Here is a 57,671-nt window from a genome sequence, read left to right on the forward strand (position 1 = left end):
TGCTCGATGGGGTTCTGGGTGGCGGCGACCATAAAGAGAGGTGGCAGCCGCCAGCTCTTTTTGCCCACGGTGATCTGGTGTTCGGCCATGGCTTCCAGCAGCGCTGATTGTACCTTGGCTGGCGCCCGGTTGATCTCGTCTGCCAGCACCAGATGGTTGAAGAGGGGGCCTGGCTGGAAAACAAAACTGGCATCCTGCGGGTGAAACACCTCGCTGCCGGTGAGATCGGCAGGAAGCAGGTCGGGGGTAAACTGGATACGGGCAAAGCGCCCTTCGACGGCGCCAGCGAGCGCCTTGACGGCGCGGGTTTTGGCAAGGCCGGGGGCCCCTTCGATTAACACATGTCCTTCACATAACAGGGCAATCAGGAGCCCTTCTATTAGCTCCTCCTGCCCCAGGATCTGACTGCCAAGATAGTCCCTAAGTGCTCTGAACTCGGCCGCTGCCATGCGATAAACCCGTTGTTTTTATGGAAGTTGATCTTTTTATACTCCAGTTGCTCCCCAAGGGCGAGCAAAGGGGCCTTGCCGTGCTTAATTTAGTTTCAATCAGCTGTATGAAACTTGTGATTGGATTGTTAAGATGTGGCGCAATGAGGTCAGACCTCTGCCTTTTAAACCAAGGAGCCAGGATGAAACAGCCATTGAAACTGACGACTCGCCAGGGCGAACGGATTGCCGTCGTGGCGGGGCTGCGTACCCCCTTTGCCAAGCAGGCCACCGCCTTTCATGGCGTGCCTGCAGTCGATCTCGGCAAACTGGTGGTGAGCGAGATGCTCGCCCGTACCAATCTCGATCCCAAGCTTATCGACCAGCTGGTGTTTGGTCAGGTGGTTCAGATGCCGGAAGCCCCCAACATTGCCCGTGAAATCGTGCTTGGCACCGGCATGAGCGTCAATACCGATGCCTATAGCGTCTCCCGCGCCTGCGCCACCAGTTTTCAGGCGGTGGCCAACGTCACCGAATCCATCATGGCGGGCACTGTGGATATCGCCATCGCTGGCGGTGCGGACTCCTCCTCCGTGCTCCCTATCGGAGTGAGCAAGAAGCTGGCCCGCGCCTTGGTGGATCTCAACAAGGCGCGCAATCTGCAGCAGCGCTTCAATATTCTACGTCAGCTGCGGGTCAAGGATCTGCTGCCGGTGCCGCCTGCCGTGGCGGAATACTCTACTGGCCTCTCCATGGGACAGACCGCCGAGCAGATGGCCAAGAGTCACCAGATCAGCCGCGAGGCGCAAGATGCGTTAGCTCATCGCTCCCACACTCTGGCCGCGCAGGCTTGGGCCGATGGCAAGCTCAGTGGCGAGGTGTTTACCGCCCATGTACCGCCCTACAAGTCGCCGCTGGAGCGGGACAACAATATCCGTGAAAGCTCGGATCTCGCGAGCTACGCCAAGCTCAAGCCGGTGTTTGATCGGGTTCATGGCACAGTGACGGCTGCCAACGCCACGCCGCTGACCGATGGCGCTGCCGCCGTGCTGCTGATGCGCGAAGGGCGGGCGAAAGAGCTGGGCCTCAAAACGCTGGGCTATATCCGCAGCTTCGCTTTCTCGGCCATCGATGTGTGGCAAGACATGCTGATGGGGCCCTCCTACGCCACGCCGCTGGCGCTGGACAGAGCCGGCATCACGCTCAGCGATTTGACTCTGATCGACATGCACGAAGCCTTTGCCGCCCAGACTCTGGCCAACCTCAAGATGTTTGCCAGCCACGAGTTTGCCCGTGACAAGCTGGGCCGCGATCAGGCCATCGGCGAGGTGGACATGGAGAAGTTCAACGTCCTCGGCGGTTCGCTGGCCTATGGCCACCCCTTTGCCGCGACCGGTGCGCGGATGATCACCCAGACCCTGCACGAGCTGCGTCGTCGCGGTGGGGGATTGGGGCTCAACACCGCCTGTGCGGCGGGTGGATTGGGCGTGGCTATGGTGTTGGAGGTTGAATGATGAGCGCTAAGACTTTTTCCCTGGACGTTCGCAAAGATGGCATCGGCATCCTCACCATGGATGTGCCGGGCGAGAGCATGAATACCCTGAAAGCCGCCTTTGTCGAGGAGATCCGCTCCGTACTGGACGAGGTAAAACGCAACAAGGATTTGATCGGGCTGGTGATCACCTCCGGCAAGAAGGACTCCTTCATCGCCGGCGCTGACATTACCATGCTGGCCGCCTGCACCAGTGCCAAGGATGCCGAGACCCTGTCACGAGAAGGGCAGGAGATCTTTGCCGAGATCGAGGGGCTGACCATTCCGGTGATCGCCGCCATTCATGGCCCCTGCCTCGGTGGCGGGTTGGAGCTGGCGCTGGCCTGCCATGGTCGGGTGGTGACCGAGCACGGTAAAACCGTGCTGGGATTGCCGGAAGTGCAGCTCGGTCTGCTGCCGGGCTCTGGCGGTACCCAGCGTCTGCCGCGCCTTATCGGGGTGGCCAAGGCGCTGGATCTGATGCTGACCGGCAAGCAGGTGCGGGCCAAACAAGCCAAGAAATTGGGGCTGGTGGACGATGTGGTGCCGCCGTCAATCTTGCTGGATGCTGCCATCAAGCTGGCCAAGAAGGGCAAACCGCGCCATCAGTTGAAACGGGATCTGCAGGGCAAGGTGCTGGAGACCAACAAGCTGGGTCGCAAGGTGCTGTTCGATCAGGCCAGCAAGGGGGTGAAAGCCAAGACCCGCGGCAACTATCCGGCGCCGGAGCGGATCCTGGATGTTGTGCGCATCGGCGTGGAGGAGGGGATGAAGGCCGGTCTGGCCGCTGAATCCCGCCACTTTGGCGAGCTGGTGATGACTGCTGAGTCTGCCGCCCTGCGTTCCATCTTCTTTGCCACCACCGAGATGAAGAAAGAGGTCACCTATCAGGGAGCCGAGCCGCGCAAGGTGGCCCATGCCGCCGTGCTGGGCGGTGGTCTGATGGGGGGCGGCATCGCGTTCGTCACCGCTACCAAGGCGGGCGTGCCGGTGCGGATCAAGGATGTGGCAAGCGCCGGGATCGGCAATGCCATGCGCTACAGCTATGACATTCTGGCCAAGAAGCTCAAGCGCCGTCATATCCTGCGCAGCGAGCTGGAAAAGCAGATGAGCCTGTTGACCGGTACCCTCGACTACTCCGGTTTCCACCGGGTGGACATGGTGGTGGAGGCGGTGTTTGAAGATCTCAATCTCAAACACCAGATGGTGAAGGACGTGGAGCGTGAGTGCGGTGAGCACACAGTGTTTGCCTCCAACACCTCTTCCTTGCCCATCAACCAGATTGCGGCAGAGGCGGCGCACCCAGAGCGAGTCGTGGGGCTGCACTACTTCAGCCCGGTGGACAAGATGCCGCTGGCGGAGATCATCCCCCACGCTGGCACCAGTGCCGAGACGGTCGCTACCACCCTGGCTTTTGCCCGCGCCCAGGGCAAAACGCCCATCGTGGTGAAGGACGAAGCCGGTTTCTACGTCAACCGCATCCTGGCGCCCTACATGAATGAGGCGGCAAGACTGGTGCTGGAAGGGGAGCCGGTAGAGGTGCTGGATAGCGCGCTGCTGGACTTTGGCTTCCCGGTTGGCCCCATCACCTTGCTCGATGAGGTGGGGATCGATGTGGGCGCCAAGATCTCCCCCATCCTTGAGAAAGAGCTGGGCGGCGAGCAGTTCCAGGCGCCCAAGGCGTTCGACAAGCTGCTGCAAAATGATCGCAAGGGACGCAAGAACGGCAAGGGCTTCTATCTCTATGGCAAGGCGGCACCGCGCAACAAGCTGACTGGCAAAGAGGGCAAGAAGACGGTGGACGAGAGCGTCTATGGCGTGCTCGGCATCAAGCCGTCTGCCAAGCTGGCCCGTCAGGAGATCGCCGAGCGCTGCGTGCTGCTGATGCTCAACGAAGCGGCCATGGCGCTGGATAGCGGTGTGGTGGCGTCGGCCCGTGATGGTGATATCGGTGCCATCTTCGGCATCGGTTTCCCGCCTTTCCTTGGCGGCCCGTTCCGCTACATGGACACGCTTGGGATTGATCATCTGGTTGGCCGTCTGGAGTATTACCAGAAGCGCCATGGCGACCGGTTTGCCCCTTGTGCCCGCCTCAAGGCGATGGCCGCGGAGCAGCAAACCTTCTACTGATAACCGCTGCAGATTGATCGCAAGCTAAAGAGGCCCGCACACCATGCGGGCCTCTTTCTATGTTGTGGTTTGTTCGGGTTATTCAGGTGGTGCTGCGATGATGCAGGCAGAGGCGAAGGCCGAAAAAATGGCCCACCGAAGTGGGCCATTTGCGAGGTAGCATGGTTCAGATACCCGGCTTACGCTCCGGGCAGCGGCCGATGATATCTGCAGGCAGATCACCGTTATCCTGCTCCAGCACCACGTCGAATCCCCACAGCTGATGCAGGTGTTTGAGCACCTCATGGCGTGAGTCGCCAAGGGGTATGCGGTTGTGGGGCACATAGCGCAGGGTGAGGGAGCGATCCCCCTTCACGGCAACGTTGTAGACCTGAATATTGGGTTCCAGATTGCTGAGGTTGTATTGGGCCGACAGGGTATTGCGCACCTGACGGTACCCCTCGTCATTGTGGATGGCGGAGACCTTCAGATAGTTCTTCAGATCGTCGTCATCAATAGCGAACAGCTTCATATCCCGCATCACTTTCGGGCTTAAGAACTGGCTGATAAAGCTCTCGTCCTTGAAGTTCTGCATGGCAAAGTGGAGGGTGTCGACCCAGTTGCTGCCGGCATAGTCGGGGAACCAGTATCTATCTTCCTCGGTCGGGTTCTCGCAGATGCGGCGCAGGTCGGTAAACATGGCAAACCCCAGCGCATAAGGGTTGATCCCCGAGTAGTAGCGGCTGTTGTAAGCAGGTTGATAAACCACGTTGGTGTGGCTATGCAGCACCTCCATCATGAAGCGATCGCTCAGCTTGCCCTCGTCATAGAGGTGATTGAGGATGGTGTAGTGCCAGAAGGTGGCCCACCCCTCATTCATCACCTGAGTCTGCTTTTGCGGATAGAAATACTGGCTTATCTTGCGCACGATGCGCACCACTTCCCGCTGCCAGGGCTCCAGCAAGGGGGCATTCTTCTCGATAAAGTAGAGAATGTTCTCCTGGGGTTCGGCGGGGTAGCGCCTGTCCTCCACACCAGCGGCTTTATGCTGCTTGGGCAGGGTTCGCCACAGCTCGTTGACCTGAGTCTGCAGATAATCTTCCCGCGCCTTCTGACGCCGCTTCTCCTCAGCCATCGAGATCTTCTGTGGACGCTTGTAGCGATCCACCCCGAAGTTCATCAGGGCATGGCAGGAGTCGAGCAGCTGTTCCACCGCCTCGATGCCATGCTTCTCTTCGCACTGGGTGATGTAGTTCTTGGCGAACAGCAGGTAGTCGATGATGGAGGAGGCATCGGTCCAGGCCTTGAACAGGTAGTTGTTCTTGAAGAAGGAGTTGTGGCCGTAGCAGGCGTGTGCCATCACCAGCGCCTGCATCGGCATGGTGTTCTCCTCCATCAGGTAGGCGATGCAGGGATCGGAGTTGATGACGATCTCGTAGGCCAGCCCCATCTGGCCGCGCTTGTAGTTGCGCTCGGTATGGATAAAGCGCTTGCCGAACGACCAGTGCTGATAGCCGATGGGCATGCCGACGCTGGAGTAGGCATCCATCATCTGCTCGGCGGTGATCACCTCGATCTGGTTGGGGTAGGTATCCAGCTTGTAGAAACGGGCGACCCGGGCGATCTCCTGGTGATAGGTCTCCAGCAGATCGAAGTTCCAGTCTGGTCCGTCATCCAGTGGCGCTACACGTTTTTCTGTTTCGATCATGTGGCCTCCTCACGCCGCTTGTTTCTTGAACAGCTCGCGGAACACCGGATAGATATCCTCGACCTTGCGAATGTGCTCCATCGCAAAGTGGGGGAACTGGCTGGCTACCGACTCATATTCGTGCCACAGGGTCTGGTGGGCACGGGTGGTGATCTCGATGTAGGAGTAGTACCTCACCCTTGGCATGATGTCCCGCGCCAGAATTTCACGGCACTGCGGTGAGTCATCAGCCCAGTTGTCACCATCCGACGCCTGCGCCGCATAGATGTTCCACTGGTTGGCGGGGTAACGCTCATTGATGATGTCGTTCATCATCTTGAGGGCGCTGGATACGATGGTGCCGCCAGTCTCCTGGGAGTAAAAGAACTCGTGTTCATCCACCTCCTTGGCCTGGGTATGGTGGCGGATATAGACCACCTCGACGTTCTTGTAGGTCCGGCTCAGGAACAGATAGAGCAGGATATAGAAACGCTTGGCCATCTCCTTGGTGGCCTGATCCATGGAGCCCGAGACGTCCATCAGGCAGAACATTACCGCCTGGCTGGAGGGGACGGGCCGTTTGACGAAGTTGTTGAATTTGAGATCGAAGGTGTCAATAAACGGCACCGCATCGATCCGTCGTTTCAGCTCTCTGATCTCCTTCTCGAGCAGGGCTATTTCGGCAAAGTGCTCGTTGGGATCGGTGGCCAGCAGTGCCAGTCGCTCTTCCAGTTCATGCAACTGGCGCTTTTTGCCAGCTTGCAACGCCATGCGCCGTGCCAGCGAGTTTTGTAGCGAGCGCACCACGTTGATATTGGCGGGCACTCCGTTGGAGGTGTAGCCCGCCCGATAGGTTTTGACTTCCATCAGCTGATTGAGCTGGGTTTTCTGCAGCCTGGGCAGCTCCAGATCTTCAAACAGCAGATCGAGATACTCATCCTTGGAGATTTGGAACACGAAATCGTCCGCTCCTTCCCCCTGATTGGATGCCTGCCCCTCGCCGGAACCTTGTCCACCGCCCCCTCCTTTGGGGCGGTCAATCTTGTCGCCGGAGACGAATTGATCATTGCCGGGATGCACCATCTCCCGTTTACCGCCGTGCCCCTGATGAAAATGGGGCTCGCCGATATCCTTGGTCGGGATGCTGATGCTCTCGCCCTTGTCTACGTCCTGAATGCTGCGCTTGGAGACAGCATCCGAGACCGCTTGTTTTATCTGCTTCTTGTAGCGGCGGATGAAGCGCTGCCGATTGACAGCGCTTTTGTTTTTGCCGTTGAGCCTGCGGTCGATAAAATGCGCCATAACTCCCCCTTGAACAGTCAGGGTCAGGATGACTTGCGTACCCTGAGATACCATTCGGAGAGCAGTCGCACCTGTTTGCGGGTGTAGCCTTTCTCCATCATCCGTTCGACAAAGTTATCGTGCTTCTTCTGCTCCTCGGCCGAGGTTTTGCTGTTGAAGGAGATAACCGGCAGCAGCTCTTCCGTGTTGGAGAACATCTTCTTCTCGATCACGGTGCGCAGCTTCTCGTAACTGGTCCAGTTGGGGTTACGGCCTGCATTGTTGGCCCGGGCACGCAGCACGAAGTTGACGATTTCGTTGCGGAAATCCTTCGGGTTGCTGATCCCGGCGGGTTTTTCAATTTTCTCCAGCTCGCTGTTGAGAGACGCTCTGTCAAACAGCTGGCCGGTTTCGGGGTCACGGTACTCCTGATCCTGGATCCAGAAGTCGGCGTAGGTGACGTAGCGATCGAAGATGTTCTGACCGTACTCGGAGTAGGACTCGAGATAGGCGGTCTGGATCTCCTTGCCGATGAACTCCACATAGCGCGGGGTCAGATAACCCTTGATGAACTCAAGGTAGCGATCGTGCAGCTCTTGCGGGAACTGTTCGCGCTCGATCTGCTGCTCCAGCACATAGAAGAGGTGCACCGGGTTGGCGGCCACTTCCGCGTGGTCGAAGTTGAAGACGCGGGAGAGGATCTTGAACGCAAAACGGGTAGAGAGACCATTCATCCCCTCGTCCACACCGGCGTAGTCGCGATACTCCTGATAGCTCTTCGCCTTGGGGTCGGTGTCTTTCAGGCTTTCGCCATCATAGACCCTCATCTTGGAGTAGATGCTGGAGTTTTCCGGCTCTTTCAGCCGTGACAACACAGAGAACTGGCCCAGCAGCTCGAGGGTGCCCGGGGCGCATTTGGCCTCGGTCAATTCGCTGTTGATCAGCAGTTTCTCGTAGATCTTCACCTCTTCGGAGACGCGCAGGCAGTAAGGCACCTTGACGATGTAGACCCGGTCGAGGAAGGCTTCGTTGTTCTTGTTGTTGCGGAACTGCTGCCACTCGGATTCGTTGGAGTGGGCCAGCAGAATGCCGTCAAAGGGGAGGGCGGAGAGCCCTTCGGTGCCGTTGTAGTTACCCTCCTGGGTTGCTGTCAGCAGCGGGTGCAGCACCTTGATGGGGGCCTTGAACATCTCCACAAACTCCATCACCCCCTGGTTCGCTTTACACAGCGCACCTGAGTAGGAGTAGGCATCGGCGTCATCCTGGGCGAAGTGCTCCAGCATGCGGATGTCGACCTTGCCGACCAGTGAGGAGATGTCCTGGTTGTTGTCATCACCGGGTTCAGTCTTGGCAATGGCGATTTGATCGAGGATGGAGGGGTTGACCTTCTCCACCTTGAACTTGGTGATGTCGCCGCCAAACTCGTGCAGGCGTTTGGCCACCCAGGGGGACATGATGGGACGCAGGTAACGGCGCGGGATGCCGTACTCTTTTTCCAGGATCTCCCCATCCTCTTCGATGTCGAACAGGCAGAAGGGGTGATCGTTGACCGGTGAGCCCTTGATGCGATAGATGGGCACCTTCTGCATCAGGGATTTGAGTTTCTCTGCCAGCGAGGATTTACCGCCGCCAACGGGGCCCAGCAGATAGAGGATCTGTTTCTTCTCCTCCAGCCCCTGGGCGGAGTGTTTGAGGTAGGAGACGATCTGTTCGATGGCCTCTTCCATCCCGTAGAAATCCTTGAAGGCGGGATAGCGTGCCACGACGCGGTTGGAGAAGAGTCGGCTCAGTCTGGGGTTGGCTGAGGTGTCTACCATCTCCGGCTCACCAATGGCGGTCAGCAGACGTTCGGCTGCGGAGGCGTAGCAGGCTTTGTCCTGCTTACACATATCCAGGAACTCCTGGATGGTATATTCCTCTTCTCTCGCTTTTTCATATCGCTGTTGGTAATGCTCGAATATGCCCATAACTTTGCCCTCGTTATAGTCGCTTACCCTGAAAAAAGTGGATGACTGCTTTTGTGTTGTGCGCTTTTAAAGCCTAGTCAACAGACTCCAGTAATCCATCACGGTTGATAGGTTAAATTCTGAAGAAACCTGCCCGATCCTTGTGCGGGGAGGGTCAGTCAACAACACCGCTATGTTACTGACTGTTAAATTATTTTTGCCACGATAGTGAGGTAAATGTCAAAGACATAAAAAATAAATGTTTATGGGAAACAGGGAACTTATTGCGAAAAGATTAAGGGGTTTGACGAAAGGCAATGGGGCTGCGGGTTAGCGGGGTTATGAATGAAAACGTCATTACGTGTACGTCAACGTAAATCACTTTGTTTGGAGTTTTGGCTCTAATTTTTACATTGACGCTACATTTTGAGTGCCCTAGATTGGCGATGTGTGAGCAGCAAGACGCTTTAGCAAGAGAGTTGACTGTTGCCTCACCAAGCTCTGTTTAAGCACGTTTCCGTTGGCTTGACCCTCGCAACCGCGAGGGTCTTCTTTTTCTGCGTCTGTAAACGCTTGTTTCTGCTGGTGGCTATTGACGCCGCCAGCACTCATCTAGCAAGGGTAGGCTTGTTGCACTGCCGCCAGGACGCTTGCAAACGGGTGCGCGGCCAACTGGCCTGCACCCGCCAGCGATTTGGCTTTGACCCGGCTGGTCAGCGGTGTGGTGATGCCGCACAGGAAGCGGGCCAAAACACGCGCATCCACGGAACCGGTCTTGGCAATCAGCGGATCGCACCAGGCGCGGATCCCCGCCTCGTTTGGCATGGTCAGTGAGGGCAGGGGCGGGAGATGCGCCACCTCGCCGCGACAAACCGAACAGTGGCCACAATGAACCGGCGCCACTTCATCGGCAAAATAGCGGGCGAGGCGGTGGCTCAGGCACTCACTTGAGGTGAAAAAGTCGAGCATGGCTTGCAGTCTTGCCAGCTCGCTCTGCTCTTTTTGCAGGAACAGGGCGTGCAGGGCTTTTGCTTCCTGCTCGTTGTCCCACCCCTGACGGGTGATCCGGTAGACCTCGGTCATCTGTTTGCTTTCAAGCTCGATCCAGCCTTGCTGCTGCAGGTAGTCGAGCGCCGCAACCGCCCGCTGTCGCTCTCCCTGATAGCCCTGCCAGAGGGCGTCAAAGTCCATGGTGCACCAGCTGCGGGCTTGCGGGGCGCAGGCGAACAGTTGCTCTAGAAACTGGCGACGATCCGGATTGAAGCGACTCACAATCTCGTCTTTATCCAGCACAAACTTGAAGCGATAGTCGGCGTAGTAGCTGTAGGCCGGGGTGATGATGCCCGCCATCTCCAGATAGACCAGCAAGGTTTTAAGGGGCAACTGGCGGATATTGGTGTCGTTGGAGAGACGCAGCAGGGTGAATTCCCACTCGCTCCCGCTCTGCTTGATGATGGCAAGGAGCTGGAGGATGGCACTCAAATCCGGCGTATCGCAGTAGACGAAGTTCTCCAGCACCGGCAGCTGGCTCTGGTTGGCCAGCACAATACAGCGCGATGGCTGGCCATCCCGTCCGGCGCGGCCAATTTCCTGGCTGTAGTTCTCGATGGATTTGGGCAGATCGTAGTGAATGACCCGCCGGATATCTGCTTTGTCGATCCCCATGCCAAAGGCGATGGTGGCGACGATGCAATCCACCTTGCCCGCCATGAAGTCGTGCTGGATCTGACTGCGCAGCGCCGAGTCGAGTCCGGCATGATAGGCGCGGGCGTTGATCCCTTCTCTAATGAGTTGCTCGGCGCAGGCTTCGGCGGTGTGTTGCAAGGTGACGTAGACGATGGTGGGGGCCCTTGGATCGTTGGCCAACTCCTGCGCGAGCCAGCTATCCCGCGCATCGGGCGACCGGGGAATGACTGCCAGATCAAGATTGGGGCGATAGAAACCGGTGACCACGACCCCCTCCGGCGCGATGCCGAATTTGGTCTGCATATCCTGAATCACCGCCGGTGTGGCGGTGGCGGTGAGCAGCAACACCTGCGGGATCTTCAGGTCATGGCGATAGCTCGGCAGCTTGAGGTAGTCGGGGCGAAAGTTGTGGCCCCACTCAGAAATACAGTGCGCCTCATCAACCACCAGCAGTGATAGGGGCACTTGCTGGATAAAACGGCGAAAGCGCTCGTTCTTGAGTCGCTCCACCGAGATCATCAGGATCTTGAGCTGGCCATCCAGCGCCTGCTGCATCACTCGTCGGCTCTCCTCCGGGCTCTGGCTTGAGTCGAGGGTGGCGGCGCTTATTCCCTTGCTTTTAAGGAAGGCGAGTTGATCGTGCATCAGCGCCAGCAGCGGCGAGATCACCAGGGTCAGATGGGGCAGGGCGAGGGCAGGCAGTTGATAACAGAGCGACTTGCCGGAGCCGGTGGGAAAGATGGCTGCGGCACTCTGACCTGCCAGCACCCGGCTGATCACCGCCTCCTGACCTGGCCTGAGTGCGGAGAAACCAAAATATTGGTTGAGCAGGGATGTGATCATGGCAAGGCTCCGCGGCAAATGGGGGATGATAGCACAGCGACACCGGTCACGGGTGGCACAGGAATGGTCGTGAGGGTGAGGGCAGAGAGTGTCGATAAAACGTACAAAAATGGGTGGTTGCGCTGTGGTTAAGGTTTTGTTGCGGTTTTTTGTGATGGAAACGGGATATTTTTTGGTGAGTCTCTGGAAAAAAAAGATGGCGAATGGGATATTCCGACATGCAATCCGGTGACTGGCGGATCGGCCCGACAGAAGGCTGGCCACAGACACCACATCCGGGCGACAGGGGTCTCCCGATGAGTGGTTGCAGACAGGACTCATGATTCATGCACTACGGTGCTTAGGGACTTTTTTGATGACACAACAACACCCCCTCCTTCGGCTGGTCAATAGCACCAGCCTGGTCAGCCAGATCCTGGTTGGTCTGGTATTCGGTATCTTGCTGGCACTGTTTGCGCCCGAGTGGGCGAAAACGGCAGGTCTGCTCGGCAGTCTGTTCGTTGGTGCACTGAAAGCGGTAGCCCCGCTGCTGGTATTCGTACTGGTGATGGCGGCCATCATTGGTCACAAGCAGGGTCAGAAGACCAATATTCGCCCGCTGCTGGCGCTCTACCTGTTTGGTACCTTCTCTGCGGCCGTGGTCGCGGTGATTGCCAGTTTCCTGTTCCCCTCCAACCTCCATCTGGTGGCCAATACTGCCGAGATCACCCCGCCAGGCGGGATCACCGAGGTGCTGCAGACCCTGCTGTTCAACGTGGTGACCAACCCGGTCAAGGCGCTGATGGATGCCAACTATATCGGGATCCTGGCGTGGGCCATCGGTCTGGGTATCGCCATGCGCCATGCCAACGAGAGCACCAAGGCGCTGATCACTGACCTGTCTCACGGTGTCTCCGCCATCGTGAAAGCGGTGATCCGCTGTGCCCCGCTCGGGATCCTGGGTCTGGTTGCCTCCACGCTGGCAGAAACCGGCTTTGATGCCCTGTTTGGCTATGCTCAACTGCTGGTGGTGCTGATCGGCTGCATGCTGTTTATCGCCTTTGTGGTCAACCCGTTGATCGTCTTCTGGAAGATCAAGCGCAACCCCTATCCGCTGGTGCTGACCTGCCTCAAAGAGAGCGGTGTGACCGCCTTCTTTACTCGCAGCTCTGCCGCCAACATTCCGGTCAACATGGCGCTGTGTGAAAAACTGCGTCTGCCGGAGGATACCTATGCGGTCTCCATTCCGCTGGGTGCCACCATCAACATGGCGGGTGCTGCCATCACCATCACTGTGCTCGCCATGGCGGCGGTACATACCCTGGGGATGGAAGTGGACATGGCAACGGCTGTGCTGCTCTCCGTGGTTGCCACCGTCAGCGCCTGTGGCGCATCCGGTGTCGCCGGTGGCTCCTTGCTGCTGATCCCGCTGGCCTGCAGCCTGTTTGGCATCAGCAACGACATCGCCATGCAGGTGGTGGCCGTCGGCTTTATCATCGGCGTGTTGCAGGATTCTGCTGAGACAGCACTGAACAGCTCCACCGACGTGCTGTTCACCGCCGCTGCTTGCATGGCCGAAGATGAAACCCTGCTGGATGTGGCTCCGGTACCGAGCCGCGAAGCCTGATCTCGTAGGGTCAGTTTCACAACACACTTGCGCCCTCTTCGGAGGGCGCTTTTTATTGCCGGATTTGCTCTCTTTTCCTCTTTGATCAATCTCATTGGCTGATGTGCCGGATATTCTGTCGCCCTTGTCCAGGGTGCTGCCTTATCTGTATCCCTTCGAGTTGTGCTTACTCCCTCTGTTGTGCGTCACACACCTTTGTCTGCTCTGCCAACAGCCGATTGCTATGGCTTAGCCCAGATCTTCAAGACAATCACATCATCACATCATCACATCATCACATCATCACATCATCACATCATCACATCATCACAGAAGAATGGAGGTGGCTGGCTGCGGCAGATGAACCCAACCCGTCCTATCAGACACGCCATCATGGTTTGGTGAGGGGGAGTAAACGTGTTGGCGATATTGAGCTGCGGGCAGGGGGGCGTCATGTTGATATCCGAAGTGCTCTGCCATGGCGCTGGTGAGCATGCAGATATCCAACAAGGTGAGGAGAGTAATAAGGAGAGAGAAGGGTAATCGCGGAGGCACAGATTGCAGAGATAAAAAAGCCAGCCGACTGTTCGGCTGGCTTTTTGCTATCAGCGGCAGGTGGGGGATTAACCGACCAGCTGATAGAGGATGGCGGAGATGGCGATCATCCCCATCACAGCGACAAATACGTTGCTGATATGACCCTGATACTTCGCCATGGCCGGTACGCGCTTGATGGCGTACATCGGCATGATGAACAGGATGGTAGCGATGATCGGGCCGCCCAAGGATTCAATCATGCCCAGGATGGAGGGGTTGGCAATGGCAGTGCCCCACAGGGTCAGGATGAAGAAGGCGATGATGAACATCTCGACTTTCTTGGCGTTCGGCTCTTTGCCTGACTTGCGCATGTTCTGCACGATCATCCCTTTCAGACCTTCACGGGCACCCAGATAGTGGCCGAAGAAGGAGGAGACGATGGCGACAAACGCAACCAACGGACCGAAGTAGGAGATGATGGGGCTGGCATGCTGGTTGGCCAGATAGGAGAGCACGGCGATGTTCTGAGCCTTGGCTTCCGCCAGCTGGGCCGGTGTCAGGCTCATGACGCAAGAGAAGACGAAGAACATCACGAAGCCCAGCAGCACCATGGCGGTACGCTTGAGGATGGCATCGGCTTTCTCGACAGCCTTATCACCGTGGTCGCGGCGCTGAGCCAGGGAGAAGCTGGAGATGGCCGGGCTGTGGTTGAAGGAGAAGACCAGTACCGGGATGGTCAGCCACAGGGTAGTGGCGAAATCCTTGGCAGAGGGCACTTGCTCCAGCGCGGCACCGGTCCAGTCCGGGATCAGGTACAAAGAGATACCGGCCAGAATGGCGATCAGCGGATAAACCAGCAGCTCGGTCACTTTCAGCATCAGCTTTTCACCGGCCAGCATCACCGACATCATGCCCATGATCAGCACGATGGAGAGGATCCAGCGCGGCGGGGCACTCATCTGCAGCTGGTTGACCATGAAGCTTTCCACGGTGTTGGTGATGCCCACGCCGTAGATCAGCACGATGGGGTAGATGGCGAAGAAGTAGAGCAGGGTGATTAATTTACCGGCACCCACGCCAAAGTGCTCTTCCACCACTTCGGTGATGTCTGCATTTGGCTTTTTGGAGGAGAGCACGAAGCGGGCCAGACCACGGTGGGCCAGATAGGTCATGGGACCTACCAGCAGCGCCATGACGACCAGCGGCCAGAAACCGCCCATACCCGCGTTGATCGGCAGGAACAGGATCCCCGCGCCAACTGCGGTCCCGAACAGACTGATGACCCAGGTAGAGTCGCGTTTTTCCCAACGAGTGGTTTGAGTAGAGCTGATCCCTTGCTCTGTTGACGCCGCAACTCCCTGCGTGCCAGTGACTGTGTTTGACATCTATCTCACCCCGAATGTGTGGTTCTTATTAAGTCGGCGCAAGGATACGGTTTTTCTAATCAAAAATGTTGATCAAATTCATCTTTACGGCACGAAAAACCGCACTTTCTTATGGAAATGTGATCAAAACAAGAAAAATTCAATTATTGTTTATCAATTGGCACGTTATTTTAGTGTTAATGATTAAATCTCGCTCAGCCAAATGTAGGTAAATTGTTATTTTGCGAGATGCTGGGCTAGCTGGTTGATCATGCTGGCGGTAGCCCCCCAGATAAAGTGCTGTTGCCAGGGGATCCAGTAGATGGTGTGCGGTTTCCCTCCTCTGTAAAGGGTCAGGGGGATGTGGTTGCGTCGATCCAGCAGATGGGTCAGCGGCACTTCGAAGGCGTGATCCACCTCATCCGGACTCAGGATGAGGGGATAGTTGCCATCGAGCAGCCCCAGCACCGGCAGCACCTCGAATCGTGACACTGTATTGAGCGGGTTGAGGGTGCCGATCACTTCAATCAGCCGGGCCGGAATGCCGAGCTCTTCTTCGGTCTCCCGCAGCGCCGTGACAATCAGGTTTTCGTCGCCGGGATCCTGTCGCCCGCCGGGGAAGCTGATCTGCCCCCCATGATGGCGCAGCCGTGGGCTGCGCCGGGTCAATAACACGCTGAGCCCCTCATCGCGCATCACCACCGGGATCAACACTGCCGCCGGGCTGAGCCCGCCAATGGCGAGGCGATGGGCCGGGGCGGGTTGCTGCAACTGGAAGCGGGTCAGCAGTTCGTGGCGATCCATGGCGGGGAGCTCTCCTGTGCGTTGGCCTGACAGTGGGGAGGGTTAAAGCGCTGACAGCGGCGGCAGGATGCGGGCGACCTTGTCATAGGTCTCCTGATATTCGCTGTCGGCGTCGGAGTCGGCGATGATGCCCCCACCGGCCCAGCAGTGCAGGCGACCCGCTTCGGCGATCAAAGTGCGAATGCAGATGCTGGTGTCCATCCGACCATGCTGGCTGAGGTAGCCGATGCTGCCGCAATAGGCATTGCGGCGCTGGGGCTCCAGCTCTTCGATGATCTCCATGGCGCGGATCTTGGGGGCGCCGGTGATGGAGCCACCCGGGAAGCAGGCCCGCAGCAGATCGACCCCTTGCCAGCGTGCATCCAGCTCACCGTGGATTGTGGAGACCAGATGATGTACCGCTGGAAACGACTCCACCGCAAAGAGATGAGGCACGCTGACCGAGCCCGGCCGGCTGACCCGACCGATGTCGTTGCGCAGCAGATCAACGATCATCAGATTCTCTGATCTGTCCTTGTCGGCCTGCGCCAGCTCCCGTGCGACTTGCCGATCGGTGGCCGGATCAGGGTGGCGAGGGCGAGTGCCCTTGATGGGTTTGGTTTCGATATGACGGCCATCGAGCAGCAGGAACCGCTCGGGGGATAGGCTCAGCAGCGCGCTCTCCGGTAGGCGGATAAAGGCTGAGAAGGGAGCCTTGTTGGCGGTTGCCAGCAGGCAGTAGGCCTGCCACTCATCCCCCTGATAGGGGGCGCTGAAACGCTGGGTCAGGTTGATCTGGTAGCAATCCCCCGCGGCGAGATATTCCTGAATGCGGGCAAACTTCTCGCCATACTCGGCGCGGCTCATATTGCTCTGCCACGACCCCTGCAAGGCAAAAGTGGGGGCCGGTTTGGCCTGCTGCTGTTCAAGCCAAGCCAGCCGGTTGGCTTGGCCTGCTTTATCCCCCCAGTGCACCAGCTGCCAGTCGCCGGTCGCCACGTTGCGCAGCAGCGCCCAGTCGTAGATGCCCACCGCCATGTCTGGCACCGCGATATCGGCGGCGGCCTGCACTGGCAGTCGTTCGAAGCGACGGCCGAGATCATAGCCAAACAGACCGAGGGCGCCGCCAATAAAGGGCAGGTGAGTGGCGCACAGTTCCAGCTCCCCCAGCAGCTGTTGCTGGGTATGAGCCAGCAGGGCGAGGGGATCTTCGTGGTGTTTGCTGATATTCGCCCCGACACGCAGAGTGGTCACTTCGCCGCGGGTTTCGAGGGTCGCCAGCGGATCGGCAGTGATGATATCAAAGCCGTTATCGGCGCCGAGTGGCCCCGCCGATTCCAGCAACATGGCCCACGGCTGATGTTGCAGGCGGGCAAAAAGCTGATGGAGTTCAGCACTATGGTCTAGATGATGGATATGAAGTGTTGGCGTCATTTTATGTTACACAGGCAACAGTTTGGTTCCCGAACCCTAGTCGGTGCTGGTGGGCAAGCGTATCATAGGTGTCGGTGACTTAAGAAAAAACTGCCGTGTCGTTCGTTTTTTGCTGGTTGATAGTTTTTAGCCAGCACGTCAGCACGGCCCATCATATGGAAGCCCTTGCCCTGCTCTGTGGCAGAGACAAGGACCAGTGAGGATGATATGAGCATTATAAAAAAACAGGATTTCATCGATTCTATCGCAGATGCCCTCCAGTACATCTCCTATTACCACCCGTTGGATTTTGTTCAGGCTGCCAAAGCGGCGTATGACCGTGAGGCCAACCCGGCCGCCAAAGATGCGCTGGCCCAGATCCTGATCAACTCCCGCATGTCCGCCGAAGGTCATCGCCCGCTCTGCCAGGACACCGGTATCGTGACCTGTTTCGTCAAAATTGGCATGCAGGTCCAGTGGGACAGCGACATGACAGTGCAGGAGATGGTGGACGAAGGGACCCGTCGTGCCTACACCAATCCTGACAACCCGCTGCGCGCCTCCGTGCTGGCCGATCCGGCCGGCAGTCGCAAAAACACCAAAGACAACGCCCCTGCCGTGGTGCATATCGACATGATCCCCGGCAACAAGGTGGAAGTGAGCATCGCGGCCAAAGGCGGCGGCTCCGAGAACAAATCCAAGATGGTGATGCTCAACCCCTCTGACGATATCGTCGAGTGGGTGCTGAAAACCGTGCCGACCATGGGCGCAGGCTGGTGCCCGCCCGGTATGCTGGGCATCGGCATCGGCGGTACCGCCGAGAAAGCGGCGGTGCTGGCCAAAGAGGCCCTGATGGAGCACATCGACATTCAGGAGCTGATTGCCCGTGGCCCGCAAACCACAGAAGAGAAGCTGCGGGTCGAGCTCTACGACAAGGTCAACAAGCTGGGGATCGGTGCCCAGGGGCTGGGCGGCCTCACTACAGTGCTGGATGTGAAGGTGAAATCTGCGCCGACTCATGCCGCCTCCAAGCCGGTGGTGATGATCCCCAACTGCGCCGCGACCCGTCACGTTCATTTCGAGCTGGATGGTTCAGGCCCCGCCGAGCTGACCCCGCCGAAACTGAGCGACTGGCCGGAGATCACCCGTGAAGCGGGTGGCAATGTGCGCCGCGTCAATGTCGATGGCATCACCAAGGCCGAGCTGGCCAGCTGGAAGAGCGGTGATACCGTGCTGCTCTCCGGCAAGATCCTCACCGGTCGCGATGCCGCCCACAAGCGCATCGCCGACATGCTGAAAAATGGTGAAGGGCTGCCGGAAGGAGTCGATTTCACCAACCGCTTCATCTATTACGTTGGCCCGGTTGATGCGGTGCGCGACGAAGTGGTCGGCCCGGCTGGCCCCACCACCTCCACCCGAATGGACAAGTTCACCGACATGATGCTGGGTGAAACTGGCCTGATCGGCATGATCGGCAAGTCCGAGCGTGGTCCGAAAACCGTCGAGAGCATTAAGCAGCACAAGGCCGTCTATCTGATGGCGGTGGGCGGCGCCGCCTATCTGGTGGCCAAGGCTATCAAAAAGGCGCGTGTGGTGGCTTTTGCCGATCTCGGTATGGAAGCGATCTACGAGTTTGAAGTGGAAGATATGCCGGTGACTGTTGCGGTCGACTCCGAAGGTAACAATATCCACGAAACCGGCCCAGCCTACTGGTCTGCCAAGATTGCCGAGCTGGATGGCAAGCTCTCCTCCTGAGTGACCGTTTCCGCTGCCGGTTAACGGTATCGGCCCTGTAAAGAAGGCGCGTCCATCCGGATGCGCCTTTTTGCTTTGGCTGGCCTGTTATGGGCTCAGGTTGGCCGTTTTCGGCAAGCGGGCATAAAAAAGGATGGCGTGACGCCATCCTTTTTCGTTGTGCTTGTTCTCTGGCCGCAGATAGCAGAGCAATCGCCCTTGGCTTAGGCCTTTTTCAGGTAGGCAGCAACCAGTACGATCTGCACGCCGTTGACCTTGCCTTCGATATGGAGCGGGTTGTTGGTCAGACGGATGCCCTTGACCAGGGTGCCGCGCTTGGCGGTGAAACCGGCGCCTTTCACGTCCAGATCCTTGATCAGGGTGACGGAGTCGCCCTCTTGCAGCACGGCGCCGTTGGAGTCAACGGTCGGTACGCTGTCGTCATCTTCGTCAGCAATACCAGCTTCAGCCCAGGTCTTGGCTTCGTCTTCCATGTACATCATGTCCAGCAGATCCTGAGCCCACACCTCACCCTTGCCGGAGAGAGCTTTGAGCTGGCGCCATGCCATCACCTGCACCGCAGGCACCTGGCTCCACATGCTGTCACTCAGGCAACGCCAGTGGTTGACCACCAGAGTATCCGGTTGTTCCAGCTGACCACGGCAGGTGTCACAGATAGCAACGCTGTGATCATCGTCGCTGGCGGGGGAGTGAGGCACCACGAAGGCGGTCAGCGCCTGCTCGGCGCTGCACAGTTCACACTTGGCGCCCGCGCGCGCTTGCAGAATGGCGTTGATGGTCATGTTGTAGGTCCCATAGCTAGTGTAAAGCGACCCGCGTTGGGCGGGGCGCGTGAAAGAGGGGGCGGAATATAGCATAAAACCCCGCACTTTGTCAGGTCTGCCCTGGCTCACAAGGTCGGCTGTGCTGTTGCGCGGCGCTGATCGTTTGGTATTGAGAGTGCAATTTGAAGCGGGATCGCTAGAATGAGCCTCCTTTTTGACTGCAAGGCAGGGGCATTCGTGCTGGCTCAACGTTTTCAACAACTGGATCGACTGCTCACCCGCTACCGACGCTGGTGGCAATATCAGCCATATCATCATTTGACCATAGCCTTTGCCGATGAGGCGCCCGAACTGGCGGCGTTGCTCAATGGGCTGACGCTCGGCCAGTTGGCAGAGCTCGATGCGGATATGGATGCACTCAGCACGCTGCTTGCCCCCTGGATTGCCGAGGGAGCCGAGCTGCAGCAACTCAGCCAGCTTGTCCCGTTTACCCCGGATCCCATCACCTGCAGCAAGGAGATGGCTCTGCATATGCCGGGGCGCAAGCAGGCCCAGATCGAGTCGTTCACCGCCTGTTTGCCGGCCCATCAGGGCCCCTATCTGGAGTGGTGTGCCGGCAAGGGGCATCTTGGGCGGCTGGTGTCACTTCATCGACAGGCTCCGATCCTCAGTCTGGAGTTGCAAGAGCAGCTTTGTGACGAAGGTCGGCTGCTGGCCGAGCGGGATGGCGCCAATATGACCTTTACCTGCGCCGATGCTTTTGCCCCCGAGTCGGCGGTGCTGATCGCCCCCGAACATCACGCTATGGCACTGCATGCCTGCGGCGAGCTTCACACCCATCTGCTGGAGCGGGTGGCCGAGCGCAGTGCCAGCGGCGTGACTATCTCTCCCTGTTGTTACCACCTGATCCGCAGCAGCCACTATCGCCCGCTGTCGGCCGCGGCCAGCGCCAGCAAGCTGGTGTTGAGCAAAGCGGATCTCAAGTTGCCGCTACAGGAGACGGTGACTGGCGGTGCGCGGATCGCCCGCCTGCGCGAGCAGGAAGTGGTGTGGCGGCTCGGGTTTGACTGCCTGCAGCGTCAGGTGCGCGGGGTGGATGAGTATCTGCCGGTGCCCAATATGCAAAAGAGCCTGCTGACTGGCACCTTCGAGGCATTCTGCGTTTGGGCTTCCGAGCGCAAAGGGATAGTGCTACCCGCCGGGCTCGACTATCCCGCCTGGTTGGAACACGGGGAGCGCCGCTTTGGCGATGTCGCTCGCATGGAGCTGGTGCGTCATTTGTTTCGCCGTCCCCTCGAGATCTGGCTGGCGCTAGATCGCGCGCTCTTTTTGCAAGAGCAGGGCTATCGGGTCGAAGTGGGTGAGTTCTGTGCCAAACCCATGACCCCGCGCAATATCCTGATCCGTGCCGTGCGTGTCTGACATCCGGCTATTTTGAGCATTTATCTTGAACATTGATGATGGCTGACAGGTTGAGCCTGTCAGCCATTTTTTTCATCACGAACAATGACCGTATGGCAGGCCACCTGGCCGTCTCAACTGTTCTAAAAACGGGCGAAATACCACGCTCTGGCGTTTTCGTTTGGGTTCTTTTTCTTTGTTTCAGCTGCACTGAATATCACAAGGTGAAATGGCTCACAAATTCTGCTTATTTCTTAATTCTCATCGTGAATTTAGTCGTTGAAACACCTACTCTTGGAATGCATTAATTCAAACAAGGACGATAAACATGTTCAAACCCAAGCGTTGTGCCTGGCTAATTGCTGCTGCCTGCGCGTTGCCAAGCTATGCCGTAATGAGCGCAACCATGAATATTCAACCCGATCCGCAAAATGCGGGAGGATATGTGATTGCGGCCCCGGATCTGGCCGCCGTGGAAAAAGCCAAGACGGCTAATCCCATGTATGCAATATGGGCCAAGGCATTGGCCACCCGGTCCAATAAAATCGTTGATGCCATTGAACCGGGTCTGGCAAGCAATCCTGACAACGTAAAACGGGTCGAACGGGTATTTCCCCAATCTGAATGGGAATATTTAACCCAGATGGCAGCGCCAGAATATACTTATGTCCGATTCTTGCGAGCCATCGGTAAATTCCCTGCGTTCTGTGGCGAATATACTGATGGGCGTGATTCTGATGCGATCTGTAAAAAATCCATCGTGACCGCCTTTGCCCACTTCTCTCAGGAGACCGGTGGCCATATTGCCAAGGAGAACGTCTCCGATAACCCGCTGGGGTTGGAGGAGTGGCAGCAGGCGCTGGTGCATGTGCGGGAGATGGGCTGGTCAGAGGGACAGACCGGCTACACCACAGGCTGCGGCCAGAACGACTGGCAGAACAAGAAGTGGCCCTGCAGCACGGGTCAGGGGTACTTCGGCCGCGGCGCCAAGCAGCTTTCTTACCACTTCAACTATGGTGCCTTCTCCGAGGCGATGTTCGATGGCGATGCCTCCGTGCTGCTCAACAACCCGGGGCTGGTGGCGGACTCCTGGCTCAACCTCGCTTCTGCCATCTGGTTCTTCCTCACCCCGCAGGCCCCGAAACCGGCCATGTTGCACGTGATTGATCGCACTTGGGTACCTTCCAAACGGGAAGCTGACGCCGGTATCGGCTATGGCTTCGGTACCACCATCAACGTCATCAACGGCGGCATCGAGTGTGGCGAGCAGAACAAGGACAAGGGGCAGCCGGTCAATCGCATCCGCTACTGGGAAGGGCTGGTCAACCACTACCAAATCCCGATCAAGGCGGATGAGAAGAACACCTGCTGGCAGCAGACTCCCTATGGCAGCCTCAATCTTAGCGGCGCTACCGACGTGCTCTACACCAACTGGGATGGCAACTGGAAATACTATCCGGGTCGCCCGGGCGGTTACTCCTTCGAGTGCGAGCTGGTGGGCTTTCAGACCGCTTATTCTGCGCTGGTGCCGGGTGATTACGAGAAGTGCGTGACCAACTTCTACGGCTCCCACGCCAACTGGCCGAAAGTGCGGGTCGTGGACAAACTGACTCCACCGCCGGTCGATCCGAGCGAACCCCCCATCGGTGGCAACCCGGCCTGGGAAGCGACCAAGGTCTACACCGCGGGCAACAAGGTGAGCTACAAGGGCACCGTCTATCAGGCCAAATGGTGGACGCAAGGGGATGATCCCGCCAAAGGTGGCCCCTGGGTTGTAGTTCCTGCCAAATAAGATGGCGTAATTTAACTCCCAAAGAGGAGAGGGGGGATAACTCCTTCTCCTCATTAATTATCAACAGTGCATCACTGAATATTATCTTGTATTTTCAATGGTGTTTATGTTCTAACTGATAAGGTTGGTTTTTATCTGAAAATTGAAATGAAATAGTGTTGAATCAAAGTTGAGAATAAAATTTATATTCAGGTTCGTTAGCCCCCATAAACTAGCGTCTTCTGATGAGCGTGGTGCGCTACTTGCGAATTAATTTTCCACCATAAAATGAAACCTCTCATTGCGAATATGAGTAGTATCTTCTCTATTGGTAAACTGTCATTTATCACCTGAAATGGTGAGGTCTTGCTATATCATTCAGCTTTATCTCGGTACATTGTCGCTTATTTCCTTGAGAAAATAGATGTAAACGGCCGGTTTATATTGGTAATCTCTTTGGCTTGTGCAAAATTGCAACGAGGGGGCAAGATGAAGGGGGGTTGTCATTGCGGGGCGTTAGCAGTGTCACCAGAGGGCAGGGGCGTGCGTCCTTAAGTCGGCTCCTGCTCCTCTTTGCGGCAGCAGTTGCGCCCCTGCTTCTTGGCCAGATAGAGGGCGGTGTCGGCTCGTCTAACCATCTTCTCTACAGTGTCATGGCTGCCCTTGCTGGCGCTGATCCCGATACTGATGGTGAAGGGAGATCTCAAGAGCTCCGTCCAGTGCATGGTGCTGGGATTCGATGGCTAGCCTGATCCGCTCGGCGCTTGCCCAGGCGAGCTCGAGGGAGGTTTCCGGCAGCAGCACGATAAACTCCTCGCCACCCCAGCGACCCAGCATGTCCACCTCCCGCAGCTGTTTTCTGATGCGTTTCACCAGACTCAGGATCGCCAAATCCCCCTGCTGATGGCCAAAGGTATCGTTGACTTCCTTGAAGTGGTCGATATTGATCAGCAGCAGGCTCATGGTATGGCCAAAACGCTGACAGCGTTGCATCTCGGCGTTGACCAGCTCGTTGAAGCGGCGCCGGTTGGCAATGCCGGTCAGGGGATCCGTGGTGGCAGCGACCTTCAACTCCTCCACCAGTCGGGCTCGCTCCGAGATATCCCGCAAGATGGCGGTCATCTCGGTGGTCGGGCCCAGATTGATCTTGGCGATGGTCACCTCCAGCGGAAATTCGCTGCCGTCGCGGCGCAGACCCATCACCGAGGCGCGGGCATGCATCGGGCGCGAATTGATGGGGGAGCTGCTGAAGGCTTTGAAATAGGTTTCGTGATTGGCGCGAAAACGCTGGGGAAGCAGGGTTTCCAGCCGCTTGCCGAGATAGCTTTCGTCGATGCCGAACATCTCGCAAGCGGCGGTATTGATAAGCTCGATGCGTGACTCGCTGCTGACACTGATGATGCCGTCATAGGCGGAGTTGACCACCGCTTCGAAGCGACGGCGACTGGTGGTGAGCGCCTCTTCCAGCTGCATCCTGGCGGTGATGTCGATGGCGGTCACGATGATCCGGTTGATCCGTGCCTGCTCGGGGATGATGGGGGAGAGAATAAAGCGCCACCAACTGGTGCGCGAGAGGCTGTCGATGGGCAGCTCGCTCTCGAGCCCGGTCTGCATGCGCACACATTCGTGCATTGGCGGCTCGATGGTATTGGTGATGTAGCGGGGAAACATCTCGCTCAGCTGTTTGCCAATGCTGCCAAGGACATCCAGCTCGAACGCCTTGGCAAAAGTATCGTTGGCAGAGACCAGCACAAAGTGATCATCCTTGTCGAGGCTGAACACCGCCACGGCAGCGCCGATGGCGTCGAGAGATGACTTTATGTCGGCATGGGAACCCTGTGTAAACATGCGACCTCCACGGCGAATAACATATTGATATTCAGTATAGTGTGGTCGTTTGGCTAACTACTCTTCGATATCCAGCAACACCAGAATGGCGCTGTCGCCACCCCATTCGCGGGGGGCCTGATGGAAGGCGCGAACATTGGGGTGCTGGGCCAGCCAGCTGGGAATGCGCTGCTTGAGAATATGTTTGCCGATGCCATGCATCACCGAGGCGACGTGAATGTTCTCTTTCTGGCAGAGGGTGAGCAGGGCGGCCAGCTCCTGTTTTGCCTGCTGCTGGTTCATGCCGTGCAGATCCAGGTAGATCTCCGGCGGATAAATGCCCCGCTTGAGCTTTTTCAGCTCAAATTTTGACACATCTTCCCGCACGTAACGGGTCGGCCCATCGTCGTCGAGATGGGGCTGATACTCATCGCTGAAATAGTGGTCAACCCCAAGCTTTTCGCGGGTTTCGCGCAATTCGCGTTTCTGCTTGACCGGGCGTAACTCGGCCCTTATGGTATCTTGCTTGATTTTCCGGGTACCTTTTATCGCATCGCGGAACAGCAGGGTTTCCTCGTCTGTCGGTGAGGGCGTTTTTTTCATCAGATGCTCATGTATTAGGTATGCGTCTTGCCCGCAACGTAAACGGGGCTCGGGCCGGATATTACTCGACTTGGAGGTGGATTTGGACAAGATATTTATCGATGAGGTGGTTGCCGAGATGCACACCATCCAGGACATGTTGCGTTGGGCCATGAGTCGTTTCAACGACGCCGGGATTTTTTACGGTCATGGAACCGACAACGCCTGGGATGAAGCTGTGCAGCTGGTACTGCCCGCGTTACATCTGCCACCGGATGTAGACCCGGCCATGCGCCACTCCCGTCTGACCAGCAGCGAGCGTCACCGTATCGCTGAACTGATTATCCGCCGCGTACAGGAGCGGGTACCGGCCGCCTATCTGACCAACAAGGCCTGGTATGCCGGTTGGGAGTTCTACGTGGACGAGCGGGTGCTCATCCCCCGTTCCCCCATTGCGGAGATGGTGGCCAACCGTTTCGCGCCCTTCCTCAAACATGAACCGACCCGGATCATGGACCTGTGCACCGGCTCAGGTTGCATCGCCATCATCATGGCCCACGAGTTCCCGGAAGCGGAAGTTGATGCCATTGATATCAGCGTTGATGCGCTGAACGTGGCTGAGCGCAACATCAACGATCACGGGCTGGAGCAGCAGGTCATTCCGATCCGCTCCGATCTGTTCCGCGATCTGCCGGCGGGCGACAAATACGATCTCATCGTCTCCAACCCGCCCTATGTGGACTCCGAAGACATGTCGGATCTGCCGGAAGAGTTCCGTCATGAGCCCGAGCTGGCGCTGGCGTCCGGCTCCGATGGTCTCAAGTTGACCAAGCGTCTGCTGGCCCATGCCGCCGATTTCCTCAAGGATAACGGTGTGCTGGTGGTTGAAGTAGGCAACAGCATGATCCATCTGGAAGCCCAGTTCCCCGAGATCCCCTTTACCTGGGTTGAATTCGAAAACGGCGGTCACGGCGTCTTTGTGATGACCCGTGAAGAGCTGGTGCAGTATCAGGATCATTTCGCCATCTACAAGAACTAAGCAGGAGCGCGCATGGCAGGGAACAGTTTTGGTCAACTCTTTCGGGTCACTACCTTTGGCGAGAGCCACGGCCTGGCGCTGGGCGCCGTGGTCGATGGTTGCCCGCCTGGGCTGGAGATCAGCGAAGCGGATCTGCAGGGGGATCTGGATCGGCGCAAGCCCGGCACTTCCCGCTACACCACGCCGCGCCGCGAGCCGGACGAGGTGAAGATCCTCTCCGGGGTGTTCGAGGGCAAGACCACCGGCACCTCCATCGGGCTGCTCATCGAGAATACCGATCAGCGCTCCAAGGATTACTCCGATATCAAGGATCTGTTCCGGCCGGGTCATGCTGACTACACCTACCACCAGAAGTATGGTCAGCGGGACTATCGTGGCGGTGGTCGCTCATCTGCCCGCGAGACCGCGATGCGAGTGGCGGCGGGGGCGATTGCCAAGAAGTACCTGAAACAGGTACATGGCATCGAGATCACCGGTTTTCTCTCCCAGCTCGGCCCCATCAAGGCTGAGGCGTTTGACGCGGCGCAGATTGAGCAGAATCCCTTCTTCTTCCCCGATGCGGGCAAGCTGGAAGCGCTCGATCAATACATGCGCGACCTGAAAAAAGAGGGCAACAGTATCGGTGCCAAGGTGCAGGTCATTGCGCGCAATGTGCCGGTGGGCCTGGGTGAGCCGGTGTTTGATCGTCTCGACGCCGACATTGCCCATGCCATGATGGGCATCAATGCGGTGAAAGGGGTGGAGATCGGTGATGGCTTTGCGGTGGTGGAGCAAAAAGGCTCCGAGCATCGCGACGAGATGACCCCGGCGGGCTTTGCCAGCAACCATGCGGGTGGCATTCTGGGCGGCATCTCGTCGGGTCAGGATATTGTGGTGAGCATGGCGCTCAAACCGACCTCCAGCATCACTGTGCCGGGCAAGACCATCAATACCGAAGGTGAGGCAATCGAGATGATCACCAAGGGGCGTCACGATCCCTGTGTCGGCATTCGCGCCGTGCCCATCGCCGAAGCCATGCTGGCGCTGGTGTTGATGGATCACCTGCTGCGCCATCGTGCCCAGAATCAGGGGGTGTTGACCCATACCCCACAGCTGCGTTGATCGCTCTTGCTGCACATCGACTGATCGCACCCTGTTCAGGGTGCTGGTTCGTCAACCAAATCAAAGGCGACCTTCGGGTCGCCTTTGTTCTTATGCTCTGCGGTACTTCTATCACTCGTCGGTTATCAAGAGTGATCAGCGTCCTGCGGATCGGCATCGAGACGGCAGTTGGGGGGAGAGAACTTCCCATGGTGTTTGGGCATAGCGTGAATGGCCTCGTTGACCTTGAGGAGCTGCTCTTCGCTCATGCTGTTTTTGGCAAACATCAGGCTGACCGGCTGATGGTGCAGCAACAGCTGACAACTGATAAACCCCTCGGCGCCCAATTGGGAGAGCCGATAGCGTGCATATTGCCACTCCATAATGATGCCATCGAGACGGCGGGCCAGCAGCAGTTCGATTAGTCGATCATCGGCATTGTACTCGGTCGCCCCCTTGAGGGCAGGACACTCGTCCATTTGATGAATGGGGCGAGTACCGCGCAGTTTGCCAATTTTGAGCTCCTTGTTGTGGCACAGTTTGGACAAGGTATCGAGCTTTCCCCAGCGATCCTGATGGCCTGGAATCGGGTTATTACTCAACAGCACATAGGCGCTCTGGCGATAGGGTGCAGAGAAGCGGGCATACTTCTGCCGCTCCGGCAGGGGGAGGGCGGCCATCGCCACATCCAGCTGATCGTGCTCCACCAGATGGAGTGCCCGCGCCCAGGGGATCTCACGAAATTTGGGGGCAAAGCCCGCCTGGGTGAGGATCTGGCGAGTCAGGCTGACATCCAGCCCGTCCAGCTCACCCCTGTTGTTGATTTGACTGAAGGGGGGCCAGTGGCTCCAGGCCACGGTCAGGGTCTGACTGGCCTGCAGGGAAGGGGTCAGCAAAAGCAGCAGCAGGCAGAGCTTGGCCTGCCAGTTGCCGTGGGGACGATATTGCGTGCTCATAGCTTAACCTCGTTATTCTGCTTTTTGTTCTCTGCTATCCCGTGCGCCTGCGACCCGCGCATCACGATGGCGGGACAGGTAATAAGTTGTCAGTTAATAGTGTGGTGCGTGCTTCACTGGTCAACGGGATTATTCGGTGGAGAGCAGAGGGCTTTTCTGTGCGTGCTGGGAGGAGCATCACATTTTTCTCGTTTATCCGGCACAACTCCGTTAGACTGCGCCCCTATTCTTTCCCCTTTGCTCTGCTCCCCGGGGAAATCGTTGTGTTCTCAACAGGCCCGAGTCTGGCGAGATGGCATCGGCTCAGCAGAGGAGCCCCATCCCGGATTGTCGGCGCCCCTATCCCTAGCAGGTAACTATGAGTTTTACTTCCCTCGGTCTGGCCGAACCCTTGTTGCGTGCCGTTGCCGAACAAGGCTACGACACCCCGTCTCCCATTCAGCAACAAGCGATCCCCGCCGTTCTGGCTGGCCGCGATCTGATGGCGGCGGCCCAAACAGGGACCGGCAAGACCGCAGGCTTTACCCTGCCGATGCTGCAACGTCTGATGGAGAGCAAGCGCAAGGTCTCTCCGAACCGCGTCCGTGCGCTGGTACTGACCCCGACGCGCGAGCTGGCCGCCCAGGTGGGCGAGAGCGTGCGCAACTATGGCAAGCATCTGCCCCTGCGCAGCCACGTGGTATTCGGTGGCGTGAGCATCAACCCGCAGATGATGGCGACTCGCCGTGGTCTGGACGTGCTGGTGGCCTGTCCTGGCCGTCTGATCGATCTCTACAACCAGAATGCCGTCAAGTTTGACGAAGTGGAGATCCTGGTACTGGACGAAGCGGATCGCATGCTCGACATGGGCTTTATCCGCGACATCCGCCGCATCCTGACCCTGCTGCCGAAGAAGCGCCAGAACCTGCTCTTCTCCGCCACCTTCGCCGATGAAATTCGCGAGCTGGCCACTGGCCTGCTGGACAACCCGGCTGTCATTGAAGTTGCCCCGCGCAACAGTACCGCCGAGCGTATCGAGCAGCTGGTGCACCCGTGCGACAAGGCCAACAAGATTGCCCTGCTGAGCCACCTGATCTCCAGCAACAACTGGCAGCAGGTGCTGGTCTTTACCCGTACCAAGCACATCGCCAACCGCGTTGCCGAGAAGCTTGAAAAAGACGGCATCAGTGCTGCCGCCATTCACGGCAACAAGAGCCAGGGCGCCCGTACCCGCGCGCTGGCCGGTTTCAAGGATGGCAGTGTGCGCGTGATGGTGGCGACCGACATCGCGGCCCGTGGCCTCGATATCGACAAGCTGCCGCAGGTAGTGAACTTCGAGCTGCCGAACGTGGCGGAAGATTACGTGCACCGTATCGGTCGTACCGGTCGTGCCGGCGCGGCCGGTCACGCCATCTCGCTGGTGGCTGCAGATGAAGGGAAGCTTATCAAGGCGATCGAGCGTCTGACCAAGCAGAACATTCCGTGCGAGCAGGTGGCCGGTTTTGAAGCTTCCCGCGAGACCCTCGACAACATCGCCCGTGGTATCGGCGCGCCGCTGCGCAAAGAGCCACGGGATCCGAGCGAGCAGCGCCGTGCACCGCGTCCGCAAGGTCAAGGTCAGCGTCAGGGGGCCGGTCGTTCCGCCTCCAATGGCAATGCGGGTGGTACACGTACCGGTAACGGTGGCAAGCCCAAGCCGCAAGGTGGTCAGCGTCCGGCTGATGGCGCTGGCAAACCGGCTCAGGCCCGTCGTCCACGTCGCTCTACCCACAACCAGTAAGCGGCTCGGGAGCTTGACTCCCCAGCTGTGCGGTTGACTGAAAAAGCCCTGCCAATCTGGCAGGGCTTTTTGTTTTTTCAGCCATGTAATCGGCACTGTGTGGTGCTGCGAGAACAGCGCTAGATGGCGGAGAGGTACTGCTTTTGCATTGCCAGCCAGCGGCCGTTATTGATAAACGCCAGCTGTACCTTGAGCAGGGCTGCAATTTCCGCTCGGTGCTTTTTATCGAGGTAGAGAAAGACCTGCTCTTTGGTGATCTTCTGCCAGGGGAACGCCAGTGCAGGTTGAGAGGCGGGGCGCATCTTGATGAGCCAGTCCACTTTGCCTCGATGCAGTTGGGCAAGCCCTTGCTTCTCATCGTTCAACCAGATGACCTGATAGTTGCCGAGGAAGCGCTCGCACCACTGGATGCCACGCAGGCAGCCAATCACGGTACCCTCGGCAGGGGGCCAGCTCGGGTTATCCCGTGGCTGACCATAAATCGCCGTCTCCGAGATGGGGGCACCGATCTGCAGCAAGTGGGGATAGGTCTGATCAAAGCCCTTGATCCGGGCCATATCGCCATCGACGGCATGGTCTGCCTCAATCAATTTTTCGCAGCGGGCATAGGTGCAGGGGATCAACTGAAAGTCGATGCCGGCTCGGCCAAACCAGTCATGAATAAAAGGGCGCAATATCGCAGTGTGCTCGACCGCTGCCGCCAGCTTTAGCGGGGTTGCGTGGGCAACGTGAGTCAGCCCGACAAGCAGTAACCAGCCAATCCACTTCATATCGCACTCCTGAATCGGGCTTGTTTAAGCAGAACTGTTGCGACTATCTGTGCAGTGAAGAATAGCCGATTGGGATGGCTGCCAGACCGCTTCGCCAGCAATTCGTGACGGCCGGGTCAGGGGTGCAGGGCAGTGATCAGGATATGGACGGTGCTCACCAGGATCACAGTGAAGGTCAGCCCCATTCCCACCACCCGATAACGGAAGTTCTCCGGCGTGCGGCTCATGCCAAAGGCGTGGCAGAGACGGCCAAGCAGCAAGGCACTCCCCAGCAAATGAACCAGCCAGGGGGCATGGCTGCCGGCTTCGATGAAATAGATCAGCAGCAGGGCGAGGGGGACATACTCGGCAAAGTTGGCGTGTACCCGCATGGCGCGCAACATGGCGGGGTCATCCCCATGCCCCAGCGCCACCTTGCGGCTATGGCGGGTGCGAATGGTACGAATGCTCAGCAACACAAACAACAGGGCGAGCAGGGCCGCGTAAACAGGCAGTATGGTCATGGTATCTGGCTCCTTGTGTGATGATAACGAGTGGCTGGTGTTCAGAGACGCGATATTGCTCGGCATCTCAATGGCTTGCCTTGAGGGTAGCAGCAAACTGCCTTAGCACGACCGTCATCCACTCACTCGCCATCTGCCAAGCGCAGGCGCAAACAAACAGCCCTGCCGAAGTGGCAGGGCTGTATTTTGACCGTGTTGATGGTGGGCTGCGCCCCGTCATTACCCCTCGTAAGGGAGGGAGGAGTGGTGCAGCACGATGCGCACCTTGCCATCATCCCCCTTCTTGAAACCCCAGGTCTTGTCGACAGTGGTCTCCTTGTTATCTCGATCTACCAGATGTACCTTGCCCATGGTCAGCGCCATGTCGCCGTTGATATAGACGGCGGCATTGTCATAGCGATAGCTCTGCCAGTTTTTCAGGGCGAACCCTTTGTCGGTGGGGTAGGCGCTGTTGTTGCCGACAAAGTAGGCCAGCGCCCCCTCGCGGTTGGTGCGGAAGGTCTGCTCGCCACCGGCAAGAGTGGGTTTGAACAGCACCGGCCCCTGCTGGTAGCCATAAGCGCTGTCGAGCACCGACTCGGCAGTCGCCTTGGCGCGCTCAATCCCACCGGCGCGATAGTCATCGCTGATCTTGATAAGCGCCGTGCCCCAACTATCCTGCGCGGCCTTGATCTCCGCCTCGGTAATATTGTTGTTGGCGATTTCGGCGGCGCTAAGTGCGCCGCTGGCGGCAAGCAGGATGAGGGCAAGGGTGCTCTTCTTGAGGTGCAACATCATTGTTTTCAAACTCCTGAACGCGATAAACGAGCGGGCAGTGTAGCGAAGGGGCATGAACGGTTTTTGAACTGATTATTCAGGGTTGGGTAGTAAAAAGGTCGGTATATAGCTGAAGGTTTGGGGGGGGCATGGCTGATGGAGGGGTTAAGAGCTGGTGTTAATGTGCTTGCATATTCTCATTCGCTCCACAGCTGATTATTATCAAAAGACTGAACGAAACCAGCATGACAAATAACTTTTCACTCACTAAGCTGATATGCGTTTGATATAATCCCAGTCAAAATATAATGATGTTGAGACTCGGTAAATTACAAATAGATAACATTATTATTGGTTGCTATGAGGTATTGTTGGCGTTTTTGTGATATGAAGTTTTTGATAGCAAATCAATCATAACGAGAAAAATGGAACCATCTTGGCTTTCCAATATTTAGTGGGTATTAAATGGTATTTTTAACTAACTTTAAAAATTGGAGATTGGGTAAATGGCTTGGGAAGATACACCACCTGAAATTTTGCGACTCGCAACATTCTTGAATGATTTTTATAAAGAGTCTGATAGAGGGGCTGTGTTGATGGCAGGCTCTATTCTTGATGAGGTGCTCGCGGGTATGATTTCTGCCTTTCTTATAGACTCTACAGAAAGTAAAAAATTACTTGAAGGATTTAATGCTCCTTTAGGTACATTTAGTTCTCGCATTCTGGCCGCGTATTCACTTGGACTAATAGAAGAACAAGAGTTTTCTGAAGTTGAGGCAATACGGAAAATTCGAAATATGTATGGACATGCTTGGAATGGCATTGATTTTAATCATCCTAAGGTAATGGCCCAGCTTGAAAAGTTACCTTTTAGTGATGAGACCGCTCGTGTGCGACTAAATCATACCGTAGCTAATTTATTGGGTGATTGGTTATGGCGAGAAAGTTACATCATAGAAGAGAAAAGGAAGATGCGTACTTGGCCAAATAAATCCGGTTTTGGACGTCACCATTCGAAAAAATGAATTAAATGGAGTTAGTTGAGTGTAAAAAGCCCCGCCAATCAGATTGGCGGGGCTTGGCTATTTGGGGCATTCAGTATCGGGGATTACAGCGCTGGCAACATTCCAAGGCTGACGCTGATCTGTACGCCAACAATCAGCACGCCCATGGCGGCGGCTACTCCCAGCGCCACCACGCCACCCGGGGCACGGTAGTGGTGGGCGGGCGCCTGCTTGCGGCTCTGCCATACCAGCGCCACCGGCAGCAGCACCGCGAGGATCGCCAGCGCAATGGCAGCGTATCCGAGGGCCATGATAAAGCCCTGCGGGAAGTAGAGGGCAAACAGCAATGGCGGCACAAAGGTGATGAGGCCGGTCTGGGTGCGGCCCTGCCAGTTGTCCTTGCGGCGGGTCACCTTGGCCATAAAGTCGAACAGCCCCAGTGTCACCCCGAGGAAGGAGGTGGCGAGAGCCAGATCGGCAAACAGGTGCATCGCCTGATTAAACGCAGGCCAGCTCACCAGCTTGCCGACGTTGGCCAGCAGGCTGTCCAGCGCGCCGCCGGTTTGCAGCAGGGCTTGCTGGCCGAGCAGACCGAGGATCGCCACCTGCCACAGCACGTAGAGGATCAGCGGCAGGGCTGAGCCCCAGACAAAGACCCGACGCAACTGCTTGGGGCAGTCACCGAGGTAAAGCATCACGCTCGGAATGGAGCCGTGAAAGCCAAACGAGGTGAAGATGACCGGCAGGCCCGCCAGCAACAGGCCCTGACCCAGCGGCATCGAGAGCAGATGCTGTCCTTCGGTGCGGGGCAGCAGCAACGCCAGCACCACCACCATGATCACCAGTTTGACAGTGAACATCAGCCGGTTGAGGTAATCCACCGAGCGGGTGCCGACACAGACCATGCCGCCAAACAGCAGAGTAAAGGCCCATGCCGCCTGCTCTTGGCTGAGGGTCATGCCGGCATCGACCAGCGCCTGTGCCAGCAGGCTGCTGCCGCCGCTGATGTAGGCGGAGGCCAGCGAGTAGAACAGCATCAGGATACAGAAGGAGGCGATGCGCTTGCCCCAGGGGCCGAGCAGATGATCCGCCAGCTGGTGCAGGTACCACTTGCCGGTGTTGAGGCTTGCCTCCACTTGCAGCATGGCGGTGAAGGCCATCAGGGCCCAGAGGCCGACCATCAACATCAGGGTGGCGGGGCCGCCGAGGGAGGAGGAGGCCAGCGGCAGGGCCAGCATGCCGGCACCTATGGTGGTGCCGGCAATCAACAGGGTACAACCCAGAGTTTTGGTATTCATGTTATCCATCCGAACGTAGCGGTGTCAGTGCAAACAGGCGATGTCAGCATTGACGTCAACAAAAGGGGGCCGATTGGCGTTATCAGAAGGTGCCTCCGGTGATAGGGCCGGAGGCTAGCAATATCGGAACGGGAACATCTGTACCTAAAACCTGTCAGTTGTAAAATATGGTTGCCACGTTAGCGGATCGAAATAGCGGAAACAACCCCTTTTATACGGATCATGTGCTGGCTTGTGGCAACAAGTGGAAATAAATGATGACAGTGGTAGCTAATTGCAGAAAAAAGCACCGAAAAAATGACTAGCAGGGGCTCATTGATACAGGTCAGCCAAGTGGTTGCTGCACGGATGGGGGAGTGCCTTGTCGTGGCGTTGGCGTTTAGTTGCGGGGTGAAAGGAGTGTTGAGGCCGGTTGTTTAGTCGGCCAGACGGTAGAAACAGCAAAGCGGACGGGTAGGGTTGTGGGGAAAAACAATAAGGCAGCCAATCCTGGCAGCCTTATTGTCATCTGTTCGCTTTACCCACCCATTGACAGCAAATCGGGTCTGCTGCGGTCAGGTTAGCGACGGCGCTTGAGGGTGCGGCTCACATAGTGCAGCCCGCTCTGGTAGTCGCCGTTCACCGCCTTGAGCGCCAGCTCCAGCGCCTGGCTCGCCAGCGCGTCGTGCTTCTGAGGCAGGGAGTTGATGCCAAAGGGGAGGAAGTCGAGCAGCCGATCGTCCCCGAAGGTGGCCATGGCGAGCTGGCTCATATCGATCTCTTGCTCCAACAGGTAGTCGAGTACCCCCTCCATCAGGATATAGGAGGTAGTGATCAGTGCCTCGGGTAGCTGACCCAGCTGCAGGTGCAGATCCTTGATCAGGCGATACCCCTCAAGGCGGGAGAAGTGATCCCCTTCGCACAGATGGCGAGCCGCGCTGTGACTGGCGACCGCCTGCTCGAAACCGGCTTTGCGCTCCTGACTAATCGTGAGTGCTGGCAGCGCGGTGATCAAGGCGATATGGCGCAGAGTCGGGGTGAGCAGGGAGCTGGTGAGATCAAAGCTCGCTTTCTCGTTTTCACTGGCGACGGTGACGAACTTGTCGGCGGCCATCGCCCGGTCGATGGCGAGGATCTGGCTGCCTTGCGCCTGCAATTTGCCGTAGAAGGGGTCGTCTGGCGGCAGGCAACTGGCCACCAGCAGGGCGTCCACATGGCGGCTCACCAGCATATGGGCCAGCTCTTTTTCTGTGGCGGGCTCATCTTCCGAGCAGACGATGAGCAGCTGATAGCCCTGCGCCCGGGCCCCCTGTTCCAGCCGTTTGGCCAGCTTGGCGTAACTGGCGTTCTCAAGGTCGGGCAGGATAAAGCCGAGGGTCTTGGTCTGGCCGCCACGCAGGGAGGCTGCGCGGCTGTCCGGCTGATAGTTGTGGGCGGTGACCACGGCCATCACCTTGTCGCGGGTGGCCTGGCTGATGCGGTATTGGTCGGCCTTGCCATTGATCACATAGCTTGCCGTGGTGCGCGAGACACCGGCGAGGGCGGCGATTTCGTCCAGTTTCATCATATTGGCTCTGTTTGAGTTGCAAGGCCCACGGTCACTGCCGGGTGAGGGCACCGAAAAGTGTGCGCGGGATCATATCATTGAAAAGCACTCTTTGTGGGTACTTGATCAATTCGCTGAAACGATTCAGTCTGAGTGTAAGTGAAACGATTCAGTCTGTCAGCAACGAAGAGACCCAGTGGCCTGAAAATCAGGCCCCGATCACAGTGAACCGTGTTCAGGTCTATTGTCAGCTGGCGAGTTATCCGAATGTTCAATTGTGACGTACCGGCGTGGCCGGAACCTGATGGAGAGTCTCTATGTTGAAGTTGGCGCGAGAGCAGATCTTGCTGGGGCAGTCGGTGGCGACCAAGTCGGACGCCATTGCCCTGCTGGCAGGCAAACTGACCGAAGCCGGTCTGGTGGAAGCGGGCTATGTGGATGGGATGCTGGCCCGTGAAGCGCAGCATGCCACCTATCTTGGCAGTGGCATCGCCATTCCCCACGGCACCACCGATACCCGTCATCTGGTGAAGAGCACAGGCGTCATGGTGGCCCAGTTCCCCAATGGTATCGAGTGGGATGAGGGGCAGATCGCCTATGTCGCCATCGGCATCGCCGCCAAGTCCGACGAGCATCTGGGCATTTTGCGCCAGCTTACCCATGTGCTGGGTGACGAGCAGGCGGCAGCTCAGCTCAAAGAGGCCACCGATGCCGACACCATCATCAACATCCTGACCGGCGCCACTGACGCCAAAGAGGTGCAATACCTGACCCTGGCTGACTTCCCGGCCGATGATCGCGATCAACTGCTGCTGGGAGCAGCCGCCCGCGCCAAATCGGCGGGCTGGGGCGATGCCGCCATGGTGAGCGCGCTGCTGGCAAGCGAACCTGCCTATCTGGGCGAGGGCGTCTGGCTCGCCCGCGCCAATGTTCAGCAAACAGCATCGGCCCAGACTGGCTGGGTGCTGGCCACCCCGAGCAGCGAACTTCGCGCAGGGGAGCTGCCGGTCAGCGCCATGCTGCTGCTGTGCGCCGCAGATAGCAGCCATCTGCCGCAACTGGAGAATCTGGCCAAACTGGCGGCTGCCGGCCAACTCGCTACGCTGGCGGGCGGCGAGGGACTGGCCATGCTGCAAGCAGGCCCCGCGAGCGGTCTTTCCGAAACCTTCACCATCATCAATCCCCACGGCTTGCACGCTCGTCCCGGCGCCATGCTGGTCAAGGTGGCCAAAGAGTTTGAATCCGACATCCGGGTGGCCAATCTGGATGGCAGCGGCGAAGCGGTTTCCGCCAAGAGCCTGATGAAAGTGATCGGTCTTGGGGTCAAATGCGGGCACCGTCTGGCGTTTCGCGCCGAAGGGGCTGATGCCGAAGCGGCTCTCAAGGGGATCGGTGAGGCCATCGCCGCTGGTCTCGGCGAGGGGGCGCATTAATGAAGATTGTTACCATCACCCTCAATCCGGCCCTTGATCTCACTACTCGCCTCGAGGCGATGAGCCTCGGTGAGGTCAATCTGGTGAGCGAGGCCAACCTGCGTGCCGCAGGCAAGGGGATCAACGTCGCCATGGTGCTCAAGGACTTGGGCCGCGAGGTGGGCGTCACCGGCTGGCTGGGCGCAGACAATGAGCAGAGCTTTGTCTCCCTGTTTGCAGAGCGTGCGCTGGATGATCACTTTGTCCGTGTCGCGGGCAGCACCCGCATCAACGTCAAGATTTCCGAGCAGTCCGGTCGGGTCACCGATCTCAACTTGCCGGGGCTCACCATCCAGCAAGGGGAAGTGTGCGCGCTGGAGCAGGCCATCGACAAATTGGCACCTCACGCCGAGTGGTTCGTGCTGGCGGGCAGCCTGCCCAAAGGGGTGGCCCCCGATTACTGCGCCCATCTGATCCGCCTGCTCAAGGCCAAGGGCAAGCAGGTGATCTTCGATTGCAGCGGTGCGGCGTTAAGCGAAGGGATCAAGGCGGCGCCGACCCTGGTCAAACCCAATCTGGAGGAGCTGAGCCAATGGGCTGGTCGCCCCATCAAGACCCTGAGCGAGCAGGCCGAGTGTGCCCGCGCGCTGCAGGCGAGCGGGATCCCCAACGTGGTGATCTCCAACGGCGCCGATGGCCTCATCTGGTTTGCCCCGGATGCCGTTTGGCAAGCCATTCCACCGCGGATGCAGGTGGTCAGCACGGTTGGTGCTGGCGATTCTCTGGTGGCAGGTCTCGCCCATGGTCTGAGCCTTGGCTGGGCGCCGGAGCAGACCCTGCGGCTGGCCACCGCCGTCTCGGCCTTGGCGGTCAGTCAGGTGGCGGTCGGCTTTGACGATATCAATATGCTCAACCCCTTACTTGAACAGGTGCGCGTAGAGCGTCTGGATGCGCTGGCACCGGTTCAGTGCAATACCCCCTCAATGGAAAACTCAGGAGATGCCCAATGAAAGCAATCTTGGTTACGGCTTGCCCGGCGGGCATTGCCACCAGCTTTCTCGCTGCAAAACGGATAGAACAGCAGGCCAAATTGGCTGGCTGGGAACTCACCCTCGACGTCGGCTCCAGCGTGCAGCCCCGCCAAGTACCGAGCAAGGAGCAGATTGCTGCCGCCGATCTGGTGCTGGTTGTCGCCAGTGCCCCAGTGGATCTCGCTGCCTATGATGGCAAGCGAGTCTATCAGGGCAGCATGGATGTCGCCCTGCAGGATCCCGCTGCCTTGCTGGAAGCTGCCACCAGCGGTGCCAGCGTCTATCGTCATCAAGCCGCGCCCGCTGCCGCCAAACCGGCCGCCGCTGGCAAGCGCATCGTGGCGGTGACTGCCTGTCCGACCGGGGTGGCTCACACCTTTATGTCGGCAGAAGCGCTGGAGACCATGGCCAAACAGCTGGGTTATCAGATCCGCGTCGAGACCCAAGGTTCGGTCGGTGCCCAGAACGCCCTGACTGCCGAGGAGATTGCATCTGCCGATCTGGTGTTCCTCGCCACCGATATCGAGGTGGACATGGCCCGTTTCGACGGCAAGCCGGTCTATCGCACCAGCACAGGGGCGGCACTGAAGAAAACCCGCGCCGAGCTCGACAAGGCGTGGAACGAGGCGACACTCTATCGCCACAGCGGCGCCAGCCAACCCAAGAAAGAGGAAAAAGCTGGCCCCTACAAGCATCTGTTGACCGGGGTCTCCTTTATGCTGCCCATGGTGGTGGCGGGCGGCCTGATCATCGCGCTCTCGTTCGTGTTTGGTATCGAGGCGTTCAAGGTGGAAGGCACCCTGGCCGCCGCCCTGATGAAGATCGGTGGCGGCTCTGCCTTTGCCCTGATGATCCCGGTGCTGGCCGGCTACATTGCCTACTCCATCGCTGATCGCCCGGGTCTCGCTCCCGGCATGATCGGCGGCATGCTGGCAAGCTCGCTGGGCGCCGGTTTCCTTGGCGGCATCGTCGCCGGTTTTCTGGCCGGTTACAGCGCCAAGTACCTGAGCGACAGGGTGCGCCTGCCGGTGACCCTGGAAGCGCTCAAGCCCATCCTGATCATTCCGCTCTTTGCCAGCCTCTTTACCGGTCTGGTGATGATATACGTGGTGGGTGGCCCGGTGGCCGGCATCATGAATGCCATGACCACCTTCCTCAACAACATGGGCTCTGCCAACGCTGTGCTGCTGGGTGTCATCATCGGCGCCATGATGTGCTTCGACATGGGTGGCCCGGTCAACAAGGCAGCCTACGCCTTCGGGGTCGGCCTGCTGGCCTCCAAAACCTACGCCCCCATGGCTGCCGTGATGGCCGCCGGCATGGTGCCGGCGCTGGGGATGGGGATCGCCACCTTCCTGGCCCGCGCCAAGTTCATCAAGGCGGAACAGGAAGCGGGCAAGGCCTCCTTCGTGCTGGGTCTGTGCTTTATCTCCGAGGGGGCCATCCCGTTTGCCGCCAAGGATCCGATGCGGGTCATCCCGGCCTGCATGGTCGGCGGCGCCCTGACCGGTGCGCTCTCCATGCTGTTCGGTTGCGAGCTGATGGCTCCCCACGGCGGTCTGTTCGTGCTGTTCATCCCGCACGCCATCAGCAATGTCATGATGTATATCGTGGCCATTGCAGCAGGCTCGCTGCTGACCGGTGTCTCCTACGCCATGCTCAAGCGCGGCGAAGAGCAGGCCAAGCTGGCCACGGCATAAGCCTCGCCACCCGGCAAGACGTCATAACCAAGAGCGGCCTGTGGGCCGCTTTTTGTTTTGTCGGGAGGATAGGTAACCTGTGAGGGGAAGATAGGGAGTGGTTAAAACTCCCAGCCTTGTTGTTCTGGCAACTGGGGTTGCGCTCCTTCCAGCGCTTTGCGCCGCGCAGCCTCAACCCGCGCCTTGCGGGCGCGACACAGACGCATTACATCCTGTTGCTGGGCCGGGCTCATTTTCTGCCAGTTGAAACGCTCCTCGCGATTGCGCAGGCATCCTTTGCAATAGCCCTTGTTGTTCACCTCGCAGACCCCGATACAGGGGCTCTGCAACGGAAATATTTCGAGCTGTTCCATCCATTACCTCGCATATCCTGTCACCTTGTTATAACCCAGCATCCTCCCTTTGGAGAAATCTCTCTTCAAGTGATTGATGTCGTTTGCTTTCCCCCTGCAAATTTGGCATCTTGCCGCCGAGCAGGACTCTTGGTGTTAAATGAGGACATATGAACAAACACGGATTCTGGCTGACCGCGATAGTGCTGGGGTTGGCCGGGTGTGCGGGTAACTCTGACAAAGCAGAGGTGCCAAAAAAACAGACTGATGACAGATGTTTTCTCAACTGCGAGGTGCCGGAAAATCTGGGCAAGCAGTATCTGGACGGTACCTTGCCGGGGGATCTGGTGCGGGTCGAGCGGGTCAACAGTCGTGCCAGTGCCGATTACAGCAAGTTTGGCCCCCAGAGTCGCATTGTCATGCAGCGTTCAGGGCGGATGGCGAGCCGTTATGGCGAGCTCTATCACCAGCTCTCCCGCTGGGTGGCGGGCGGCGGCAATCCTGCCGACATCACCCGTTACGGCATCAGCCTGGCTCAGCTGGGCGGCGCCGATCGCATGGGTAACGTGCTCTTTACCGGCTACTACTCGCCGGTGCTGGAGGTGCGTCACCGCCCGGATGCCGAGTATAAGTACCCCATCTATGCCATGCCCAACTGCGGCAGCCGTTGTCCGACCCGGGCACAGATCCACCAGGGCGCCCTTGCCAACCGCGGGTTGGAGCTGGGTTACAGCAAATCCCTTATCGACAACTTCCTGATGGACGTACAGGGATCGGGCTTTGTTCACTACGGTGACGACGATAGGCTGCAATATCTGGGTTACAGCGGCAAGAACGGCCACGGTTACGTCAGTATCGGCCGGGTACTGATCGACCGCGGTGAAGTACCCAAGGAGCAGATGTCGATGAAGGCCATCAAGGAGTGGGCCAACCGTCAACCGGAGGAGAGCGTCAAGGAGCTGGTGGAGCAGAACCCCTCCTATGTCTTCTTCGAGCGTCGACCCACCAATGACGTGATCGGCGCCGCCGGTATCCCGCTGCTGCCGCTGGCGGCCGTTGCTGCCGACAAGACCCTGTTGCCGATGGGGACCCCGATCCTCGCTGAAGTCCCTTTGCTCGATAAAGAGGGCAACTGGACCGGCAAGCACCAGCTGCGGCTGTTGATTGCGCTGGATGTGGGCGGCGCGGTGAAGAAGGGTCACCTCGACCTCTACCACGGCATGGGCGAGAAGGCCGGTGTCGCAGCGGGTCACTACAAGCACTTCGGTCGTGTCTGGAAGCTTGGCCTGCACCACGGACCGACTGCCGCCCCCTGGTTGTAATCCTCTGAGGCTTTGGGCGTCTGTAATCGGGCGCCCGAGCAAAGATGAAGGACAAAATAGAAAGCCGCCGGATTGCTCCGGCGGCTTTCTATTTTGTGCGAGTTGCCAGTCTGTGGCTGCGTCAGCTCTTCTGGATATCCAGCCGGATGGCGCCGACCGGTTTGCAGCAGCAGGGGAGGCACTCCCCTTGGGCGACAAATGCCAGCGGCACCGCAGGATAGTGCACCTTGCCGGCTATCAGCGGAGTGCGGCAGGCGCCGCAATAGCCGCTGCGACACTGGAACTCCACATGATGACCGTGGCGCTCCAGGGTCTCCAACACGCTTTCGCCGGGATGGGCGTGCAGCACGGCACCATCCCGGGTATGTACCCGTGGTGCCACGACCGCATGCTGTTCGGCAGGCGCGTGCGGGGCAGGGGTCAGCATGTTGGTGGCGTCACTCACAGCTCGAAATCACCCAGGTCATCGGCATTGACTTCGCTGTCGATCTGACCGACCAGATAGGAGCTGACCTCTACCTCTTGCGGGGCGACCTGTACGTTGTCGGATGACAGCCAGGTGTTGATCCAGGGGATCGGGTTTTGCTTGGTGCCGGCAAAGGCTGGCTGCAAGCCGACTGCACTCATGCGCAGGTTGGTGATGTACTCCACATACTGGCAGAGGATGTCCTTGTTCAGGCCGATCATGGAGCCGTCCTGGAACAGGTACTCGGCCCACTCTTTCTCCTGAATGGCCGCTTCCTTGAAGATCTCGAAGCAGGCCTGTTCGCACTCAGCGGCAATCTCGGCCATCTCCGGGTCATCCTGGCCGGTGCGCATCAGGTTCAGCATGTGTTGGGTGCCGGTGAGGTGCAGCGCTTCGTCGCGGGCGATCATCTTGATGATCTTGGCGTTGCCTTCCATCAGTTCACGCTCGGCGAAGGCAAAGGAGCAGGCGAAGCTGACGTAGAAGCGAATTGCTTCCAGCGCGTTGACGCTCATCAAGCACAGATAGAGCTTCTTCTTGAGCTCGCGCAAGGTGATGGTCACCTCGCGGCCAGCGACGGTGTGGGTCCCTTCACCGTGCAGGTTGTAGAGGGCGGTCGCTTCGATCAGATCGTCGTAGAAGTGGCTGATGGAGCCGGCGCGCTTCAAGATCTGCTCGTTGGTCACGATGTCGTCGAACACCTGGGCGGGGGTGTTGACGATATTGCGGATGATATGGGTGTAGGAGCGAGAGTGGATGGTCTCGGAGAAGGCCCAGGTCTCAATCCAGGTTTCCAGCTCCGGAATGGAGACCAGCGGCAGCAGGGCCACGTTGGGGCTGCGACCCTGAATGGAGTCCAGCAGGGTCTGGTACTTCAGGTTGGAGATGAAGATGTGCTGCTCGTGGGGCGGCAGGGCCTGATAGTCGATGCGATCACGGGAGACATCCACCTCTTCCGGGCGCCAGAAGAAGGAGAGTTGCTTTTCGATCAGCCGCTCGAACACTTCGTGCTTTTGCTGGTCATAACGGGCTACGTTGACCGATTGGCCAAAAAACATCGGCTCTTTGAGCTGGTCGTTTTGGGTTTGGCAGAAAGTTGAATAGGCCATGGTTACCAGAATGTCTGTATGGAGAAAACAGGAGAGCGGGAGCTTGTCGCTCCCGCCCGGTTATCAGATCTTGCCGTGACTTAGATTTTGCAAGCCCCGCCAGCACAACCGTCATCTTGCAGGTCGGTCTGGGTGTCGTCTGCACCATCACGGGTGTTGTGATAGTAGAGGGTCTTGAGACCGTATTTGTAGGCGGTCAGCAAGTCCTTCAGCAGCTGCTTCATCGGCACCTTGTTGCCTTCGAAACGGGCCGGATCGTAGTTGGTGTTGGCGGAGATAGCCTGATCCACAAACTTCTGCATGATACCGACCAGCTGCAGGTAGCCGTCAACGCTCGGTTGCTTCCAGAGCAGTTCGTATTGATCTTTCAGGCGATCATACTCGGGCACCACCTGTTTGAGAATGCCATCTTTGGACGCCTTGACCGAGACCAAACCGCGCGGCGGCTCGATACCGTTGGTGGCGTTGGAAATCTGGCTGGAGGTCTCGCTCGGCATCAGGGCGGTCAGGGTGGAGTTGCGCAGACCCACGGATTTGATCTCTTCGCGCAGGCTTTCCCAATCCAGATGCAGCGGCTCGTTGCACAGCGCATCCAGATCCTTCTTGTAGGTGTCGATCGGCAGAATGCCCTGGGCATAGGTGGTCTCGCCAAACAGCGGGCAGGGGCCGAATTCGCGGGCCAGCTGCACGGAGGCTTTCAGCAGGTAGTACTGGATCGCCTCGAAGGTGCGGTGAGTCAGCGCCAGACCGGAGCCATCAGAGTAGCGGGCACCGTTCTTGGCCAGGTAGTAGGCGTAGTTGATGACGCCGATACCCAGAGTACGGCGACCCATGCTGCCACGCTTGGCGGCGGCAATCGGGTAGTCCTGATAGTCGAGCAGGGCATCGAGGGCGCGCACGGCCAGATCCGCCATCTCTTCCAGATCTTCCAGTTTGTCGATGGCACCCAGGTTGAAGGCAGAGAGGGTGCACAGAGCGATCTCGCCGTTCTCGTCGTCGATGTTGTTGAGCGGCTTGGTCGGCAGCGCAATCTCGAGGCAGAGGTTGGACTGGCGTACCGGCGCCACGCTCGGGTCGAACGGGCTGTGGGTGTTGCAGTGATCCACGTTCTGGATGTAGATGCGACCGGTACCGGCACGCTCCTGCATCATCAAGGAGAAGAGGTCTACCGCTTTCAGAGACTTCTTGCGAATGGCCGGATCCTGCTCGTACTTGACGTAGAGCTCTTCGAACTTGTCCTGATCGGCGAAGAAGGCGTCGTACAGACCCGGCGCATCGGACGGGGAGAACAGTGTGATGTCACCGCCCTTGATGAGGCGCTGGTACATCAGCTTGTTGATCTGCACGCCGTAGTCCATGTGACGAACACGGTTCTCTTCCACGCCGCGGTTGTTCTTCAGCACCAGCAGGCTTTCCACTTCGGTGTGCCACAGCGGGTAGAACAGGGTGGCCGCACCGCCGCGCACGCCGCCCTGGGAGCAGCACTTCACGGCAGTCTGGAAGTATTTGTAGAAGGGGATGCAACCGGTGTGGAACGCTTCGCCACCACGGATGGGGCTGCCAAGACCGCGGATGCGACCGGCGTTGATGCCGATACCGGCGCGCTGGGAAACGTAACGCACGATGGAGCTGGCGGTGGCGTTGATGGAGTCCAGGCTGTCGTCGCACTCGATCAGTACGCAGGAGCTGAACTGACGGGTCGGGGTGCGCACGCCGCTCATGATCGGGGTCGGCAGCGAGATCTTGAAGGTCGAGACCGCATCATAGAAGCGCTTGATGTAGTCCAGACGGGTATCCTTCGGATACTTGGAGAAGAGGCAGGCCGCTACCAGAATGTAGAGGAACTGCGGGCTCTCGTAGATCTCGCCGGTGACGCGGTTTTGTACCAGATACTTGCCTTCCAGCTGCTTGACCGCCGCGTAGGAGAAGTTCATGTCGCGCCAGTGATCCATGTGCGCGTTCAGCTCTTCGAATTCAGCCTGGGTGTAGTCTTCCAGCAGGTGTTTGTCGTACTTGCCCATGTCGACCAGACGAGCCACGTGCTGGTAGAGGTGGGGCGGTTCGAACTGGCCGTAGGCCTTCTTGCGCAGGTGGAAGATGGCCAGACGGGCGGCCATGTACTGGTAGTCAGGGGTCTGCTCGGAGATGAGGTCAGCCGTCGCCTTGATGATGGTTTCGTGAATGTCGGCGGTACGGATACCGTCATAGAACTGGATGTGGGACTTGAGCTCTACCTGGGAGACCGACACGTTGTCGAGCCCTTCGGCGGCCCAGTCCAGCACGCGGTGAATTTTATCCAGATCGATGGGTTCTTTGTGTCCGTTACGCTTCGTCACAAACAAGTTCATTGGCTGATGACCTTTAGTTGATTCCCGAAAAACCATCGCACAATGACACCACCCCTGGCCCCAGCGATGTGCAGGTATTGGGTAGAGATTGTGCGATGAATCACAAGATGTAGTGTTATTTTAAGTTCGAGCTACAAGATAGTGAGGTCGGCTACGCATTGCAATGTATGGATAACTGGCTTGCTGTGGATAAATTGTGGGTGTTGTTGTCTTTGTTAGTGGTTGCTCACAGTGAGCGGGTTTTCATTCGTCCGCTTCGCCAAATGCAAGCCTTCCGATCGAAGATGGAAAATTTAAATAACTTTTTTTGCTTGCGAAAAGGGGGCCTTTTTACTAGCAAACCGCAGCTGATTATCCCTTACCCAACAAGGGACAAAAGCTGTCCAGTTGTCGCAGCCGCGGGCTCAGCGTGGCAAGGGCTTTGCATCAGATGACGGTAGTTTGTGGCCGCTTTGTGACGGCTGCGAGCTTGTCAAATGGGTATCCAACAGGCAGAAAGCTGCCTTTATTATCCATGAATAAGAGGCGTGATGGTGGCGCAGGACGCGGGAGCGTAAAGGAAGAGATGCAAGGGGCGGAGAGTCTCTTCGCCCCGTTATCGCATATCAGCCGGTAAGGCTGCGCGTTACGCTTTGGCCGTCAACTCATAGCGCAGCCAGTGGTGCAGGGCTTGCACGGTATCAAAGTGCAGATCGGCGCCCCACTGTGCGGGATCTTCCTCATCATTGAGATAGCCCCAGCCAGCGATCGCGGTGCGCATGCCAGCATTGCGGCCTGCTTCGATATCCCGCACATGATCCCCCACATAGAGGCAGTGAGCCGCCTCGACCCCCAGCTTCTCGCAGGCAAAGAACATGGGGGCGGGGTCGGGCTTGCGTACCGGCAGGGTGTCAGCGCTGACGGTGACGCCGCAACTGGCGAGTTGTGGCAGGGCTGCCAGCAGTGGCTCGGTGAGAAAGCCCGGCTTGTTGGTGACGATACCCCAAGGTAGCTGTTTCTCGTCGAGCCACTCGATAAGATCCACCATTCCCTCATAGGGACGGGTACCGACGCAGAGATTGGCCGCGTAGTAGTCGAGCAGGGCATTGCGCAGGCGGGTGGCCCCCAGATCTTCAAGCAGTTCGTCGCCGAGGCCCGCTTTCAGCAGTCCGAGCGCCCCGTGGGAGGTGGTCTGACGAATAATGTCGTCAGAGAGCGGCGCAAAACCTTCGTTGATCAGCACGTGGTTGACTGCGGCCCCCAGATCCGGGGCTGTGTCGAGCAGGGTGCCATCCAGATCGAACAGCACGCAACGAAGAGGTTGCAGGTGAGAGGCGCTCATCAACCTTGCTCCGGGCGGACAAACTCCACCATATAGTTGACGTCAACATTCTTGCCGAGCTTGAACTGGTTGGTGAGGGGGGCGTAGTGGACGCCGCTCATGTCCCGCACCAGCAGGCCAGCTGCTTCACCCATGCGACACAGTTCGGCCGGGGTGATGAATTTTTTGTGATCGTGGGTACCCTTGGGCACCATCTTCATCAGGTATTCGGCCCCGATGATCATCATCAGATAGGATTTGGGGTTGCGGTTGATGGTGGAGACGAACACCCGGCCGCCCGGGCGTACCAGAGTCGCGATGGCGCGCAGCACGGAGGCGGGGTCCGGCACATGCTCCAGCATCTCCATGCAGGTGACCACGTCATACTGGCCCGGTACTTCGGCGGCATGGGCTTCGGCGGTGATCTGGCGATATTCGAGCTCAACACCCTGCTCCAGGGCGTGCAGGCGGGCGACGCCGAGAGGTTCCTTGCCCATGTCGATGCCGGTGACCTTGGCACCACGGCGGGCCATGCTCTCGGAGAGGATGCCGCCACCACACCCGATATCGAGAATGCGCTTGCCAAACAGACCGCCACTTTTGTCGGTGATCCAGTCAAGGCGTACCGGATTGATTTGATGCAGGGGTTTGAATTCACCTTCCATGTCCCACCAGCGGGAGGCAATGGCTTCAAACTTGGCGATTTCTGTCAGATCGACATTGGCATCACTGTTCATTTTTCGAAGATCCTGTGGCAGGGCGCCCGCTTCTGAGTCATGGGCGCAATCTATTGTCCTGGCGGGCATTATAACGGACGGACTTTGTCACACCAGCCCGATCTGATACCCGATTTGTGGCTTAAGGTATTTGGCTCAGTGTGTTACCATGTCGCGCTGTTTAAGCCAAAGAACAACTAATTAGGGATAAGGCTTTCTATGAGCGATCTGGCCAGAGAGATCACGCCGGTCAACATCGAAGAAGAGCTCAAGAGTTCCTATCTTGATTACGCCATGAGCGTGATCGTAGGACGAGCTCTGCCGGATGTGCGTGATGGCTTGAAACCGGTTCACCGCCGCGTTCTGTTTGCTATGAACGAGTTGGGGAACGACTGGAACAAGCCCTATAAAAAATCGGCCCGTGTGGTCGGTGACGTAATCGGTAAATATCACCCGCACGGCGATAGCGCTGTGTATGACACCATTGTCCGGATGGCGCAGGATTTCTCCATGCGTTACATGCTGGTCGATGGTCAGGGCAACTTCGGTTCAGTCGACGGCGACAGCGCCGCGGCGATGCGTTATACCGAAGTGCGGATGGCCCGCATCTCCCACGAGCTGCTGGCTGATCTGGACAAAGAGACCGTGGACTGGGTGCCGAACTATGACGGCACCGAGATGATCCCGGCGGTCATGCCTACCAAGGTTCCCAACCTGCTGGTCAACGGCTCCTCCGGTATCGCGGTGGGCATGGCGACCAATATTCCGCCTCACAACCTCACCGAGATTGTCAATGGCTGCCTGGCGCTGATCGAAAACGGTGACCTCACCATTGACGAGCTGATGACCTACATCACCGGCCCGGATTTCCCCACCGGCGGCATTATCAACGGTCGTTCCGGCATCGTGCAGGCGTACCGTACCGGTCGTGGCTCCATCTATGTGCGGGCCAAGGCTGAAGTGGAAGTGGACGAGAAGACCAGTCGCGAGACCATCATCGTTCACGAGATCCCCTATCAGGTGAACAAGGCTCGACTGATCGAGAAGATCGCCGAGCTGGTCAAAGAGAAGAAGATCGAGGGCATCAGTGCCCTGCGCGATGAGTCTGACAAAGACGGCATGCGCATCGTTATCGAGATCAAGCGCGGCGAGTCCGGCGAGATTGTGCTGAACAATCTCTACAAGCACACCCAGATGCAGACCACGTTCGGCATCAACATGGTGGCGCTCGATAACAACCAGCCCAAGGTGATGAACCTTAAAGAGATCCTGGATGCATTCCTGCTGCACCGCCGTGAAGTGGTGACTCGCCGGACCGTGTTCGAACTGCGCAAAGCGCGGGATCGGGCACACATTTTGGAAGGTCTGGCGGTTGCGCTGGCCAACATCGATCCCATCATCGAGCTGATCCGCCACAGCGCGACCCCGGCCGACGCGAAAGCGGGCCTGGTTGCCAAGGGCTGGGAACTCGGCAACGTGGCCGCCATGCTGGAAAAAGCGGGCGACGACGCGGCACGGCCAGAGTGGCTGGAGCCCGAGTTCGGTATCCGTGAAGGTCAATACTTCCTGACCGAACAGCAAGCCCAGGCCATCCTTGACCTGCGCCTGCACAAGCTGACCGGCCTCGAGCACGAGAAGATCCTGGAAGAGTACCAATCTCTGCTGGATCTGATCGCCGAGCTGCTGCACATCCTGGCGAGCCCGGCTCGTCTGATGGAAGTGATCCGCGATGAACTGCTGGCCGTGCGTGAGCAGTATGGCGACGAGCGTCGCACCGAGATCAGCATGTCCAGTGCCGAGATCAACATCGAAGATCTGATCACCCCGGAAGACGTGGTGGTTACCCTGTCTCACCAGGGCTATGTGAAGTATCAGCCGCTCTCCGACTACGAGGCCCAGCGCCGCGGTGGTCGTGGCAAGTCGGCCACCCGGATCAAGGAAGAGGACTTTGTGGAGCGTCTGCTGGTGGCCAACACCCACGACACCATTCTGTGCTTCTCCACCCGTGGCAAGGTCTACTGGCTCAAGGTTTACCAGCTGCCGGAAGCCTCCCGTGGCGCCCGTGGTCGTCCGATCATCAACCTGCTGCCGCTGGAAGAGGGTGAGCGTATCACCGCTATCCTGCCGGTGAAGGAATATGACGCCGAGAAGTATGTCTTCTTCGCCACCGCCAACGGTACCGTGAAGAAGACCAGCCTCTCTGACTTCAGCCGTCCGCTCTCCTCCGGTATCCGCGCCATCAATCTCAAAGAGGGCGATGAGCTGATCGGGGTGGATATCACCGACGGCAGCAACGAGATCATGCTCTTCTCCGACGCGGGCAAAGTCGTTCGCTTCGCCGAAGGCAGCGGTCGCGCCGATGCGGATGTCAGCGATGACGTTGAAACCGACGACGATGCCGGCAATGACGATGATGGCAGCGACAACGGCGAAGGCACCGAAAGCAAGGGTACCTTCAAGGGCGTTCGTCCCATGGGTCGTACCGCAGCCGGTGTGCGCGGCATCAAGCTGGGCGCCGGTGACAAGGTGGTTTCCCTCATCGTTCCGCGCGGCGAAGGTGCCATCCTCACCGCCACCGAGAACGGTTACGGCAAGCGGACTGCGTTGGCCGAATACCCGACCAAGAGCCGTGGTACCCAGGGCGTTATCTCCATCAAGGTGGATGAGCGCAACGGCAAGGTGATCGATGCGATCCAGGTCGAAGATACCGACCAGATCATGCTGATCACCAACGGCGGAACCCTGGTGCGTACCCGTGTTGCCGAGGTGAGTGTCATTGGCCGTAACACCGGCGGTGTCCGTCTGATCCGTACCGGTGAAGACGAGACCGTGGTTGGCCTGCAGCGTATCGCCGAGAGCGACGAAGACGAGAACGACGCGCTGGCCGTTGACGGTGAGGTATCTGAAGGTACCGATACCGCGACCGGCACTGATGCAGTCGATGCAGGGGAAGCGGGCGACGAGTAATCGTCACCTGTTACCCGAGCTACGTCTCTGATCAAAAAGAGCGACCCTGGTGGTCGCTCTTTTTATTTGTCTGCTTTTTATGACTGCCAGCTTCCTGCGCGACAGGGGGCTGGCGGATTACTCCTGCAACCACATTCTGGCGCTGCGGGCGGGAATGGCGACCCGTACCCACTGGCTCTGCACGTTGACCACGGCGCTTTGGTCGAGCACGTCACGATAGTTGCGATACCAGTTCATCTCGAATTTGGCGGTATCGAGCCAATACTCCTGCTCATAGTCGCACTTGTTGATGCCGACCAGCCCCTGTTTGCCCCGTTTGAACAGCACGAAGCAGTCACCGCTGCCGATCAACAGCATGGGTTGACCCTGCACCGCATTGTGGAAGCGGATCATCCCCTTGAGTTCGGCGCGCTGGTAGTAATCCTGCCAGCGCAGTCCATCCTTGGCCTGGGTCTCGCCGTGATCGGAGTAGACCAGCGGCGAGCCACCATCGCGGCCGAGCAGGTAGGCATAGGCCAGCTTCTCGTCAGTCTGGCTTAAGATCTGATAGCGGAAGCCGTCGTTGGTGGGGATGTCGTGGGTCACGGCAAAGGTGACGGCGCGACTGCCCGGTAGCGCCTGACCGTAGGCGCCCGGATCCGCCAGCAGGTTCATGCTACCGCCATACCCCAGCGCGCCACGCAGGGAGGCAAACAGCGGAAAGTCATAGGCTCCCTGGCCGCTGCTGTCGAGGTAGGGTTTGAGGAAGCGCTCGTAATCGGTGCTGCCAGCACCCCCAGTGGTGATCACCTCGCCAAACACGTGCATCCCCTGTTTGATCTCGGGGGTGAACACGGCATTGATCTGGTAATCGCTCATGTGTTTGACCGCATCGACCCGAAAACCCTTGATCCCCATCCCCTTGAGCGCCTTGAGGTAGGCCTGTTGCTGGCTAACCATCCAGTTGTTGGGATCCAGATCCGGCAGCCCCTTGTCACCGGCACCGCCACAGAGTCGCCAATACTGGACATGACCTGGATCGCTCCAGTCGCTGATGCACCCTTCCGGATGAAAATCCTGACCTGAGAGGAAGTTTTGCCCCAGATCGCCAAACAGTTTCTGGCGCTCGAAATAGGCCGGGTTGCTGGCGTAGCTTTGCAGCAGCTCGTTGCCGGGATAGTTGAGGTCCTGGCGTTTCCAGCTTTCGTTGGCCATGTGGTTGAGCACCACATCGGCATAGACGGCGATCCCCCGCGCCTTCATGGCGGCGATCAGCTGCTCGAGATCCTGCTTGTTGCCAAGGGGTGAGTCGACAAGGCGCAGATCCTGCGGCTGGTAACGAGCCCACCACTCGTTGCCGGAGGACTTGAGAGGCGGCGAGATGAGTACCTGTTTGTAACCGGCCGACTTGATAAGGTCGGCTTTGGCGGTCACTTCACTGTACTTCCAGTTGAAGGCGTGAAGTATGACGTCGGCGTGCGCCAAGGGGGCGATCAGCATGCCTGCGATCGCCCATATTCCCGCTGTGTGTTTCATTATTGTGTCCCTGTTTTTATAGATGCCTGAATGGGCAACCCAGCTTTGGCGGGAACAGAGTGAGCTGCAATCAACAACCTGCAGATTTGTGACCGCTTTCAGTATGATTTCGCCGAATATGTGAACTGTTTCGGCTTTTCCTTGTCACGGCCAGTTGTCTTTTTACAAGTGATTATTTTGTCATTTCCCTGTCATTCCCAGCCGTTATCCTGCCGGGCGAGTGGTGCGTTGTTGCCATCACCTTCACCGTCAGGAGCTGCATATGACCAGTTGGATCACGTGGGAAATTTGGTGGAGCCGGGTATGGGGCGCATCAGAGGTGCCACAGTATGAAGAGGATGAGCACGAAGTGGCTCATGAACCCTCGCGACTGCCGGTTGAAATGGTGCAACAGGGTCGGGATCAGCGCGCAGGCTAAGGCGTTAGCCTTCTCTTTACCGGGTAGCGCTTTCTTGTCGCGACATGGCTACTTCGTTGGAAAATTCTGAAAAGCGGGGTTTCCACAGGATGTGTCGCGGCAGGTATTCCTTTCAACCTCTTGGCACACCTGATGTGTGAAGGGCGTGAACAGGGGGATTAGAAGAGCGACAGCTGCTCCCCGGGGCGGATAAACCCATCCAGCCTGAGCTGAATATGGCGTTTGCCCAGACCGAGGCGTTTGCTGATAAGGCGAAAGCGCTGGGCCAGCAGATCGGCAAAGTGCCCCTCACCGCGCATGCGGGTACCGAAGGCGGTACTGTTGAGCCCGCCACCGCGGCTGGCTCGCAACTGATTCAAAATAGCCTCCTTCTGTCCCGGATAGTGGGTATCGAGCCAGTCCCCAAATAGCGGCGCCAACTCGTGGGGTAACCGCAGCAGGATGTAATCGGCGCAGCTGGCACCCGCCTCTGTGGCTGATTTGATGATCTGCTCCAGCTCCGGCTCATTGAGCCGCGGGATCATGGGGGCGGCCAATACCCCCACCTGCACGCCAGCGTTGGCCAGCTTCTCGATCACTTTCAAGCGGCCGGCACCCGTGCTGGCGCGGGGCTCCAGCTGTCGGCGCAGGGTTTCGTTCAAGGTCGTCACCGACACCATCACCTGACACAGTCCCTCTCTGGCCAGCTCGGTCAACAGATCGAGGTCGCGCAAGATCATGGCGTTCTTGGTAATGAGCCCGACCGGGTGGCGGTGGGCCAGCATCACTTCCAGCAACTGCCGGGTGAGGCGATAGCGCTGCTCGATGGGTTGATAGGGGTCGGTATTGGCGCCAATGAAGATGGTCTGTGGCTGATAGGTCGGTTTGGCAAACTCCCGACGCAGCAGATCGGCTGCATTGCGTTTGGCAAACAGCTTGCTCTCGAAATCGAGACCGGGGGAGAGCTCCAGATAGGCATGGCTGGGTCTGGCATAGCAGTAGATGCAGCCGTGTTCGCACCCCTGATAGGGGTTGATGGAGCGACCAAAGGGGACATCCGGCGAGCTGTTGTAGCTGATGATGCTGCGTGCATCGATCTCCCGCACCTCGGTGCCAGGCACAGAAGAAGTGAAGGCGGCATCCCAATGGGACGATTGCCAGCCGTCATCGACCGCTTCGACAAGGGGGCCGCTAAAACGGTGATCGATATTGTGGGGGCTGCCTCGTCCTGCCATTGTGCACACCAATACTGTTTATACATACAGTTATTTTGCAGGTGCTCCGGATAAATGACAATAACTGCTGATCGCGCGGGTGCAAAAAGGGTTGTCGCAGGGATCTCTAGCTTGATCGCAACGCTACATTTCGTTTACATAGACGAAATGAGAACTGGATCACGGAAATCATCATGAGCCCCACCACTTCCCGCTGGCTGTTTATCGGTCTGCTTGCCCTTGTTATCTGGCGTCTGCTTCCGCTCTCCACCGAGCAGGAGATGACTGCCGCCAACCGTGCCTGGCGTACCGGTCACTTTGATGAGGCGACCCGGATCTGGTCGCCACTGGCCGATCAAGGCCAACCTCGGGCACAGGCACTCATGGGTTGGAGCCATGAGGTGGGGCAGGGGAGCGAGCAGGATATCCATCAGGCCATCAGCCTCTATCGCCAGTCGGCGCAGGCAGGGGATGCCTTCGGCCAATATCGGCTGGCAGAACTCTATCTGCGCGGTGTTGGGGTCAAGCGAGATCTGCGCCAAGCCTTTCACTGGATGGATCAGGCTGCCCGTAATGGTGACGTCCCGGCCATGCTGAAAGTCGGCGTCCTTCATCTGATGGGGGTCAGCGGCAGGGTCGATTTGCCACAGGCGAAACAGTGGCTCTATCAGGCGGCACAAAAGGGCAACAAGCTGGCGCTTCAGGTGCTGCAAGAGCTGGCGCTGGCAGAGGAGGGGAGCAGTGACTTTGACTTCAACTGGCAATCCCTGCTTGGCGAATAGTCGGTAGGCGACTCATTTGACTGTAGAAAATATCTGCAAATCCGATACAGCACGCCCGACTTCTGGTAGCATGGGGCAGTTTTGGCTTGGTTTGTCACGTTAGACATGTGGTTGACGTGTCAGGCCGTCTTCGCAAAGTGCTGTGGAGAACCAGAACATCACCTTTTTGAATCTCTTTTCCATCCCGCATGTGACCTTTGGTAGGGGTCACCACTGTATAAGGAAACACATAATGCCAATCATTACTCTGCCTGACGGCAGCCAACGTCAATTTGCCCACTCTGTTTCCGTCATGGATGTGGCTGCGGACATCGGTCCCGGTCTCGCCAAGGCGTGCATTGCCGGTCGGGTAAACGGTGAACTGGTGGATGCTTGCGAGCTGATCGAAGCCGATGCTGCGCTGGCCATCATCACCGCCAAAGACGAAGAAGGTCTGGACATCCTGCGCCACTCCTGCGCCCACTTGCTGGGTCATGCTATCAAGCAACTCTGGCCCCAGACCAAGATGGCCATCGGTCCTGTCATCGACAACGGCTTCTACTATGACGTTGATCTTGACCGTACCCTGACCGATGAAGATCTGGCTGCCCTGGAAGAGCGCATGCTGGCGCTGGTAGCCAAGGATTACGACGTCATCAAGAAGAAAGTCTCCTGGCAAGAAGCGCGCGATGTATTCGAGGCGCGCGGCGAGTCTTACAAAGTCGAAATCCTGGATCAGAACATTGCCCGTGATGACCAGCCAGGTCTCTATCATCACGAAGAGTACATCGACATGTGTCGCGGCCCGCACGTGCCCAACATGCGTCACTGCCACCACTTCAAGTTGCTGAAGATGTCCGGCGCCTACTGGCGTGGCGACTCCAACAACAAGATGCTGCAGCGTATCTACGGTACCGCCTGGGCTGACAAGAAGCAACTCAAGGCCTATCTGCAGCGTCTGGAAGAGGCCGCCAAGCGCGACCACCGCAAGATCGGCAAACAGCTCGACCTGTATCACATGCAGGAAGAAGCACCCGGTATGGTGTTCTGGCACAACGATGGCTGGACCATCTTCCGTGAGCTGGAAACCTTTATCCGCGGCAAGCTCAAAGAGTACGACTATCAGGAAGTGAAAGGTCCGTTCATGATGGACCGCGTCCTGTGGGAGCGTTCAGGTCACTGGGAGAAGTATGCCCAGGCCATGTTCACCACCCAGTCCGAAAACCGCGAGTACGCCATCAAGCCGATGAACTGCCCGGGTCACGTCCAGATTTTCAACCAGGGTCTGAAGTCCTACCGTGATTTGCCGCTGCGTATGGCCGAGTTTGGTTCCTGCCACCGCAACGAGCCGTCCGGTTCCCTGCACGGTCTGATGCGGGTGCGCGGTTTCACTCAGGATGACGCTCACATCTTCTGTACCGAAGAGCAGATCATGGAAGAGGTCTCCGGCTGTATTCGTATGGTCTATGACGTCTACGGTACCTTTGGCTTCGAGAACATCGTGGTCAAGCTCTCCACTCGTCCCGAGCAGCGTATCGGCTCTGACGAGATGTGGGATCGCGCCGAGAAAGCGCTGGCCGAAGCGCTGGAGCTCAACGGTCTGAAGTACGATCTGCAGCCGGGTGAAGGGGCGTTCTACGGTCCCAAAATTGAATTTACCCTGCACGATTGCCTTGATCGTGCGTGGCAATGTGGTACCGTGCAGCTCGACTTTGCCCTGCCTGGTCGTCTGGGTGCCACTTATGTGGGCGAAAACAACGATCGCCATGTACCTGTGATGATCCACCGGGCCATCCTGGGTTCTATCGAGCGCTTCATCGGTATTCTGACTGAAGAGTACGCCGGTCTGTTCCCGACCTGGTTGGCACCGACTCAGGCTGTGGTCATGAATATCACGGACAATCAGGCCGATTATGCGGTGAAAGTAGCCAAAGCATTGAATGATGCGGGCCTTCGCGCAAAAGCGGACTTGAGAAATGAGAAGATTGGCTTTAAAATCCGCGAGCATACTTTGAAGCGAGTACCTTTCATGCTGGTCTGCGGTGATAAAGAAGTTGAAGCCGGTAAGATTGCAGTACGGACTCGTAAAGGGGCTGACCTGGGCACTTATCCTGTTGAAGAGTTCATCGCTCTGCTGACCCAGGAAGTTCAGACCCGCGGACAAAAGAAAGTGGAGGAATAAGCTATAAAAGGCGGAAAAAAACTGGGCAAGCAACCGCAAGCCCGCGCTCACCGGATCAATGAAGAGATCCGTCTGAAAGAAGTTCGTTTGGCTGGTCTGGATGGCGAAGCTCTTGGCATCGTATCTATCCAGGAAGCACTGAACTTGGCCGCAGAGGCCGAAGTGGATCTGGTCGAGATCAGTCCGAACGCCGAGCCGCCCGTTTGCCGGATCATGGATTACGGCAAATTCCTCTACGAAAAGAGCAAAACCACCAAAGAACAGAAGAAAAAGCAGAAAGTCGTCCAGGTCAAGGAGATCAAATTCCGTCCTGGCACTGACGAAGGCGACTATCAGGTAAAACTACGCAACCTGGTTCGCTTTCTGGAAGACGGGGACAAGGCTAAGGTCACCCTGCGCTTCCGTGGTCGTGAAATGGCACACCAGGATCTTGGTATCAAGGTTCTTGAGCGCGTCAAGAACGATCTGGAAGAGTTGGCCGTAGTCGAATCGTTCCCGAAAGTCGAAGGCCGTCAAGCTGTGATGGTCCTCGCACCTAAGAAGAAATCTTAAGGCCCACAAGAAATTGACTCATGGGGCTCGCTCCATGAGTCGGTTCGCCTTGAGATTTTGTTGTCACTCACAATGCGGAGTATGAAATGCCGAAGATGAAAACCAACCGGGGCGCCGCAAAGCGCTTCAAGAAGACTGGCTCAGGTCGCTTCAAGTGCAAGCACAACCACCTGCGTCACATCCTGACCAAGAAGAGCAGTAAGCGTAAGCGTCAGCTGGGACCGAAGTTCTTTGTTTCCGCTGCCGACCACAAACGTGTTGTCGCTTGTCTGCCGTACGCATAAGGGGGGATGTGAAAAATGCCAAGAGTTAAACGTGGTGTGACTGCTCGTGCTCGTCACAAGAAAGTAATGAAAGCCGCCAA

At 58.0% G+C, this 57,671-nt stretch carries 45 protein-coding genes and 1 pseudogene (1 of these 46 running past the window's edge); 21 read left to right on the forward strand and 25 right to left on the reverse strand.

The window, feature by feature from the left end; translation table 11 throughout:
• Window positions 1–449, reverse strand: a 449-nt coding sequence (locus G5253_RS11785; protein ID WP_421203374.1) for an AAA family ATPase, incomplete at its 3' end; no start/stop codon positions are given.
• 182 nt (window positions 450–631) lie between these two features.
• On the opposite strand from G5253_RS11785, the gene fadI reads away from it, so the two are divergent.
• Window positions 632–1,942 (forward strand): acetyl-CoA C-acyltransferase FadI, encoded by a 1,311-nt coding sequence (gene fadI / locus G5253_RS11790; RefSeq protein WP_266135041.1) that lies wholly within the window; start codon window positions 632–634, stop codon window positions 1,940–1,942.
• A complete protein-coding gene (gene fadJ / locus G5253_RS11795; RefSeq protein WP_216980303.1) occupies window positions 1,942–4,089 on the forward strand; it encodes a fatty acid oxidation complex subunit alpha FadJ in 2,148 nt (715 codons plus the stop codon). The genes fadI and fadJ overlap by 1 nt, the downstream gene beginning before the upstream one ends.
• 166 nt (window positions 4,090–4,255) lie before the next feature.
• Here fadJ and G5253_RS11800 read toward each other — a convergent pair whose 3' ends face one another.
• The 4 genes from G5253_RS11800 to G5253_RS11815 all read right to left on the reverse strand — a co-directional run bounded on the left by G5253_RS11800 (window position 4,256) and on the right by G5253_RS11815 (window position 11,511).
• Complete coding sequence (locus tag G5253_RS11800; protein ID WP_043819943.1) at window positions 4,256–5,776, reverse strand: SpoVR family protein; 1,521 nt, start codon at window positions 5,774–5,776, stop codon at window positions 4,256–4,258.
• A gap of 9 nt (window positions 5,777–5,785) precedes the next feature.
• Window positions 5,786–7,057 (reverse strand): YeaH/YhbH family protein, encoded by a 1,272-nt coding sequence (locus tag G5253_RS11805; protein ID WP_021230168.1) that lies wholly within the window; start codon window positions 7,055–7,057, stop codon window positions 5,786–5,788.
• Between the two features lie 23 nt (window positions 7,058–7,080).
• Window positions 7,081–9,003, reverse strand: coding sequence for a PrkA family serine protein kinase (locus tag G5253_RS11810; RefSeq protein WP_005333223.1), 1,923 nt, complete (start codon window positions 9,001–9,003; stop codon window positions 7,081–7,083).
• A gap of 591 nt (window positions 9,004–9,594) precedes the next feature.
• Window positions 9,595–11,511 (reverse strand): RecQ family ATP-dependent DNA helicase, encoded by a 1,917-nt coding sequence (locus tag G5253_RS11815; RefSeq protein WP_266135040.1) that lies wholly within the window; start codon window positions 11,509–11,511, stop codon window positions 9,595–9,597.
• A gap of 355 nt (window positions 11,512–11,866) precedes the next feature.
• Between G5253_RS11815 and sstT the strand changes: the two genes are divergently transcribed.
• On the forward strand, window positions 11,867–13,117 hold the full coding sequence (sstT, locus tag G5253_RS11820) for a serine/threonine transporter SstT (RefSeq protein ID WP_124929511.1): 1,251 nt from the start codon (window positions 11,867–11,869) through the stop codon (window positions 13,115–13,117).
• Window positions 13,118–13,719: 602 nt separating this feature from the next.
• Here the strand turns inward: sstT and G5253_RS11825 are convergent.
• From G5253_RS11825 to pabB, 3 genes are all read right to left on the reverse strand, one after another.
• Window positions 13,720–15,018: a serine/threonine transporter gene (locus G5253_RS11825; protein WP_236271489.1), complete on the reverse strand. Its 1,299-nt coding sequence runs from the start codon at window positions 15,016–15,018 to the stop codon at window positions 13,720–13,722.
• Between the two features lie 216 nt (window positions 15,019–15,234).
• Window positions 15,235–15,801 (reverse strand): CoA pyrophosphatase, encoded by a 567-nt coding sequence (locus tag G5253_RS11830; protein WP_266135039.1) that lies wholly within the window; start codon window positions 15,799–15,801, stop codon window positions 15,235–15,237.
• 42 nt (window positions 15,802–15,843) lie between these two features.
• On the reverse strand, window positions 15,844–17,127 hold the full coding sequence (gene pabB / locus G5253_RS11835; RefSeq protein WP_266135066.1) for an aminodeoxychorismate synthase component I: 1,284 nt from the start codon (window positions 17,125–17,127) through the stop codon (window positions 15,844–15,846).
• Window positions 17,128–17,421: 294 nt separating this feature from the next.
• Between pabB and G5253_RS11840 the strand changes: the two genes are divergently transcribed.
• Window positions 17,422–18,948, forward strand: a complete 1,527-nt coding sequence (locus G5253_RS11840) for a fumarate hydratase (RefSeq protein ID WP_005351759.1) — start codon at window positions 17,422–17,424, stop codon at window positions 18,946–18,948.
• A gap of 203 nt (window positions 18,949–19,151) precedes the next feature.
• On the opposite strand, the gene G5253_RS11845 is transcribed toward G5253_RS11840, so the two are convergent.
• Window positions 19,152–19,730: a PhnA domain-containing protein gene (locus G5253_RS11845; RefSeq protein ID WP_042083002.1), complete on the reverse strand. Its 579-nt coding sequence runs from the start codon at window positions 19,728–19,730 to the stop codon at window positions 19,152–19,154.
• Window positions 19,731–19,913: 183 nt separating this feature from the next.
• Here G5253_RS11845 and G5253_RS11850 point away from each other — a divergent pair, with 183 nt between their 5' ends.
• Together G5253_RS11850 and G5253_RS11855 are read left to right on the forward strand one after the other, a co-directional pair.
• Window positions 19,914–21,134 carry a methyltransferase gene (locus G5253_RS11850; protein ID WP_266135038.1) on the forward strand — a complete coding sequence of 407 codons (1,221 nt, stop codon included), beginning with the start codon at window positions 19,914–19,916 and terminating at the stop codon, window positions 21,132–21,134.
• 307 nt (window positions 21,135–21,441) lie between these two features.
• Complete coding sequence (locus G5253_RS11855; RefSeq protein ID WP_266135037.1) at window positions 21,442–22,905, forward strand: chitinase; 1,464 nt, start codon at window positions 21,442–21,444, stop codon at window positions 22,903–22,905.
• 530 nt (window positions 22,906–23,435) lie between these two features.
• On the opposite strand, the pseudogene G5253_RS11860 reads toward G5253_RS11855, so the two are convergent.
• Both G5253_RS11860 and smrB read right to left on the reverse strand, forming a co-directional pair.
• Window positions 23,436–24,732, reverse strand: a pseudogene (locus G5253_RS11860) (sensor domain-containing diguanylate cyclase).
• 57 nt (window positions 24,733–24,789) lie between these two features.
• Window positions 24,790–25,314, reverse strand: coding sequence for an endonuclease SmrB (gene smrB, locus G5253_RS11865; protein ID WP_005333198.1), 525 nt, complete (start codon window positions 25,312–25,314; stop codon window positions 24,790–24,792).
• Between the two features lie 82 nt (window positions 25,315–25,396).
• On the opposite strand from smrB, the gene prmB reads away from it, so the two are divergent.
• Window positions 25,397–26,332: a 50S ribosomal protein L3 N(5)-glutamine methyltransferase gene (prmB, locus tag G5253_RS11870; protein WP_266135036.1), complete on the forward strand. Its 936-nt coding sequence runs from the start codon at window positions 25,397–25,399 to the stop codon at window positions 26,330–26,332.
• 12 nt (window positions 26,333–26,344) lie between these two features.
• Window positions 26,345–27,433 (forward strand): chorismate synthase, encoded by a 1,089-nt coding sequence (gene aroC, locus G5253_RS11875; RefSeq protein WP_201951171.1) that lies wholly within the window; start codon window positions 26,345–26,347, stop codon window positions 27,431–27,433.
• A 125-nt stretch (window positions 27,434–27,558) separates the two neighbouring features.
• Here aroC and G5253_RS11880 read toward each other — a convergent pair whose 3' ends face one another.
• Window positions 27,559–28,368 carry a substrate-binding periplasmic protein gene (locus G5253_RS11880; RefSeq protein WP_266135035.1) on the reverse strand — a complete coding sequence of 270 codons (810 nt, stop codon included), beginning with the start codon at window positions 28,366–28,368 and terminating at the stop codon, window positions 27,559–27,561.
• 358 nt (window positions 28,369–28,726) lie between these two features.
• On the opposite strand from G5253_RS11880, the gene G5253_RS11885 reads away from it, so the two are divergent.
• A complete protein-coding gene (locus G5253_RS11885; RefSeq protein WP_266135034.1) occupies window positions 28,727–30,127 on the forward strand; it encodes a DEAD/DEAH box helicase in 1,401 nt (466 codons plus the stop codon).
• A 119-nt stretch (window positions 30,128–30,246) separates the two neighbouring features.
• Here the strand turns inward: G5253_RS11885 and G5253_RS11890 are convergent, their stop codons facing one another.
• The 3 genes from G5253_RS11890 to G5253_RS11900 all read right to left on the reverse strand — a co-directional run bounded on the left by G5253_RS11890 (window position 30,247) and on the right by G5253_RS11900 (window position 32,177).
• Complete coding sequence (locus G5253_RS11890; RefSeq protein WP_266135033.1) at window positions 30,247–30,897, reverse strand: hypothetical protein; 651 nt, start codon at window positions 30,895–30,897, stop codon at window positions 30,247–30,249.
• Window positions 30,898–31,013: 116 nt separating this feature from the next.
• Window positions 31,014–31,400: an MAPEG family protein gene (locus G5253_RS11895; protein ID WP_106843350.1), complete on the reverse strand. Its 387-nt coding sequence runs from the start codon at window positions 31,398–31,400 to the stop codon at window positions 31,014–31,016.
• 219 nt (window positions 31,401–31,619) lie between these two features.
• On the reverse strand, window positions 31,620–32,177 hold the full coding sequence (locus G5253_RS11900) for a hypothetical protein (RefSeq protein ID WP_106843351.1): 558 nt from the start codon (window positions 32,175–32,177) through the stop codon (window positions 31,620–31,622).
• Between the two features lie 485 nt (window positions 32,178–32,662).
• On the opposite strand from G5253_RS11900, the gene G5253_RS11905 reads away from it, so the two are divergent.
• Window positions 32,663–33,181, forward strand: coding sequence for a transcriptional regulator (locus G5253_RS11905; RefSeq protein WP_181222411.1), 519 nt, complete (start codon window positions 32,663–32,665; stop codon window positions 33,179–33,181).
• 83 nt (window positions 33,182–33,264) lie between these two features.
• Here the strand turns inward: G5253_RS11905 and G5253_RS11910 are convergent, their stop codons facing one another.
• Window positions 33,265–34,458 carry an aromatic amino acid transport family protein gene (locus G5253_RS11910; protein WP_106843352.1) on the reverse strand — a complete coding sequence of 398 codons (1,194 nt, stop codon included), beginning with the start codon at window positions 34,456–34,458 and terminating at the stop codon, window positions 33,265–33,267.
• Between the two features lie 559 nt (window positions 34,459–35,017).
• Window positions 35,018–36,004, reverse strand: coding sequence for a catabolite repressor/activator (gene cra / locus G5253_RS11915; RefSeq protein WP_266135032.1), 987 nt, complete (start codon window positions 36,002–36,004; stop codon window positions 35,018–35,020).
• A 296-nt stretch (window positions 36,005–36,300) separates the two neighbouring features.
• On the opposite strand from cra, the gene fruB reads away from it, so the two are divergent.
• The 3 genes from fruB to fruA are packed head-to-tail and all read left to right on the forward strand — an operon-like array spanning window position 36,301 to window position 40,126.
• Entirely contained in the window at window positions 36,301–37,416 is a 1,116-nt protein-coding gene (gene fruB, locus G5253_RS11920; RefSeq protein WP_266135031.1) for a fused PTS fructose transporter subunit IIA/HPr protein, read from the forward strand.
• Window positions 37,416–38,405, forward strand: coding sequence for a 1-phosphofructokinase (gene pfkB, locus G5253_RS11925; protein WP_266135030.1), 990 nt, complete (start codon window positions 37,416–37,418; stop codon window positions 38,403–38,405). Before fruB ends, pfkB begins: the two co-directional genes overlap by 1 nt.
• Window positions 38,402–40,126 carry a PTS fructose transporter subunit IIBC gene (gene fruA / locus G5253_RS11930; protein WP_266135029.1) on the forward strand — a complete coding sequence of 575 codons (1,725 nt, stop codon included), beginning with the start codon at window positions 38,402–38,404 and terminating at the stop codon, window positions 40,124–40,126. Before pfkB ends, fruA begins: the two co-directional genes overlap by 4 nt.
• Before the next feature lie 101 nt (window positions 40,127–40,227).
• Here fruA and G5253_RS11935 read toward each other — a convergent pair whose 3' ends face one another.
• On the reverse strand, window positions 40,228–40,479 hold the full coding sequence (locus tag G5253_RS11935) for a DUF1289 domain-containing protein (protein WP_216953548.1): 252 nt from the start codon (window positions 40,477–40,479) through the stop codon (window positions 40,228–40,230).
• A 149-nt stretch (window positions 40,480–40,628) separates the two neighbouring features.
• Here G5253_RS11935 and mltA point away from each other — a divergent pair, with 149 nt between their 5' ends.
• Window positions 40,629–41,780, forward strand: coding sequence for a murein transglycosylase A (gene mltA / locus G5253_RS11940; protein ID WP_266135028.1), 1,152 nt, complete (start codon window positions 40,629–40,631; stop codon window positions 41,778–41,780).
• A 121-nt stretch (window positions 41,781–41,901) separates the two neighbouring features.
• Here the strand turns inward: mltA and yfaE are convergent, their stop codons facing one another.
• The 5 genes from yfaE to ubiG form a co-directional block, all read right to left on the reverse strand.
• Window positions 41,902–42,225: a class I ribonucleotide reductase maintenance protein YfaE gene (gene yfaE, locus G5253_RS11945; protein WP_162517680.1), complete on the reverse strand. Its 324-nt coding sequence runs from the start codon at window positions 42,223–42,225 to the stop codon at window positions 41,902–41,904.
• Complete coding sequence (gene nrdB / locus G5253_RS11950) at window positions 42,222–43,355, reverse strand: class Ia ribonucleoside-diphosphate reductase subunit beta (RefSeq protein WP_005336708.1); 1,134 nt, start codon at window positions 43,353–43,355, stop codon at window positions 42,222–42,224. Before nrdB ends, yfaE begins: the two co-directional genes overlap by 4 nt.
• 80 nt (window positions 43,356–43,435) lie before the next feature.
• The gene (nrdA, locus tag G5253_RS11955; RefSeq protein WP_421203385.1) at window positions 43,436–45,703 is read right to left on the reverse strand and encodes a class 1a ribonucleoside-diphosphate reductase subunit alpha; all 2,268 of its coding nucleotides are present in this window, start codon (window positions 45,701–45,703) and stop codon (window positions 43,436–43,438) included.
• A gap of 625 nt (window positions 45,704–46,328) precedes the next feature.
• Window positions 46,329–47,024 (reverse strand): HAD family hydrolase, encoded by a 696-nt coding sequence (locus G5253_RS11960; protein WP_421203387.1) that lies wholly within the window; start codon window positions 47,022–47,024, stop codon window positions 46,329–46,331.
• Window positions 47,024–47,740, reverse strand: a complete 717-nt coding sequence (ubiG, locus tag G5253_RS11965) for a bifunctional 2-polyprenyl-6-hydroxyphenol methylase/3-demethylubiquinol 3-O-methyltransferase UbiG (RefSeq protein WP_100645821.1) — start codon at window positions 47,738–47,740, stop codon at window positions 47,024–47,026. Before ubiG ends, G5253_RS11960 begins: the two co-directional genes overlap by 1 nt.
• A gap of 198 nt (window positions 47,741–47,938) precedes the next feature.
• Here ubiG and gyrA point away from each other — a divergent pair, with 198 nt between their 5' ends.
• On the forward strand, window positions 47,939–50,686 hold the full coding sequence (gene gyrA / locus G5253_RS11970; protein ID WP_005352118.1) for a DNA topoisomerase (ATP-hydrolyzing) subunit A: 2,748 nt from the start codon (window positions 47,939–47,941) through the stop codon (window positions 50,684–50,686).
• A 117-nt stretch (window positions 50,687–50,803) separates the two neighbouring features.
• Here the strand turns inward: gyrA and G5253_RS11975 are convergent, their stop codons facing one another.
• Window positions 50,804–52,201, reverse strand: a complete 1,398-nt coding sequence (locus tag G5253_RS11975; protein WP_421203389.1) for an alpha-amylase family protein — start codon at window positions 52,199–52,201, stop codon at window positions 50,804–50,806.
• Window positions 52,202–52,463: 262 nt separating this feature from the next.
• Between G5253_RS11975 and G5253_RS11980 the strand changes: the two genes are divergently transcribed.
• A complete protein-coding gene (locus G5253_RS11980; protein ID WP_266135023.1) occupies window positions 52,464–52,619 on the forward strand; it encodes a hypothetical protein in 156 nt (51 codons plus the stop codon).
• A 158-nt stretch (window positions 52,620–52,777) separates the two neighbouring features.
• Here the strand turns inward: G5253_RS11980 and G5253_RS11985 are convergent, their stop codons facing one another.
• Window positions 52,778–53,833 carry a PA0069 family radical SAM protein gene (locus G5253_RS11985; RefSeq protein ID WP_266135022.1) on the reverse strand — a complete coding sequence of 352 codons (1,056 nt, stop codon included), beginning with the start codon at window positions 53,831–53,833 and terminating at the stop codon, window positions 52,778–52,780.
• 173 nt (window positions 53,834–54,006) lie between these two features.
• Between G5253_RS11985 and G5253_RS11990 the strand changes: the two genes are divergently transcribed.
• From G5253_RS11990 to rplT, 5 genes are all read left to right on the forward strand, one after another.
• Window positions 54,007–54,594, forward strand: coding sequence for a tetratricopeptide repeat protein (locus G5253_RS11990; protein WP_266135021.1), 588 nt, complete (start codon window positions 54,007–54,009; stop codon window positions 54,592–54,594).
• A 232-nt stretch (window positions 54,595–54,826) separates the two neighbouring features.
• Entirely contained in the window at window positions 54,827–56,755 is a 1,929-nt protein-coding gene (gene thrS / locus G5253_RS11995; RefSeq protein ID WP_005336690.1) for a threonine--tRNA ligase, read from the forward strand.
• Window positions 56,756–56,776: 21 nt separating this feature from the next.
• Window positions 56,777–57,307, forward strand: a complete 531-nt coding sequence (gene infC / locus G5253_RS12000; protein WP_234923365.1) for a translation initiation factor IF-3 — start codon at window positions 56,777–56,779, stop codon at window positions 57,305–57,307.
• Between the two features lie 86 nt (window positions 57,308–57,393).
• Window positions 57,394–57,591, forward strand: coding sequence for a 50S ribosomal protein L35 (gene rpmI, locus G5253_RS12005; protein WP_005300673.1), 198 nt, complete (start codon window positions 57,394–57,396; stop codon window positions 57,589–57,591).
• A gap of 15 nt (window positions 57,592–57,606) precedes the next feature.
• Window positions 57,607–57,671, forward strand: partial view of a 50S ribosomal protein L20 gene (gene rplT / locus G5253_RS12010; RefSeq protein ID WP_005300683.1) — the 5' end (the start) only. It continues 292 nt past the right edge of the window; only the first 65 of its 357 coding nucleotides appear in the window; its start codon is at window positions 57,607–57,609; its stop codon lies off the right edge, out of view.

The sequence above is a fragment of the Aeromonas sp. 602658 genome (assembly GCF_049173005.1).
Classification (GTDB): domain Bacteria; phylum Pseudomonadota; class Gammaproteobacteria; order Enterobacterales; family Aeromonadaceae; genus Aeromonas; species Aeromonas veronii_A.

Excerpts from the sequence above, each read along its gene's own strand:
- fadI (WP_266135041.1), top strand. The coding sequence starts at position 632 with ATGAAACAGCCATTGAAACTGACGACTCGCCAGGGCGAACGGATTGCC.
- fadJ (WP_216980303.1), top strand. The coding sequence starts at position 1,942 with ATGAGCGCTAAGACTTTTTCCCTGGACGTTCGCAAAGATGGCATCGGC.
- G5253_RS11800 (WP_043819943.1), bottom strand. The coding sequence starts at position 5,776 with ATGATCGAAACAGAAAAACGTGTAGCGCCACTGGATGACGGACCAGAC.
- G5253_RS11805 (WP_021230168.1), bottom strand. The coding sequence starts at position 7,057 with ATGGCGCATTTTATCGACCGCAGGCTCAACGGCAAAAACAAAAGCGCT.
- G5253_RS11810 (WP_005333223.1), bottom strand. The coding sequence starts at position 9,003 with ATGGGCATATTCGAGCATTACCAACAGCGATATGAAAAAGCGAGAGAA.
- G5253_RS11815 (WP_266135040.1), bottom strand. The coding sequence starts at position 11,511 with ATGATCACATCCCTGCTCAACCAATATTTTGGTTTCTCCGCACTCAGG.
- sstT (WP_124929511.1), top strand. The coding sequence starts at position 11,867 with ATGACACAACAACACCCCCTCCTTCGGCTGGTCAATAGCACCAGCCTG.
- G5253_RS11825 (WP_236271489.1), bottom strand. The coding sequence starts at position 15,018 with ATGTCAAACACAGTCACTGGCACGCAGGGAGTTGCGGCGTCAACAGAG.
- G5253_RS11830 (WP_266135039.1), bottom strand. The coding sequence starts at position 15,801 with ATGGATCGCCACGAACTGCTGACCCGCTTCCAGTTGCAGCAACCCGCC.
- pabB (WP_266135066.1), bottom strand. The coding sequence starts at position 17,127 with ATGTTGCTGGAATCGGCGGGGCCACTCGGCGCCGATAACGGCTTTGAT.
- G5253_RS11840 (WP_005351759.1), top strand. The coding sequence starts at position 17,422 with ATGAGCATTATAAAAAAACAGGATTTCATCGATTCTATCGCAGATGCC.
- G5253_RS11845 (WP_042083002.1), bottom strand. The coding sequence starts at position 19,730 with ATGACCATCAACGCCATTCTGCAAGCGCGCGCGGGCGCCAAGTGTGAA.
- G5253_RS11850 (WP_266135038.1), top strand. The coding sequence starts at position 19,914 with ATGAGCCTCCTTTTTGACTGCAAGGCAGGGGCATTCGTGCTGGCTCAA.
- G5253_RS11855 (WP_266135037.1), top strand. The coding sequence starts at position 21,442 with ATGTTCAAACCCAAGCGTTGTGCCTGGCTAATTGCTGCTGCCTGCGCG.
- smrB (WP_005333198.1), bottom strand. The coding sequence starts at position 25,314 with ATGAAAAAAACGCCCTCACCGACAGACGAGGAAACCCTGCTGTTCCGC.
- aroC (WP_201951171.1), top strand. The coding sequence starts at position 26,345 with ATGGCAGGGAACAGTTTTGGTCAACTCTTTCGGGTCACTACCTTTGGC.
- G5253_RS11880 (WP_266135035.1), bottom strand. The coding sequence starts at position 28,368 with ATGAGCACGCAATATCGTCCCCACGGCAACTGGCAGGCCAAGCTCTGC.
- G5253_RS11885 (WP_266135034.1), top strand. The coding sequence starts at position 28,727 with ATGAGTTTTACTTCCCTCGGTCTGGCCGAACCCTTGTTGCGTGCCGTT.
- G5253_RS11890 (WP_266135033.1), bottom strand. The coding sequence starts at position 30,897 with ATGAAGTGGATTGGCTGGTTACTGCTTGTCGGGCTGACTCACGTTGCC.
- G5253_RS11895 (WP_106843350.1), bottom strand. The coding sequence starts at position 31,400 with ATGACCATACTGCCTGTTTACGCGGCCCTGCTCGCCCTGTTGTTTGTG.
- G5253_RS11900 (WP_106843351.1), bottom strand. The coding sequence starts at position 32,177 with ATGATGTTGCACCTCAAGAAGAGCACCCTTGCCCTCATCCTGCTTGCC.
- G5253_RS11905 (WP_181222411.1), top strand. The coding sequence starts at position 32,663 with ATGGCTTGGGAAGATACACCACCTGAAATTTTGCGACTCGCAACATTC.
- G5253_RS11910 (WP_106843352.1), bottom strand. The coding sequence starts at position 34,458 with ATGAATACCAAAACTCTGGGTTGTACCCTGTTGATTGCCGGCACCACC.
- cra (WP_266135032.1), bottom strand. The coding sequence starts at position 36,004 with ATGATGAAACTGGACGAAATCGCCGCCCTCGCCGGTGTCTCGCGCACC.
- fruB (WP_266135031.1), top strand. The coding sequence starts at position 36,301 with ATGTTGAAGTTGGCGCGAGAGCAGATCTTGCTGGGGCAGTCGGTGGCG.
- pfkB (WP_266135030.1), top strand. The coding sequence starts at position 37,416 with ATGAAGATTGTTACCATCACCCTCAATCCGGCCCTTGATCTCACTACT.
- fruA (WP_266135029.1), top strand. The coding sequence starts at position 38,402 with ATGAAAGCAATCTTGGTTACGGCTTGCCCGGCGGGCATTGCCACCAGC.
- G5253_RS11935 (WP_216953548.1), bottom strand. The coding sequence starts at position 40,479 with ATGGAACAGCTCGAAATATTTCCGTTGCAGAGCCCCTGTATCGGGGTC.
- mltA (WP_266135028.1), top strand. The coding sequence starts at position 40,629 with ATGAACAAACACGGATTCTGGCTGACCGCGATAGTGCTGGGGTTGGCC.
- nrdB (WP_005336708.1), bottom strand. The coding sequence starts at position 43,355 with ATGGCCTATTCAACTTTCTGCCAAACCCAAAACGACCAGCTCAAAGAG.
- nrdA (WP_421203385.1), bottom strand. The coding sequence starts at position 45,703 with ATGAACTTGTTTGTGACGAAGCGTAACGGACACAAAGAACCCATCGAT.
- G5253_RS11960 (WP_421203387.1), bottom strand. The coding sequence starts at position 47,024 with ATGAGCGCCTCTCACCTGCAACCTCTTCGTTGCGTGCTGTTCGATCTG.
- ubiG (WP_100645821.1), bottom strand. The coding sequence starts at position 47,740 with ATGAACAGTGATGCCAATGTCGATCTGACAGAAATCGCCAAGTTTGAA.
- gyrA (WP_005352118.1), top strand. The coding sequence starts at position 47,939 with ATGAGCGATCTGGCCAGAGAGATCACGCCGGTCAACATCGAAGAAGAG.
- G5253_RS11975 (WP_421203389.1), bottom strand. The coding sequence starts at position 52,201 with ATGAAACACACAGCGGGAATATGGGCGATCGCAGGCATGCTGATCGCC.
- G5253_RS11980 (WP_266135023.1), top strand. The coding sequence starts at position 52,464 with ATGACCAGTTGGATCACGTGGGAAATTTGGTGGAGCCGGGTATGGGGC.
- G5253_RS11985 (WP_266135022.1), bottom strand. The coding sequence starts at position 53,833 with ATGGCAGGACGAGGCAGCCCCCACAATATCGATCACCGTTTTAGCGGC.
- G5253_RS11990 (WP_266135021.1), top strand. The coding sequence starts at position 54,007 with ATGAGCCCCACCACTTCCCGCTGGCTGTTTATCGGTCTGCTTGCCCTT.
- thrS (WP_005336690.1), top strand. The coding sequence starts at position 54,827 with ATGCCAATCATTACTCTGCCTGACGGCAGCCAACGTCAATTTGCCCAC.
- rpmI (WP_005300673.1), top strand. The coding sequence starts at position 57,394 with ATGCCGAAGATGAAAACCAACCGGGGCGCCGCAAAGCGCTTCAAGAAG.